The sequence below is a fragment of the Dyadobacter diqingensis genome (genome assembly GCF_024220585.1).
In the GTDB taxonomy this organism is placed as follows: domain Bacteria; phylum Bacteroidota; class Bacteroidia; order Cytophagales; family Spirosomataceae; genus Dyadobacter; species Dyadobacter diqingensis.
The window spans coordinates 173,014-230,684 of the sequence record NZ_JAMXKF010000008.1; the positions used below are offsets into that span (position 1 = coordinate 173,014).

General features: G+C 43.9%; 47 protein-coding genes (2 of these 47 only partly in view). 25 read left to right on the plus strand and 22 right to left on the minus strand.

Annotated features, from left to right (window positions below):
* Both M1L62_RS20680 and M1L62_RS20685 read left to right on the plus strand, forming a co-directional pair.
* On the plus strand, positions 1–949 hold the 3' portion of the coding sequence (locus tag M1L62_RS20680; RefSeq protein WP_254561528.1) for an ATP-binding protein. The gene continues 212 nt to the left of window position 1, outside the view; only the last 949 of its 1,161 coding nucleotides appear in the window; its start codon lies off the left edge, out of view; it ends in the stop codon at positions 947–949.
* 28 nt (positions 950–977) lie between these two features.
* Positions 978–1,958, plus strand: coding sequence for a 1-acyl-sn-glycerol-3-phosphate acyltransferase (locus tag M1L62_RS20685; protein ID WP_254561529.1), 981 nt, complete (start codon positions 978–980; stop codon positions 1,956–1,958).
* A 58-nt stretch (positions 1,959–2,016) separates the two neighbouring features.
* On the opposite strand, the gene M1L62_RS20690 is transcribed toward M1L62_RS20685, so the two are convergent.
* Positions 2,017–3,072 (minus strand): VOC family protein, encoded by a 1,056-nt coding sequence (locus tag M1L62_RS20690; protein WP_254561530.1) that lies wholly within the window; start codon positions 3,070–3,072, stop codon positions 2,017–2,019.
* A gap of 300 nt (positions 3,073–3,372) precedes the next feature.
* Here M1L62_RS20690 and M1L62_RS20695 point away from each other — a divergent pair, with 300 nt between their 5' ends.
* The 6 genes from M1L62_RS20695 (at position 3,373) to M1L62_RS20720 (ending at position 8,070) form a co-directional block, all read left to right on the plus strand.
* Positions 3,373–3,810: a thioredoxin family protein gene (locus M1L62_RS20695; protein ID WP_254561531.1), complete on the plus strand. Its 438-nt coding sequence runs from the start codon at positions 3,373–3,375 to the stop codon at positions 3,808–3,810.
* Positions 3,803–4,732, plus strand: coding sequence for an FAD:protein FMN transferase (locus M1L62_RS20700; RefSeq protein WP_254561532.1), 930 nt, complete (start codon positions 3,803–3,805; stop codon positions 4,730–4,732). The genes M1L62_RS20695 and M1L62_RS20700 overlap by 8 nt, the downstream gene beginning before the upstream one ends.
* A 10-nt stretch (positions 4,733–4,742) precedes the next feature.
* On the plus strand, positions 4,743–4,943 hold the full coding sequence (locus M1L62_RS20705) for a DUF4266 domain-containing protein (protein WP_254561533.1): 201 nt from the start codon (positions 4,743–4,745) through the stop codon (positions 4,941–4,943).
* Positions 4,944–4,951: 8 nt separating this feature from the next.
* Entirely contained in the window at positions 4,952–6,160 is a 1,209-nt protein-coding gene (locus tag M1L62_RS20710) for a DUF3570 domain-containing protein (protein WP_254561534.1), read from the plus strand.
* A gap of 211 nt (positions 6,161–6,371) precedes the next feature.
* On the plus strand, positions 6,372–7,406 hold the full coding sequence (gene aroB, locus M1L62_RS20715) for a 3-dehydroquinate synthase (RefSeq protein WP_254561535.1): 1,035 nt from the start codon (positions 6,372–6,374) through the stop codon (positions 7,404–7,406).
* Positions 7,407–7,494: 88 nt separating this feature from the next.
* Entirely contained in the window at positions 7,495–8,070 is a 576-nt protein-coding gene (locus M1L62_RS20720) for a DUF4136 domain-containing protein (RefSeq protein ID WP_254561536.1), read from the plus strand.
* 58 nt (positions 8,071–8,128) lie between these two features.
* On the opposite strand, the gene mraY is transcribed toward M1L62_RS20720, so the two are convergent.
* The 5 genes from mraY to rsmH all read right to left on the minus strand — a co-directional run bounded on the left by mraY (position 8,129) and on the right by rsmH (position 14,838).
* Complete coding sequence (mraY, locus tag M1L62_RS20725; RefSeq protein WP_254561537.1) at positions 8,129–9,343, minus strand: phospho-N-acetylmuramoyl-pentapeptide-transferase; 1,215 nt, start codon at positions 9,341–9,343, stop codon at positions 8,129–8,131.
* Positions 9,344–9,410: 67 nt separating this feature from the next.
* On the minus strand, positions 9,411–10,895 hold the full coding sequence (locus M1L62_RS20730) for a UDP-N-acetylmuramoyl-L-alanyl-D-glutamate--2,6-diaminopimelate ligase (RefSeq protein WP_254561538.1): 1,485 nt from the start codon (positions 10,893–10,895) through the stop codon (positions 9,411–9,413).
* Positions 10,896–10,903: 8 nt separating this feature from the next.
* Entirely contained in the window at positions 10,904–13,048 is a 2,145-nt protein-coding gene (locus M1L62_RS20735) for a PASTA domain-containing penicillin-binding protein (RefSeq protein ID WP_254561539.1), read from the minus strand.
* 35 nt (positions 13,049–13,083) lie between these two features.
* A complete protein-coding gene (locus M1L62_RS20740; RefSeq protein ID WP_254561540.1) occupies positions 13,084–13,491 on the minus strand; it encodes an FtsL-like putative cell division protein in 408 nt (135 codons plus the stop codon).
* Between the two features lie 426 nt (positions 13,492–13,917).
* Positions 13,918–14,838 carry a 16S rRNA (cytosine(1402)-N(4))-methyltransferase RsmH gene (gene rsmH / locus M1L62_RS20745; protein WP_254561541.1) on the minus strand — a complete coding sequence of 307 codons (921 nt, stop codon included), beginning with the start codon at positions 14,836–14,838 and terminating at the stop codon, positions 13,918–13,920.
* 140 nt (positions 14,839–14,978) lie between these two features.
* On the opposite strand from rsmH, the gene M1L62_RS20750 reads away from it, so the two are divergent.
* From M1L62_RS20750 to M1L62_RS20760, 3 genes are all read left to right on the plus strand, one after another.
* Positions 14,979–16,226 carry a peroxiredoxin family protein gene (locus M1L62_RS20750; RefSeq protein ID WP_254561542.1) on the plus strand — a complete coding sequence of 416 codons (1,248 nt, stop codon included), beginning with the start codon at positions 14,979–14,981 and terminating at the stop codon, positions 16,224–16,226.
* A gap of 135 nt (positions 16,227–16,361) precedes the next feature.
* The gene (locus tag M1L62_RS20755; RefSeq protein WP_254561543.1) at positions 16,362–16,826 is read left to right on the plus strand and encodes a MarR family winged helix-turn-helix transcriptional regulator; all 465 of its coding nucleotides are present in this window, start codon (positions 16,362–16,364) and stop codon (positions 16,824–16,826) included.
* 55 nt (positions 16,827–16,881) lie between these two features.
* Positions 16,882–19,287, plus strand: a complete 2,406-nt coding sequence (locus M1L62_RS20760) for a 3-hydroxyacyl-CoA dehydrogenase/enoyl-CoA hydratase family protein (protein ID WP_254561544.1) — start codon at positions 16,882–16,884, stop codon at positions 19,285–19,287.
* Position 19,288: 1 nt separating this feature from the next.
* Here the strand turns inward: M1L62_RS20760 and M1L62_RS20765 are convergent, their stop codons facing one another.
* Positions 19,289–19,969 carry a hypothetical protein gene (locus M1L62_RS20765; protein ID WP_254561545.1) on the minus strand — a complete coding sequence of 227 codons (681 nt, stop codon included), beginning with the start codon at positions 19,967–19,969 and terminating at the stop codon, positions 19,289–19,291.
* A gap of 286 nt (positions 19,970–20,255) precedes the next feature.
* On the opposite strand from M1L62_RS20765, the gene M1L62_RS20770 reads away from it, so the two are divergent.
* Complete coding sequence (locus M1L62_RS20770) at positions 20,256–20,696, plus strand: RrF2 family transcriptional regulator (protein ID WP_254561546.1); 441 nt, start codon at positions 20,256–20,258, stop codon at positions 20,694–20,696.
* On the opposite strand, the gene M1L62_RS20775 is transcribed toward M1L62_RS20770, so the two are convergent.
* From M1L62_RS20775 to M1L62_RS20785, 3 genes are all read right to left on the minus strand, one after another.
* Positions 20,647–22,311, minus strand: coding sequence for a hypothetical protein (locus M1L62_RS20775; protein ID WP_254561547.1), 1,665 nt, complete (start codon positions 22,309–22,311; stop codon positions 20,647–20,649). The two genes, M1L62_RS20770 and M1L62_RS20775, sit on opposite strands and share 50 nt — an antisense overlap.
* A 6-nt stretch (positions 22,312–22,317) precedes the next feature.
* A complete protein-coding gene (locus tag M1L62_RS20780; RefSeq protein ID WP_254561548.1) occupies positions 22,318–23,265 on the minus strand; it encodes a glycosyltransferase in 948 nt (315 codons plus the stop codon).
* Positions 23,266–23,337: 72 nt separating this feature from the next.
* Positions 23,338–24,411 (minus strand): NAD-dependent epimerase/dehydratase family protein, encoded by a 1,074-nt coding sequence (locus M1L62_RS20785; protein ID WP_254561549.1) that lies wholly within the window; start codon positions 24,409–24,411, stop codon positions 23,338–23,340.
* A 427-nt stretch (positions 24,412–24,838) separates the two neighbouring features.
* Here M1L62_RS20785 and M1L62_RS20790 point away from each other — a divergent pair, with 427 nt between their 5' ends.
* On the plus strand, positions 24,839–26,182 hold the full coding sequence (locus M1L62_RS20790) for a glycosyltransferase family 39 protein (RefSeq protein WP_254561550.1): 1,344 nt from the start codon (positions 24,839–24,841) through the stop codon (positions 26,180–26,182).
* 88 nt (positions 26,183–26,270) lie between these two features.
* Here the strand turns inward: M1L62_RS20790 and M1L62_RS20795 are convergent, their stop codons facing one another.
* The 5 genes from M1L62_RS20795 to M1L62_RS20815 all read right to left on the minus strand — a co-directional run bounded on the left by M1L62_RS20795 (position 26,271) and on the right by M1L62_RS20815 (position 30,086).
* Positions 26,271–26,570, minus strand: coding sequence for a hypothetical protein (locus M1L62_RS20795; protein ID WP_254561551.1), 300 nt, complete (start codon positions 26,568–26,570; stop codon positions 26,271–26,273).
* Between the two features lie 28 nt (positions 26,571–26,598).
* Positions 26,599–28,329 (minus strand): M3 family oligoendopeptidase, encoded by a 1,731-nt coding sequence (locus tag M1L62_RS20800; protein ID WP_254561552.1) that lies wholly within the window; start codon positions 28,327–28,329, stop codon positions 26,599–26,601.
* A 62-nt stretch (positions 28,330–28,391) separates the two neighbouring features.
* Positions 28,392–28,973, minus strand: a complete 582-nt coding sequence (locus M1L62_RS20805) for a hypothetical protein (protein ID WP_254561553.1) — start codon at positions 28,971–28,973, stop codon at positions 28,392–28,394.
* The gene (locus tag M1L62_RS20810; RefSeq protein ID WP_254561554.1) at positions 28,948–29,811 is read right to left on the minus strand and encodes an MbnB/TglH/ChrH family RiPP precursor modification enzyme; all 864 of its coding nucleotides are present in this window, start codon (positions 29,809–29,811) and stop codon (positions 28,948–28,950) included. Before M1L62_RS20810 ends, M1L62_RS20805 begins: the two co-directional genes overlap by 26 nt.
* A complete protein-coding gene (locus M1L62_RS20815; RefSeq protein WP_254561555.1) occupies positions 29,808–30,086 on the minus strand; it encodes a hypothetical protein in 279 nt (92 codons plus the stop codon). Before M1L62_RS20815 ends, M1L62_RS20810 begins: the two co-directional genes overlap by 4 nt.
* A gap of 310 nt (positions 30,087–30,396) precedes the next feature.
* Here M1L62_RS20815 and M1L62_RS20820 point away from each other — a divergent pair, with 310 nt between their 5' ends.
* From M1L62_RS20820 to M1L62_RS20835, 4 genes are all read left to right on the plus strand, one after another.
* The gene (locus M1L62_RS20820) at positions 30,397–30,996 is read left to right on the plus strand and encodes an RNA polymerase sigma factor (RefSeq protein ID WP_254561556.1); all 600 of its coding nucleotides are present in this window, start codon (positions 30,397–30,399) and stop codon (positions 30,994–30,996) included.
* Positions 30,997–31,015: 19 nt separating this feature from the next.
* Positions 31,016–31,735, plus strand: coding sequence for a tetratricopeptide repeat protein (locus M1L62_RS20825; protein ID WP_254561557.1), 720 nt, complete (start codon positions 31,016–31,018; stop codon positions 31,733–31,735).
* 118 nt (positions 31,736–31,853) lie between these two features.
* Positions 31,854–33,563 (plus strand): S8/S53 family peptidase, encoded by a 1,710-nt coding sequence (locus M1L62_RS20830; RefSeq protein ID WP_254561558.1) that lies wholly within the window; start codon positions 31,854–31,856, stop codon positions 33,561–33,563.
* A 48-nt stretch (positions 33,564–33,611) separates the two neighbouring features.
* The gene (locus M1L62_RS20835; RefSeq protein ID WP_254561559.1) at positions 33,612–36,365 is read left to right on the plus strand and encodes a CHAT domain-containing protein; all 2,754 of its coding nucleotides are present in this window, start codon (positions 33,612–33,614) and stop codon (positions 36,363–36,365) included.
* 3 nt (positions 36,366–36,368) lie between these two features.
* Here the strand turns inward: M1L62_RS20835 and dctA are convergent, their stop codons facing one another.
* Complete coding sequence (dctA, locus tag M1L62_RS20840) at positions 36,369–37,634, minus strand: C4-dicarboxylate transporter DctA (protein ID WP_254561560.1); 1,266 nt, start codon at positions 37,632–37,634, stop codon at positions 36,369–36,371.
* A 254-nt stretch (positions 37,635–37,888) separates the two neighbouring features.
* On the opposite strand from dctA, the gene M1L62_RS20845 reads away from it, so the two are divergent.
* From M1L62_RS20845 to M1L62_RS20865, 5 genes are read left to right on the plus strand one after another with little or no spacing between them, the layout of a single operon-like run.
* Positions 37,889–38,236, plus strand: a complete 348-nt coding sequence (locus tag M1L62_RS20845) for a DUF6686 family protein (protein WP_254561561.1) — start codon at positions 37,889–37,891, stop codon at positions 38,234–38,236.
* Between the two features lie 15 nt (positions 38,237–38,251).
* The gene (locus M1L62_RS20850; RefSeq protein ID WP_254561562.1) at positions 38,252–39,100 is read left to right on the plus strand and encodes a heme/hemin ABC transporter substrate-binding protein; all 849 of its coding nucleotides are present in this window, start codon (positions 38,252–38,254) and stop codon (positions 39,098–39,100) included.
* Positions 39,097–40,212: a FecCD family ABC transporter permease gene (locus tag M1L62_RS20855; RefSeq protein ID WP_254561563.1), complete on the plus strand. Its 1,116-nt coding sequence runs from the start codon at positions 39,097–39,099 to the stop codon at positions 40,210–40,212. The genes M1L62_RS20850 and M1L62_RS20855 overlap by 4 nt, the downstream gene beginning before the upstream one ends.
* Complete coding sequence (locus tag M1L62_RS20860) at positions 40,209–41,000, plus strand: heme ABC transporter ATP-binding protein (RefSeq protein ID WP_254561564.1); 792 nt, start codon at positions 40,209–40,211, stop codon at positions 40,998–41,000. Before M1L62_RS20855 ends, M1L62_RS20860 begins: the two co-directional genes overlap by 4 nt.
* Before the next feature lie 53 nt (positions 41,001–41,053).
* Entirely contained in the window at positions 41,054–42,097 is a 1,044-nt protein-coding gene (locus M1L62_RS20865; RefSeq protein ID WP_254561565.1) for a hemin-degrading factor, read from the plus strand.
* Positions 42,098–42,514: 417 nt separating this feature from the next.
* Here M1L62_RS20865 and M1L62_RS20870 read toward each other — a convergent pair whose 3' ends face one another.
* Together M1L62_RS20870 and M1L62_RS20875 are read right to left on the minus strand one after the other, a co-directional pair.
* A complete protein-coding gene (locus tag M1L62_RS20870; RefSeq protein ID WP_254561566.1) occupies positions 42,515–47,965 on the minus strand; it encodes an alpha-2-macroglobulin family protein in 5,451 nt (1,816 codons plus the stop codon).
* Positions 47,966–48,171: 206 nt separating this feature from the next.
* The gene (locus M1L62_RS20875; RefSeq protein ID WP_254561567.1) at positions 48,172–49,395 is read right to left on the minus strand and encodes a 4-hydroxy-3-methylbut-2-enyl diphosphate reductase; all 1,224 of its coding nucleotides are present in this window, start codon (positions 49,393–49,395) and stop codon (positions 48,172–48,174) included.
* 284 nt (positions 49,396–49,679) lie between these two features.
* Here M1L62_RS20875 and M1L62_RS20880 point away from each other — a divergent pair, with 284 nt between their 5' ends.
* The 3 genes from M1L62_RS20880 to M1L62_RS20890 all read left to right on the plus strand — a co-directional run bounded on the left by M1L62_RS20880 (position 49,680) and on the right by M1L62_RS20890 (position 51,974).
* Positions 49,680–50,246, plus strand: a complete 567-nt coding sequence (locus tag M1L62_RS20880; RefSeq protein WP_254561568.1) for an RNA polymerase sigma factor — start codon at positions 49,680–49,682, stop codon at positions 50,244–50,246.
* A gap of 113 nt (positions 50,247–50,359) precedes the next feature.
* Entirely contained in the window at positions 50,360–50,950 is a 591-nt protein-coding gene (locus M1L62_RS20885; RefSeq protein WP_254561569.1) for a hypothetical protein, read from the plus strand.
* Complete coding sequence (locus tag M1L62_RS20890; protein WP_254561570.1) at positions 50,922–51,974, plus strand: hypothetical protein; 1,053 nt, start codon at positions 50,922–50,924, stop codon at positions 51,972–51,974. Before M1L62_RS20885 ends, M1L62_RS20890 begins: the two co-directional genes overlap by 29 nt.
* A 1-nt stretch (position 51,975) precedes the next feature.
* On the opposite strand, the gene bshC is transcribed toward M1L62_RS20890, so the two are convergent.
* From bshC to M1L62_RS20910, 4 genes are all read right to left on the minus strand, one after another.
* On the minus strand, positions 51,976–53,535 hold the full coding sequence (gene bshC, locus M1L62_RS20895; protein ID WP_254561571.1) for a bacillithiol biosynthesis cysteine-adding enzyme BshC: 1,560 nt from the start codon (positions 53,533–53,535) through the stop codon (positions 51,976–51,978).
* Between the two features lie 324 nt (positions 53,536–53,859).
* Positions 53,860–55,677, minus strand: a complete 1,818-nt coding sequence (locus M1L62_RS20900; RefSeq protein ID WP_254561572.1) for an acyl-CoA dehydrogenase FadE — start codon at positions 55,675–55,677, stop codon at positions 53,860–53,862.
* 202 nt (positions 55,678–55,879) lie between these two features.
* Positions 55,880–56,998: a glycosyltransferase gene (locus M1L62_RS20905; protein ID WP_254561573.1), complete on the minus strand. Its 1,119-nt coding sequence runs from the start codon at positions 56,996–56,998 to the stop codon at positions 55,880–55,882.
* Positions 56,995–57,671 carry the 3' portion of a glycosyltransferase family 2 protein gene (locus tag M1L62_RS20910; protein ID WP_254561574.1) on the minus strand. 328 nt of this gene lie beyond the right edge of the window, so 677 of the gene's 1,005 nt are visible here — the last part of the coding sequence; the start codon falls outside the window, past its right edge — the gene reads right to left on this strand; the stop codon is at positions 56,995–56,997. The genes M1L62_RS20905 and M1L62_RS20910 overlap by 4 nt, the downstream gene beginning before the upstream one ends.

Below are 57,671 nucleotides of genomic sequence, written 5' to 3' on the forward strand. Positions count from 1 at the left end.
CAAAACCATTATCATTGATGAAGTGCAGCGTATGCCTTCATTATTCCCCGTTTTACGTTCTCTGATTGATAAAAATAGAGAGCCTGGAAGATTTATCATGCTTGGTTCGGCATCTCCGGATTTACTCAGAACCTCATCAGAATCACTCGCTGGCCGGATATCTTATCTGGAACTTAATCCGTTTAGCTACGAAGAAGTTTTGGGAGATTATAAAATGCATTGGCTCCGAGGCGGTTTTCCTGACGCGTATCTGGCCCCTGACGAAGAGCTGAGGTTCATTTGGTTTGAAAGTTTTATCAGATCGTACGTAGAACGCGATTTGCCGCTACTTGGTTTGCCTTCGAACCCCGTCACGACCAGAAGGTTACTGACAATGATTGCATCCATGCAAGGGGGATTGATGAATTATAGTATGATCGGCAAGTCGTTGGGGTTGTCACATACAACTATAAAAAAATACCTTGATTTTATTGAAAGCGCATTTCTTATTCGGACAGTGCAACCTTATTTTGTCAATATTGGGAAAAGACTGACTAAGAATCCGAAGATATATATTCAGGATAGCGGCATGTTACATAGTTTGCTATCGATTCACTCGTTTGAAAATTTGCTTGGAAATATTATTGCAGGAAATTCCTGGGAAGGATATGTGATCCAAAATATTCTGACTTACCTGCCAATGGACATACAAACAAGTTTTTACCGGACACAGGATGGGGCTGAGCTGGATTTGGTACTGGAAAAAGGAGGCAAGGTAGCGTTGGCAGTTGAAATTAAACTAAGCAATTCTCCCACTTTAAGCCGCGGGACGACGATAGCACTTTCGGATGTTGGTAATCCACCTTTATTGGTTGTCACACCATCCGTCGAAGATTATCAAATGCGCGAAAATATACAAGTCTGTAATATTACTTCCTTAAAAAGAAATTTAGATTCATTTTTACAATAATTTTGCAACGAAACTTACCTTTTTTATAGTGTTTTACTATTTTTCCAGATTTCTGATCCGGCTTGGATTGCCTATATTTCTTCGCCGGCTTTTCGTGATTAACCAGGATAAGATTCCTCAGAACGTTCCTTTGCTGATAGCTTCTAACCATTCAGGATCTTTTTTTGATGCGCTGGTCATTGGGAGTACGTTGAGTCAGCCTATTCATACGCTAACGCGAGGTGATGTTTTTAAAAAACCATCCGTCGCATTTTGGCTGCGTCAGATCAAACTTATTCCGGTTTTCAGAGGTTCGGAAGGTCGGCATCATGTAAAAAATCTTGATGTAACGACCAATGAAAGTATTTCTGCGCTGAAAGCAGGTGACGCAGTTGTTATTTTCTCCGAAGGGATTTGTGTCAATGAATGGAAGCTGCGCCCTCTTGGAAAAGGTACCGCCCGAATGGCGTATCAGGCGTGGTTTGGAGACAATGATCTGAAAGATATGCGGGTTGTGCCAACAGGTGTGAACTATGAACACTACCGGGGTACAGGCAAACGGGTTTCCCTGCGTTATGGCGAATCGATCCATCATACCGACCTGAAAACAAGACCTGAGGAATATGAAAAATGGCTGCGTGAATTTAATGAACTGCTTTTTGAAAGAATGGATCGTGAAATTTTAACGATTCGGGAGGAAGCTACAAAGGAAGAGCGGACGCGGGCTTTCAATAATTTTTTTGGAGCTAATTCTATACCTCCCAAAGGAAATTTTCTGTTTAGCGGATTGGGGTGGCTCGGTCGTTTCATTCACCGCCCGATTTATGAGGCATTTCATAAAAAAGTAGCGAAAATGACGGCAAGAACTGTGTTTTACGATTCTGCACTATTTGGGCTGCTGCTTTACCTATACCCCATCATTGTACTTTTGATTTCCGCTATTATCGGAATATTGGCCGGTTTTAAAGCCGCACTTATAGTTTTTGCTGCTTTGCCAATTTTGGCTTATCTGGGAAACCGCTATCGCTGATTTTATTTTTTCGCCACGAATGGACAGCATTCGTGGCGAAATGTTTTATAAAGCCGAGTTAGTTTTTAACCCGGTTCAGTCCCATCATTTTTAGCATCCAGTCAGGCAGCGGTTTCTGATGTTTTCTTTTCTGAATATCCAGGAACCAGCCGATTTTTTTCAGGATCGGAAGTTTGTGTGTCTCCACCATTTCTATCAAAGTCCCGTCCGGGTCTTCAACATAAGCAAAACGGCCTGCCGCTGACTCCATCCCGAAGGACGATTCGCTATCAACGGTAAACTTGTAGCCTTGGGACTGCATTTTTGTTTTCAATGTGGTCAGATCCAGCGCGTCGAAACATAAATGGATATAACCGCAGTCGCCCCAGAATCGGTTTTCAAAAAGTTTCTTTGGCGTACGGTCCAGTGCCTGGATCAGCTCAATCTGAATATTTCCCAAAAGCTTACTGAATGCGCCTTCCGGGGTGAAGTTTTTTCTCAACAATACACGACGGAAACGTTGTCCGGCGATGGAAGTCGGCAAATCTTCAAAAACGCCCGTTTTATCATAAACAACTTCCAGGTTCTGGATAAGCGTCTGATAAAACAAGATAGATTTCTGAACATCCGTTACTCCCACAACCACACCAGCCACGCCACCGACGGGTTTGCCCGTGCTTTGAAACCAGGACGTGTCGCTGGTGATCTGGAAAATATTTCCGTAAGGATCATTTCCCCAGAAACCCTCTCCTTCCGGTAATGACACCAACGGCCCGACAGCCTCTTTGGATTGTGCTTTCACCCAGGCGTGCGCCTTTTTTACATCCGGTGCTTTGAAACGGATCGCGTTAATCCCCAGATCGCCCAATTCCAGTTTAAAATTAGCGGGTTGAGAAACACGGCTTGTGAACGACCAGATTTCAAGACCACCGCCGCCAGCCAGATTTAGTGCCAGCGCAGCATGTCTCTGATGCACTGTTCCTCCCGTGTAGGGTGTCATTAACGGAGCTTCGGCTTTGTCGTCGAAAACGGGAACGTCAAATCCAAGAATCCGGCGATACCATTGCCAGGCTTCGGGAACGTTTTGGACACCAAGACCCACTTGTTGTATTCCGGAAATAAGTGCAGCACTCATGAGGGCATTATATTTTTTAATATGTAAGACAAAAGTTTCAGAATAGCCGGGATTTGGATGCTCCCGTGGCCTAACAAACCGCAATTTTACAAAATAAAAAAGTAAGTAAGACTGAGAATAATAATAATTGCTTGCTGACAAGCAACTGTTTGCGGTATTTATACCGTAGCTGATCTTGTATTTGTAATCTTTTTGATATTAAACGGTATACACTGATTTTAAAAAACGACGTTTTCAAATGTAGGGAACTAACTACGCCGATAGCTGTTTTCTGAATAATGACCTTAACTCCTGACAAATATGATTTCACTGGTCTTCGTATTTTTAATCAATATTTTTGCGCTGTTGTCACAGGATTCCGGGAGGTCGCCGGAAAGTGTGGAAATGACCCGGGCGGCAGAAAGTAAAAACAGGTTCATCGTGTTTTCTGGCTCCGACTGGTGCAAAGGCTGCATTCAGTTCCGGAAAAAGGTTTTGAGTGATCCATCCTTCGAATCTTTTGCGAAGGAAAATCTTGAAATTGTCGTGGCAGATTTCCCGCAGCGAACGAAACTTTCCAAAGATATTGTCGCGCAAAATGAAGCGCTGGCAGAAAAATATAACCCCAAAGGTGTCTTTCCTAATCTGGTACTCGTCTCATCCGATGGCAGTCATTTTGAAATTGTAAAATACAATAACCAGACGCCGCAGGAATTTGTCAGCGAATTGAAAACCCGTTTACAGCATTTAAATGGATGAGTTCAGGCTGGCCGAAAAGCTAATGGGTTCTGCCTTTGAATTAATCATCAGAGACACGGATAAAACGCGTGCCGAAACAATGCTGCTCGAAGGCCGGAATGAAATAAAGAGGCTGGAAAACCTGCTGACGGAATTTGACCCATTGTCTTACACCTCGCAGCTAAATATAAATGCCGGAATTAAACCAGTTCAGGTTGATGCAGAAGTTTACCAGCTGATCGGGCGCTGTATTGGTCTGTCGAATCTTACGCAAGGCGCCTTTGATATTTCTGTGGGGCCTCTCAAAAAGTTATACAATTTCAAAAATGAGAGTTTTACCTTCCCTGAGAAAAGTGCAGTAAAAAAGGCGCTTTCGCTGGTGGGATTTCAGCACATTTCGCTTCGTGATGATCACCATGTTTTTCTGAAAAAGAAAGGAATGCATATCAGTTTTGCGGCTGTTGGGAAGGGATATGCGGCAGATCAGGTAAAAAAGCTGTGGCAGGAAAAAGGGGTCAGTCATGGTGTTATTAACGCCAGTGGCGACCTGACCGTAATCGGGCAAAAATCGGATGAGCAGCCCTGGCAGATCGGTATCGCCAATCCTGATGCGACGCGTGAAGTGCTGTGTTATCTGCCCGTTGAAAATGCCTCTGTTGCTACGTCCGGTGACTACGAACAATTTTTTATGCGCGGAGGAAACCGTTATGCCCATACCATCGACCCGCGAACGGGGAAACCGGTGACCGGTATCAAAAGCGTATCGGTGGTTAGTCCGGGAGCTGAGCTTTGCGATGCGCTGGCCACGGCCGTTTTCGTGATGGGTATTGAGGTGGGTATCCATTTTATTAACCAGCTTCCGAAAACCCATTGCCTGATTATTAATGATAAAAATGAAGTGTTTCACTCACGAAACCTTACCTTTAAACATGCGGAGAACTAAAATATATTGTTTGTTTGCCGGATTAATCCTGATGTTTGGCGGGTTCAGCTGCCAGGCTGTCAAGCCTTATCAACGTGTTTATATCAACGACCCTGAAATGCAAATGGGCAGCAATGCAGGGAAAAAATTTGAGGAATACGTGGAAAGTATCCGGGAAGGGGCCACGCAGGCTGCCGGGACAAAATCAAGCGGTGGATGCGGATGTAATTAGCCTATTTTATGAAAAAACGATTTTTACTTGCAGGATTACTCAGTGCATTTTTACTCAAAGCAAAAGCCCAGACTTCCGATAGCTCTTACCAGAAAAGTACGTTATCAAAAACGGAAGTTGAGCTTGTATACAATCATTACATTCAGGATGGACATAATTCGGCCGTAACGGGCGGGATCGGGACAGAAAAGCTGACGGTTTATTCTCCCTCCGTTCGTATCGGTCATACCTTCAAGGAATATAACACCATCCGTTTTGTCGGCGGAGTCGACATTATCAGCTCGGCTTCTGTGGATAATATCGATTTTGTGATGTCTTCGGCGTCCAGTCGTGATGCCCGTTCTTATGGTAATCTGAACTATCAGCGGCAACTGAAAAAGAAAGATATCAGGCTGGGTATTGGTTCGGGCTTTTCGATTGAGTCGGATTACATGTCCATACCCGTTTTTGCTTCGGCGGAATATACAAATCCTGCTAAAACCAGGACTTATTCATTTGACTTTCAGGCTTATTTTGATGATTTGCGCTGGGGACGGCTTGATCCGGATTACCACAGACCGGTCAAGCTGATTTATCCGGTTGAGCTTCGCAACAAACAATGGTTTGATAATTACCGGCGCGAATCCTACAACTTTAAATTCGGGTTCACGCAGGTTATTAACCCAAGGCTCGTACTCGGCGTTTTTCCAGAGTTCGCTTATCAGCAGGGTTTGCTGGCTACGCCTTTTCACCGGGTTTATTTTAAAAATGATTCTCTGAAAGTGGAAAATCTGCCTGCTGACAGGTACAAGGTTCCTGTGGGTATCAGGCTGAATTATTTCATGGGAAGCCGGACGATACTGAAACTGAACTATGGATTTTATTGGGACAGTTTTGATATCCAGGGTAATAGCATTGAGCTGGAAGCGGCGATCAAAACGTCACCGCAATGGACGATATCGCCTTTTTTCAGGTTCTATAATCAGTCGGGTTCATCCTATTTCAGGCCTTACAAGGAGCATTTGATTTCTGAAAAATATTATACTTCCGACTACGATCTTTCTTCTTTTCAAAGTTATAAGGCAGGGATTAATTTAAGATATCTGCCGTCGGCATATCTCACGAAAAGAATTTCATTCGATGAGTTAAATTTGAGGTACGGATTTTTCCACAGATCAAATGGCCTGAATGCACATATGATCACTTTGGCAGTTAAATTTGTGCGGGAAAAACGGTAATTTTAGGGCGGCCGGGGTTCTGTAACAGGAAACTGATTGTTATGCTAATCATGCATAATTTGGCTTTGTGTTTCGGCATCGAGCCCAATAATAATTGCTCCAAATAATAATTTCCAAAATAATATATTAAATTAGTTAATTATTCACGCATCCAATATGGCCTCATCATCGTATATTTGATGAGCATTGTATTTTTATTGAATTGATTAGAATGACTCAGTCCGTAGTTTTAGCACCCATTACCGAAAGTTTACCAGCGTTTATTAGTTCAGCACAGTATTCGAAAGTGTTTGTTATTGCCGATTCCAATACCCGCAGGTATTGTTATCCATTGATAAAGCCATTGTTGCCGAAACACAAATTAGTAACGGTGTCAAGTGGCGAAAAACACAAGGTAATGGCTACTTGCGAGACCATCTGGGAAAGCATGACATCGGCTGAGCTTGACAGACATGCTTTGGTCATCAACATTGGCGGCGGTGTGATAGGGGATATGGGTGGTTTTTGTGCGGCAGTTTACAAACGCGGGATAGATTTTATTCAGATTCCAACTACGTTACTGTCACAGGTTGACGCGAGTGTAGGAGGTAAATTGGGAATTGATTTTCATGGTTTTAAGAATCATATCGGTGTTTTTAATATTCCAAACAGTGTATTAATCGATCCGTTTTTTCTGAAAACCTTGTCTGAAAGGGAAATCCGTTCAGGTTTTGCGGAGATTATAAAACATTGTCTGATTGCAGATGGAGAAAAGTGGAAGGTAATCAGTCACAATGATTTTGAAGAACAAAACTGGGCTGATCTGATTGCGCATTCCGTTAAGATCAAACAGAATATCGTGGATCAGGATCCTACGGAGAAGGGATTGAGAAAAATCCTGAACTTCGGGCACACATTGGGACATGCCGTTGAAACGTATTTTTTAGGTAAATCCGAGAGCGAAAGATTATTCCATGGGGAAGCAATTGCAGTAGGTATGATCATGGAAAGTTACCTCTCATTTAAAAGAGGGCTGATAGATCGGAAGACATTGGTTGATATTGAGGAGTTTATCTTTGCTACTTATGGCAAGGTGCTCATAAGGCCTGAGGATGTGGAGCCAATCATAGCTTTAACCCGTCAGGACAAAAAGAACAGAGGAAGCGAAGTACGTTTTTCTCTTTTGGAAGGAGCCGGAAAGTGCGGTTACGACATTGCAGTGCCGGTTTCAGATATGCGTAAAGCAGTAGCTTATTATATGGGGTAGTTCCAGGGCAGACGGACGGCATAAGCTATTGATGAGTGGGTTTTCAATATTAGAGTAACTATATCTATTTATAACCTGACAAAATGAAATGCTTATGCTGAAGTCTATTAAACCTTATGCCGCTTTATTAGTGATATTGATATTAGCGGGTTGCTCGAGTGGTCGTAAAGTATTTGTGGAACATGACTACAGTTATGAAACAAATTTCAAAGATTATTCCTCTTATACATTTTTGGAATGTGAGCGCGATACAAATAATCTTTGTACAGAAATTTATGAGGCAATCCGTCGTCAGATGCAGGTAAGGGGCTACAAGCTTACCGCTGAAAAACCTACACTATTAGTAAACTATGGTATTTTCTATGATAACCTGCGTTATCAGGGATATATGCAGCCCGTGATCAAAAACTGGGTGGATACAGAGAACGATGGTTTCCGATATGAGCCGATTAAGTATGCGCTGGATAAGGGCACGTTAATCGTTTCGCTGATCGATGCAGAAAGTGATCAGGTGGTATGGAGAGGTTATGCTTCGGGCATTTTCAAGGGTGTTGAAAACTCAAACAACCATTACCGGAGTGTGGTGAGAAGGATTTTTGATCAGTATCCGCTGTTTGCAAAAGGATATGATCCGAGAAGATATTCAGAACAAGTAGGACGATAAGTACCCCGAAAAAGAAGAAAAGCGTTCATGGAAAAATCTCCGTGAACGCTTTTTATTTTTATCTCAGTTTCAAAGTTGCCAGTGTCAGAATGGCGAGGATAATTCCGACGATCCAGAAGCGGGTTACAATTTTTGCTTCGTGCAAACCCTTTTTCTGGTAATGGTGGTGAAGCGGAGACATGAGCAGTATTCGCCTGCCTTCGCCGAATTTCTTTTTCGTATACTTAAAATAGCTGACTTGTGTGATCACGGAGACGAGCTCGGAAAGGAAAACGCCGCACAAAATCGGGATCATCAATTCTTTCCGGATGGCCAACGCTACTACGGCAATAACGCCCCCAAGCATCAAACTTCCTGTATCTCCCATGAAAACCTGCGCTGGATAGGCATTGTACCAGAGAAACCCGACACAGGCCCCGACAAAAGCAGCACAGAAAATCACAAGTTCTCCCGAATTGGGAATATACATGATGTTCAGGTACTGAGAGAATTTTGTATTACCAGACAAGTAAGCCAGTACGCCCAGCGCAAGGGCTATAATCCCTGAAATCCCTGCTGCCAAACCGTCAATTCCGTCGGTAATGTTGGCGCCGTTGGATACGGCCGTGATAATGAAAATAGCAATGATGGTGTAGATAACCCAGGTATACTCCTCTGGAAGCCATCCAAAAAGCAGCGTTCTGTAATCAAACTCGTTGTTTTTGAAAAACGGCAGGGTCGTTACAGTCGGATGTACCAAATCTTTGTACCGCTGCACTTCTCCAAGGGATGAGCTTAAAAGCGGCTGTTCGTATATCCGGATTTTGACGTGGTCGTTAAAAGATAGTGTTAAGCCCACGATAAGCCCGAGTCCGACCTGACCGACAATTTTAAACCGTCCGTGCAGACCTTCCTTATTATTTTTGAATTTCTTAAGATAATCGTCGATAAACCCGATCATGCCTGTCCATACAGCAGTAATAAGCAGCAGCACGATATAGACATTGGATAGTTTGGCGAACAGCAATACCGGAATCAGCAAGGATGCCAGAATGATAAACCCACCCATGGTTGGTGTGCCTGCTTTTTCCATTTGACCTTCCAAACCCAGATCACGGATCGACTCACCAACCTGTTGTCTGCGCAGGAAGTTGATGATCCATTTTCCGTAGGTGGCTGCAATGAATAAAGACAGCACCGTAGCACCGAGTGCGCGGAAAGAAATGTATTGAAATACGCCCGCTCCGGGTATGTTAAATTGCTTGTCTAGGTAGTCGAATAGATAATAAAGCATGTAAAATCGTGATTAGCGCTTGCAAAGTTGACGTTTTCTCGCAGACTACGCAACGTGTCCTGAATTTTTATTCTTTTTGGGAATGAAAACTAAAAAATGCCTCTCTCAACACCTGCCTGTCATCAAAGTCATGTTTTACGCCGCGGATCTCCTGATAAGTCTCATGGCCTTTACCGGCAATCAAAATAATATCTTCCGGATTGGCCTCGGCAACCGCCTTGAAAATGGCTTCATGACGGTCAGGAACTACGGTCGTGTTTTTATATTTTAAAGGCGGAACACCCTTAAGCATCTGATCCAGAATGTCCTGCGGCTCTTCATAACGCGGGTTGTCGGAAGTCAGAATAACGCGTGTACTTAAATTGCAGGCGATTTCAGCCATTTTAGGTCTTTTGGCAGCGTCGCGGTTTCCTCCGCATCCAACAATCGTAATCACCTGCTCATTGCCATGACGTAGATGTGCGATGGTCTGCAAAACATTTTCCAGGGCATCCGGCGTGTGTGCGTAGTCCACAATACCAACGATGTTATCAGCCGAATGAATTTGTTCAAACCGGCCGGGAGGGCTGTTCAGATTGGACAATGCCGTCAGAACTTCCTCCGGCGACTCTCCAAGTGCCACTGCGGCTCCGTATACAGAAAGCAGGTTATAACCGTTAAATCGCCCGATAACCCGGAACCAGACCTCCTGGTTATTGATTTCCATGTGCATTCCGGTCAGCGTATCCGAAAGGATTTTTCCGTTATAGGTCGCGAGCGTTTGCAGCGAATAGGTTTCTATCCGTGCTTTTGTATTCTGAACCATTACCGAACCACGGCGGTCGTCGATATTGACGAGTGCAAATGAGCCTTTCGGCAGCTGGTCGAAAAAGCCTTTCTTGGCGGCGATGTAATTATCAAAAGTTTTATGAAAATCGAGGTGATCATGGGTGATATTGGTGAAAATTCCTCCCGCAAAACGCAATCCAGTAATCCGGTGCTGTGCAACGGAATGAGAGCTTACCTCCATAAACACGTGTGAACAGCCTTTTTCATGCATCAACGCCAGGAGCTCATTCAATGCAACAGCATCCGGCGTGGTATGCGTGGAGGGGATCACGTCGTCTTCAATCTGGTTCTGTACCGTAGATAACAATCCGCAACGATAACCCAAAGCTCTGAAAAGTTGAAACAGGAATGTCGCGACCGAGGTTTTTCCATTGGTCCCCGTTACGCCTACCAGTGTAAGTTTTTTAGAGGGATGATCGTAAAACGAAGCAGCAATGAAACCCATTGCCAGCGCTGAATCCTGAACCTGAATATAGGTGATTCCCTCTCTTGGCTGAGCAGGGAGGTCTTCGCATAAGATAGCCGATGCTCCAAGATCAGATGCGGTTTCAATGAACTGATGTCCGTCAACCTGTGTCCCCCTTAATGCAACAAACAGACTTCCGGGCAAAACACGCCTGGAATCGATAATGATTTTATTAACAACAACATCTCCGGACCCGTGAACTGTTACGCCTGCGATTCCGGCTATTAAACTATGAATTGGTTTTTGAATGCTTTCCATTGATGGATTTACTGTAATGTTAACAGGATCGTTTTAAGTCCGCTTTTATTGGTACCTGGCGGGAGCGATTGTTCCACCACTTTACCCGAACCTTTGAATGTCACTTTGAAGCCCTTGTTTTCCAGAATGAACAACGCATCGCGCATGGCCATGCCCTGTAGGTCCGGCACATCCTTGGACTCAATGTTGCGCGGTTTCCAGTTGGTTTTGCCTTTTAGTAAAATAGAACCGGCTGCGTATTCATTTTCTTCCGTTACCGGTGTCAGTTTCAACTCGTCGCTGATAACTTTCAGATCGGAAGTTCTGCCTGCCCATTTTACAATTTTCTCGGCACCGCGGCTGGTATCTTTTAATGTTTTCTGAATGCTCTGGTCGTATGCGTAAATACGGTCGGCCACTTCCTTAAATACGGGTGCAGCGACACTACCGGCGTAAAGCTGATAGTTTTCTTTCGCTCCGCGCGGCGTGTCGATAATCACGATACAACTGTATTTGGGTCTGTTTGCCGGGAAATAACCTGCAAAGGAAGTGTAATACTTACCGGCGGTATGAATCCCGTTGATCAGCTTCTGGGCTGTTCCGGTTTTTCCGGCAATTTTGTAAAGATCAGTTTTGATATTTCTTGCCGAGCCATGCTCCACAACGCCTTCCAGCATGATTTTAATTTTACGCAGCGTTTCCGGCGAGCAGATCGGCTTTTCAGAAACATATGGCAATATCTTGTCTTCCAGTTTTTCAGCGCTGCGTACCTCCCTCACAACCATCGGCCGCACCCAGTATCCGTCATTGGCGACCGCATTGTACAAAGCGAGTGTTTGCAGCGGCGTCATGCGCATTTCGTAGCCGTAAGACATGAAAGTAAGGGAGTAGTTATTCCATTGCTTCGAGGACCGGTCTTTGATGTAAGGCGGGTTTTCACCTTTCATATGGATTCCGGTTGGTTCTGTCAGGTGAAATTGTTTAAGGTATTGAAGATATTTATCAGGTTTTGAGAAAAAATACCGCTGCATCAGCAAATGAACGCCAATATTCGATGATTTTTCAAATACCTGAGCGGCTGTCAGCACCCCATGTCCGCCTCTTTTTGAGTCGTTGATAGCAAGTCCGCGAAATCGAACCGAGCCTGTTCCGGTATTAACCGTCACCTGATTCGGGTTCATTTTTGTTTCTTCCAGCAAAGCCATCATCGTCGGCAACTTGAAGGTAGAGCCGGGATCCGTACTTCCGGCCAGTGCGTAATTGAAAACTTCTTCGTACTTATCGTCCGGACGTTTCGTAAGATTTGCCATCGCCCGAATTTCTCCCGTCGCGACTTCCATAACAATCACGCAGCCGAAATCTGCCTGGGCTTCGGTGAGTTTTCTTCTTAAAGCAATTTCGGCCATGTCCTGAAAGTTCATGTCCAGCGTCGTATAAATATCTTTTCCGGCCTCTGGTTGAATGTTCAGGGCGTCTCCCACCGGGATTTTTATACCGCCCTCCACCTGCTCCACCAGATTGACGCCTTCCTTGCCTTCCAGATCTTTGTCAAAACTTGCTTCGATACCAATATAACCACGTCCGCTTTTGGGATCCGTGCCACCGATTGTGCGGTCGGCCATTGGGCTAAAAGGTTTGTAACGTTTGTAGATCATTTCAAACTTTCCTCCCCCGCCCTTTTTTTCCTTGCTAAAAAATGGCCATTCTTTTACCTTCTCACGTTCCAGATAACCGATTTCCTTGCTTTTCAAACGCAGATATCGTTTGTTTTTGCTGACCCGATATCTGACAAGTTTGTTTCTGTAACCATCAAAAGTGTTTTCTCCGAAATTTTTTACAAGCAAACTGGCAAGCTGGTCTACATTGTTATAGAAGTAAGCCGAATCAGCAACTTTCGTGTCAAAACCTACATAGTAATAAGGTAATGAAGTAGCGAGCAGACTTCCGTCGCTTGAAAAAATGCTGCCGCGCATGGCCTGTATCGTATCGAGCTTCAGGTCATTTTTGACCGCATATTCCGACCAGGTTTTGCCCTTATGGGTCGCGTAGTATTGCACGTGGAGCAGTTTTCCAAAAACCATGACTGCAAACACGAAGAGTAACAGGGCAACCACACGTGCCCGGTATATCAGTGCTTTCTTATTATTTTGGCCGCTTTCTATGTCAGTCTTCATGCCCGGGTGATGTCAATAAATAGATATGAAGTGTTTTAATCCTTTTTGATGATAATCTTTTTTGTTGGATTGAGGTTTTCTTCCAATCCGTCGGGTTTCACCTTTTCAATGATCACAGACTGTTTGCCGCTTTTCATATATTCGGCCTGAATAGACGTGTATTCAGCCCGAAGGTCATCGACCTCTTTTTTTAGTTTGATGCTATTTCTGACATATTCTTCCGACTGAAATCCTATTCTCTCATAAATTACCAAAAGAAGGACAATCCAGCCGAAATAGTAAAAATATTTTACCGGAACCCTTTCTTCCTGTCCGGGAACATTATCGCCAAAGATCGTGTCCAACGGCAGAAAACGGTTCAGCCAGTTGAAAAGGTTATATTCCCGTTTCGGTTTAGGTGCCTTTTCCGATGCGGGTTTTGGTCTTCTTCTATTTTCAGCCATGTTTTTTATAACAGTTAAATGTCATTAAAAATCATTGATTATTGCGTCAGTTTTACCAAAATTCAATTGTTCAAATAGAGGTAAAATTTTTGTTTTTAAAGGTTGAAATACATCAAATTGTAAAATGTGACACGCCTACGGGGTTCAAATTGCTTCTTCGTCAACCGATGCTACAATATCGTTCATCCCTTCGGGATTATTGAGCCCCGGCGTCATTCTGGCTTTTTGATATTGAAATAATTGCATGATGGGTTTTCTATAAAAATCCTTTCCTAGATTCTAACCAATCGCAATCCCGAAGGGATGAAAGTATTGTAGAAAATTTATCCTGGTTTATCCCCCTGTAAAACCCGGAACGGGTGACAGAACATAGGCCACAATCCCTTTTCAAGCCAACACTTTTAATCTACATTACAAAAACCGAGCCTATTCCGGCTTCTCGGCAATCCGCAATTTGGCGCTTCTCGCGCGTGGGTTGCGTTTTACTTCTTCTTCCGTCGCTTCGACCGGTTTTCGGGTAATGCTTTTCAACGGCTTGATTTCATTGCCATAAAAATCCTTTTCAACCTCCCCGTCGAATTTCCCCTTCTGGATAAAGTTTTTTACCGGTCTGTCTTCCAGCGAGTGATACGACATCACCACCAGCCTTCCTCCGGGATTCAGAACCTCCGGTACCTGCATCAAAAACTCTTCCAGCACCTTCATTTCGTCGTTGACCTCAATGCGTAAAGCCTGAAAAACCTGTGCGAAATATTTGTTTTCACGGTGTTTCGGGGCGTAACGCATCAAAATCCCTTTCAGGTCATTAACCGTTTCGATAGGCGCATTATGTCTCGCCGAAAATATTGCTTCCGCCGCCGTACGGGCGTTGGTCACTTCACCATATCTTCCCAGAATTGATTGCAATTCTGAGGCCGAGCGCACATTTAAAACTTCGCGCGCCGTTTTTTCATTGTTCGGGTTCATCCGCATATCCAGATCTGCCTCAAAACGGGTTGAAAAACCACGCTCCGGTGTGTTGATCTGATGCGATGAAACACCAAGGTCCGCCAGGATGCCATCTACTTTTTCCGCTTTATGCAGTTTAAGATACCGCTTGATATGGCGGAAATTAGCTGCAATGAACGTAAATCTCGGATCATCCTTCCATTGTTCTGCGTTCGCTATTGCATCCGGGTCCTGGTCAAAAACCAAAAGACGACCGGTTGTTAATTTTTCTAAAATCGCCCGCGAATGTCCTCCTCCGCCAAACGTAACATCCACATAGATGCCGTCAGGACGGATATTCAGGCCGTCCAGACATTCGGACAGCATTACAGGTTCATGATATGTACTAGGAAGATCCATTTATTAAAAGCAACGTAGATAGGAACTAATTCTTGCCGTCAGGCCGTTACAAACTTAGCAATTTTCAATGGTACGAATTGCGCCTGGGCAGGGATTTAATTTTTTTGCGATACCTGTAATTCTATATCAATAAATTGAATATGAGAGCAATAAAATTAATATTTGGATTATTTGCCACTGTAAGTATCTGGGGATGTCACTCATCTGCCGATACGGTTGTGAAACCGGGAACCTGGCGGGCGACTTTGACACGTGACGGGCAATTGCTTCCGGTTATTCTTGACCTTTCTAAAAATCCTGATGGTAAGACATATACCGTCTATTCTGTCAATGGCGGTGAGCGTTTGAAAATGGATACGGCCTATTTTGACAAGGATTCGCTTCATATCCCGATGCAGCTTTTTGACTCTGAGATCACGGCTTCGGTGCATGGTGATAAAATGACGGGTGTTTATAAAAGACTGGATGGGAAAAAGGTGCTGGGCTCCTTACCTTTTCAGGCGGCTTTTGGCGATTCGTATCGCTTTTTTAAAGAAAATGCTGAGGAAGATGTAAAAAATGTCACGGGTAAATACGCCACCGTTTTCAAGAACGAAGTGACCAAAGATTCGAGTGTTGCGGTGGGCAGTTTTACGCAGAAAGGGAATATTGTGGAAGGCTCCTTCCTGACACCGACGAGCGATTATCGTTTTCTTTCGGGCAATGTGAAGGGCGATAGTGTATACCTGTCCACTTTTGACGGCTCGAATGCTTATCTGATCAAAGCGGTTATCCTGAAAAACGGTACCCTGAAAGGGGCGTTTTGGTCGGGTATTAAGGGCTATAAAACTTTCACAGCCGTGTTGGATGAGAACGCCAAATTACCGGATGCAACGAAACTTACCTATCTGAAACCGGGTTTTGAAACCGTTGATTTTACTTTTCCCGATGCCAACGGGAAACCACTTTCGTTCAAGGATCCACGGTTTAAAGATAAAGCGGTGATCATCCAGATTATGGGTTCATGGTGTCCGAACTGTATGGACGAAACCAATTATCTGGTACCCTGGTACAAAAAGAATAAGTCGAGAGGTGTTGAAATTGTCGGTCTGGCATTTGAGCATTCGAATGATCTCGCGGTTTCTGCGCCAAAGCTGAAAAGAATGGCGGACCGCCTGGGTATTGAATATCCGGTTTTGCTTGCCGGGACAAACACAAACGAAGCGACGGGTAAAGCATTGCCGATGTTAAATAAGGTGATGTCGTATCCGACGACCATTTTTATTGATAAAAAAGGTAAGGTGCGGGAGATACACACGGGTTTTTCCGGCCCCGGAACCGGGAAATATTATGATGAATTTGTTGCTGATTTCAATCAGCTGATGGATAAACTGATCAGCGAGAAGTAAATAAAACTGGCGCGCCGGAGCTGAAAAAATTCCGGCGCGTTTTTTTATAGAACTAAATTAGTATGCTTGCATAATATTAATTTGATTTCTTACATTTGTGAACAGTACTTTACTGACACCGTACCAAATTCAAAGATGCGCAAGGAAAAGACAATTGACTTCCAGATTAAGTGGGCGTGGCATTCTATTTCGAGGATGTACAATGCTTATGCGGCTCGCTTTGATACCACCATGGCGGTTGGTTATGTGTTGTTAAATATTGATATAGAGCACGGTACGCCGGCAACCAAGATTGCTCCGCTGTTAGGTATGGAGCCGAGAAGTTTGGTGCGTATGCTTAAAAATCTTGAAGAAAAAGGATTGATCCGTCGTGAGGTGGACGAAAGCGACAAGCGTTTTGTGCGAATTGTGCTGACGGATCTGGGCAAGGAAAAACGGGAGTTATCGCGTGAAGGGGTCTTATCTTTCAATACGATGATCCGAGATAAAATTCCTCTGGACAAGCTTGTCGTGTTTTTCGACGTGATTAAGGATATTAACCGGTTGGTAGAAGAAGAAAATCAGAAATTGAAGGCCGGGGAAATCGAAGACGAATTTTGATAAACAGTGCCTGCTAAGGGCTCCAATAAGTACAACAAACCAAAACCTTTAAATAATGAATCGTTCTATTCGTAAAGTAGCCGTTCTGGGCTCGGGTATTATGGGGTCACGGATTGCGTGCCATTTTGCCAATATTGGTGTAGAGGTGTTGCTTCTGGACATTGTTCCAAAAGAAACCAGCGATGCGGAGAAAGCAAAAGGACTTAATACGGATCATCCTGCTGTCCGGAACCGGATCGTAAATGATTCATTTCAGCAAACTTTAAAGGCAACACCGGCGGCACTTTACAGCCCGGCTTTTGCATCGAGGATCAAACTCGGCAACTTTGACGATAACCTGAAAGATATCAAAGACTACGATTGGGTGATTGAGGTTGTTGTGGAGCGTCTTGACATCAAGAAAAGTTTATATGAAAAGGTAGATGCGCTTCGTAAACCGGGAACGCTGATTACCTCCAATACTTCCGGAATTCCGATTCATTTGATGGCAGAAGGCCGCAGTGAAGATTTCAGGAAGAATTTCTGTGGAACGCACTTTTTTAATCCGCCGCGTTACCTGCGTTTGTTGGAAATTATTCCGACAACTGATACAGACAAGTCCGTTGTTGATTTCCTCATGCATTATGGCGACTTGTTTTTGGGTAAAACGACGGTACTTTGTAAGGATACACCTGGTTTTATTGCCAACCGTCTCGGTATTTTCGCCCTGATCCAGACCATTCGTGTGGCTGAGGAAATGAATTTATCGGTTGATGAAGTGGATAAGCTTACCGGTCCTGTGGTGGGCAGGCCGAAATCTGGTACCTATCGCCTCTCGGATGTGGTTGGGCTGGATACCACGGTTCATGTGGCGAATAATTTGTATGCCTCGGGCGAGGGAACGGACGAATCCCGCGACGCTTTCAAGCTGCCTGTCATCATGCAGAAACTGTACGATAACAAGTGGCTGGGCGACAAAACGGGGCAAGGTTTTTATAAAAAAATAAAGGACGAAAAGGGCAAGTCGGTGATTCTGGCACTTGATTTTCAGACTTTGGAATATAAACCTTCTGAAAAAGTAAAATTTGCGACGCTGGAAGGAACCAAGGCGATTGGTGATGTGGCCAAGCGTTTCAGTGTGCTTTTGGCTGGAAAAGATAAGGCTGGCGAGTTTTACAGAAGAACTTTTTCAGATTGTTTTAAATATGCCACTTTCCGAATTCCGGAAATTTCTGACGAGATATTCCGTATTGACCAGGCCATTTGTGCCGGTTTTGGGTGGCAACTGGGTTTGTTTGAAACCTGGGATGCTGTGGGCGTAAAAGCAATGCTCGCCATCATGGAAGAGCTGAATGCCAAACCTGCGGCCTGGGTTTATGAAATGCTGGGAGCCGGCCATGAGTCTTTCTATAAGGTTGAGAACGGCAAAAAACTGTATTATGATATCGCATCAAAAAGTTATAAAGTAATTCCGGGACAGGATAGCTTTATCATTTTGAGCAACCTGACGAACAACATTGTCTGGAAAAATGCAGGTGCAAATGTGTACGACATCGGGGACGGAATTCTGAATCTTGAATTCAAATCCAAGATGAACACAATGGGTTCTGAGGTAATTGAAGGCATTCAGAAAGGGATAAGTCTGGCTGAAAAGGATTATCGCGCACTGGTTATCGGCAATGAATCCAGCGAGGCATTTTCCGCCGGTGCCAATCTGGCCATGCTGTTTATGTTTGCCATTGAGCAGGAATTTGACGAGATCAATATGGTTATCGCACAATTCCAGCAGACGATGATGCGGGCCCGTTATTCTTCGATTCCGGTGGTTACCGCACCGCATACGCTGGCATTGGGTGGAGGTTGCGAGCTTAACCTTCATGCCGATAAAGTGGTAGCGCATGCGGAAACCTATATTGGTCTGGTGGAATTTGGCGTAGGGATTATTCCTGCGGGCGGTGGCACCAAAGAAATGGCGCTGAGGTGCTCCGATATGTACCAGGCCGGAGACACGGAATTAAATATTCTTCAGACTGCTTTCATGAATATTGCGCAGGCAAAAGTTTCTACTTCTGCACATGATGCGCGTGCAATGAATTATTTACAGGAAAAAGATCAGATTGTGCTGAACCGCAGCCGCCTGATCGCGGAAGCGAAGCAGGCAGCAATCGACCTTGCAGACAACGGTTATACGCAGCCAAAACAGAGAAATGATATCAAAGTTCAGGGAAAGGCTGGTATGGCTTTGTTTATGACGGGTATTGCGCAAATGAAACTCGCTAATTTTATCAGCGAGCATGATGCCAAAATTGCCAACAAACTTGCCTATGTTATCAACGGCGGGGATTTGAGTTATCCACAAAACGTCACAGAACAATACCTGCTTGACCTGGAACGAGAGGCGTTCTTATCACTTTGCGGCGAAAAGAAAACCCTCGAAAGAATGCAGGGGTTACTGAACGGAGGAAAACCACCCAGAAACTAGGTCAGGATAACCAGTGTGTCGGACTGCCGGTTTTGTCGAAAAGCGTGTTTGATATCTGGCCGAGATATAAATTTTTATCGTTTTCAAAAGAGAGGTCCTGCAAAATCAGCCGGACCTCTTCTGCTGTTACTTTACGATATTTGGGGTTCATGGTGCCGCCGAATTCACCAGCTACGGCTTGTGGGTTCCATTGATATTGGGGATCAACAAGGCTGCCTCTTGGTGCCATAATAGGCGGAGGTGTATTACTGCCCCGAAAGTCGACCTGAGCAGGGTGATCGAGACCGAGGCTATGCCCGAATTCATGCGCAGCCGTGGTCGAAACACCAAGATTGTCCGTTGTCAGCCAATGCCCGACGTTATCGCCCAAACCAAAACCCATGAAAGACCGGGTAATGTGGTTTTCGTTTTCAATACGGATGTAGTTGTTCCGGAAATTCTGGTTGACTGACGCTCTAAGCATGGCTTCGGCAGTTGAAATAAGTTTGTAACTGATGTTGAACACAACTTTCATTGGTTTTCCTTCGACATCAATCGTTGCCTGAGGCTCGTTGTACATCCGGTTTATTTCCTCAATGACCCGGTTTCCGATTTCATCAGTAGCCTCCGAGCCGTACAGGTATAGTTTGGATACAATTTCGATCTGATTTTTGTCCGGTTGTAGACTTGCAATAGCTGCCATCTGGTGTGTGTATTTTTTGTTGTAAAGAATTTAATATTTGTATTTATTACAAATTAGTTTTAAAAGTCTATAAATTAGTAGAGTAAGTAGAATATTTTATAAAATTGTACTTTATTAACCAAACGATTGTTTTCAGACATTCTGATATACAGCCGGATAATGAATAAAAAACCAATATTAATTGTTACAACACTAAGCCACTCAGATTAGTACAGAGATCAGATGGAAGTTATCGTGTAAAGAATGCTGTAAGTTTTAAAGGCGAAATTTAGTATACTTATCAACAATGATATCAAAAAAAGCAAAGTACGCTCTAAAAGCGCTTAAGGTATTGGCGGAACAGTTCGGGAAAGGCCCCGTGCTGATTTCGTACATCGCGGAGAAAGAAAGAATTCCCAAGAAATTTCTTGAAGCAATTTTGCTTGATTTGAGAAATAACGGCGTTTTACAGAGCCAAAAGGGAAAAGGAGGAGGTTATTTATTAAGAATTCCGCCGGGAGAAGTAAGTTTTTCGAAAGTGCTTCGGATTATTGATGGCCCTATCGCGCCGGCGCTTTGCGTGTCCATGTTTTTCTACGGAAAATGTGATGACTGCAAAGATGAGGAAACATGCAGCCTGCGTACGGTTTTGGAAAAATGGAGAGATGCCAACCTTGCCGTGTTAGATCAGACCACACTTAGTGATTTGTTGCAGCAAGGCGCGGCTGAACAGCTGATTGCAGACTAGTCAGCTTATCTTTTCGTACGTATAAGGTCACATCGTCTATCGTGGAAACCAGCGTGTAGTGCTGGTGAACATACTGAGCCACCGCAGGGAAACTATCAATTCCCTGCGTTGCCTTATCCTGCACCCACAAACTGTACTTTCCGACAGCGTCAAGAATTACGGCAGGTTTCGTTCTTTGCAGGTCACTCACGTATCGGCTCAGGTATTTATCCTGCATCGCATGTTTGAAAATGGAACGCTCCGAGTGGTTTTCAGCTGTTCCCTGAGCCAGTTGCGCCTCCACATAATACTTGCATTGCCAACCCCACACCACCATGTAATCTCCTGGTTTGGTAAATTTCTCCAAAGCTTTTACAACCGCACTTTTATCCAGTTTATTGGCCCCTCCCACAGATTCAAAGGCATTCAGGCGGTGTTCTCTTTTATAGGATATGGCATCATTTCCGGCAAACCATAAAAGAAGTGCGACCGGAGCGGCGATAAACAAGGTGTTTCGTTTTGATATACCGTAAGCGGCGAGTAAGATCCAGGGATAGATGCAAAAATTGAGATAATGTATAAAGCTGTTTCCTGATTTTGTGGAGGAATAAATACCAGCCAGGATCAGCAGAATGGCCGTCGAAGGGATCAGGAAGTCGTTGATCTTTTTACTGCCGGCAGAAGGACGTAAGGCATAAAATACACCCAGAATCATCGGAATGATCAGAGTCAGCGAATAAACGGTAAAATCCCCGCTATTGGAGACCAGACTGACAAACTGCGAGGGGATCGAAAAGAAATTGTTTTCTCCAGCGTAAATGGCGTTGCCAAAAATGTAGAAGTCAAGGAAATCCTGGAAAACACCGTTGGTAAAAATCCATACAAAAGCCAGAACCGGGAAAGTTATTCCGCCTAAAAGCAAAGTCAAAAGTGGTTTGAGCTGCCGCGTACGGCCATAATATTGGTAACACAACCATAAAGCAGCGATAACTACGACCATCGCCTGAGGAACAGACTGCAATTTGGCGAATGGCATCATACCGGCAAAAAAGCCGAGAAAGAAGGTTGTGGCTGAGGATAATAGCCTGCTTTCAGTAAGTTTTGACAGCAACCATATCGTTAGGGCCAGGAGGAATACGGGCATCTGTTCACTGGAATAATGAACGAAATCGGTCTCCTGTGTGAATGATAGAAAAATAACCGGCGCTGTAAATGCAACCCGCGCAGTTGACTCGCCAAACCATCTTTTCATTGCTGAGAAAATAAACAGCAAAGCTCCGATGCAACACAGCAAGCCCATCATCCGGCCAGAAGTGTAGTTGATTTGAAATCCGAATATTTTAGGAATGACAAGCAGATAATTGTCAAGGGGCCCGATGGTGGTACCATCGACAGATCGCCAATAAACAGGATCCTGGTGAAGTGTAATCGCATGGCTGAGCATTTGGCTTTCATCGGCGTTCAGCTCTCTGTTAAGTACAATCGCAGGCATACGCATGAAGGCGAGCAGGGCAATAGAAAGTATTACAAATGCCTTCACAGGCACTTTTTTGTAAATACTCGCTAAAATGACCAGTCCGGCCAGCGAATATCCAAGAAACCAGTAAACTGTCGGAGAATTGTCGAAAGTCAGCATACGATCCTAGTTGATTGTATCTACCTTGTCTACAAAATCACGGTAATGAATGGCTGGAATAAAGTGTTGCTGTGAGCGATATTGCAGAACCATAAACACCAGAAAAAGAGAAATCAGAAACGATTGGAGCATCAGGATAATCAGGGTGCTGCCTAGCGTAGAGGCCCATCCCGGTGTAGCATTTCCAATCAGTTTGAGGAACAAAATTATGCAGATGAAGGCCACGGCCAAACCGGACATGAACATGGAAAAAATCAGGATCCTTACTGCAGTCGTGTCAACGAGTACCGATATCGCGCTTAATCCGTGTAGAACCAGCGAAACGAAATTCATTTTGCTCTCCCCCGCCAGACGGGTCGCCCGGTCTGTCGGCATGGAATCGTAAGGAATACGAGATTTGATAATGCCACCCGGATAATTGTTCCAGATTTCGGAAACGCGTACCAGATTCTGAAGCCTGTTTTTAGGCACCAGACTGAAATTACCAAAGGTGATTACTTTACCCGTGAGCAGTTTAAAAACGTACTTGTAAATCACGTAAAAGAACCTAAAGACGAAGTTTTCGGTACGTTTGTTTCGCTGTGCGAAAATGATTTTTCCAGGAACTTCAACTGATTTTGCAACCAGTTTATTGATATCAGACGGAGCATCTTCCCCATCGGCATCCATCACAATCACTTTATCGCAATCAATATTATCGGCTACGTAGGACAAACCGATGGCAATAGCCTTTTGGTGTCCAAGGTTGCGATAGAGGCGTAAAACCTGAATGGCTTTTCCGCCGAAAGGAACAAAAGGGTTGGTCCGGTCTATCGATGAACAATCATCTACCACGAGTATGGATGCATTTTTCAGCACGGCAGGATCCAGATCTGTGTTTATTTTCGTGATCAGCAGATTTAGAGCCTCCCAGTCGTTGTACTGAGGTATAATAATTACAAAGTTTTCCGGCATAGTGGAGATTAAAAATAACCTCCGGACAAGTTAACAGATCTAACTCGTTCGGAGGTTACGAAAATTAACATATTATTTTACACTTCCCAAACGAGAAGAAATGCCGTCGTGAATTTGTGTTAATGTTTCAACAAGGCCATATTCCCAATTCCATCCCGGATAGTGCGCTTTGAATTTCGAAAGATCACTTACATACCAGATATGGTCACCGATACGGTTGGTTTCAGAGTATGAGTAAGAAAGTTTGTTACCCGTGATTTTTTCGCACAAAGTAATGGCTTCCAACATTGAGCAGTTTGCAAAACGGCCACCACCAGCGTTGTAAACTTCGCCCGGACGTGGGTTTTGGTAAAAATGCCAGAACATGTTTACAAGGTCATGGCTATGGATATTGTCACGAACCTGCTTGCCTTTGTATCCGAAAATCGTGTAGTGATTCCCCGTGATCGCACATTTCATCAGGTAAGCAAGGAATCCGTGCAGCTGAGCACCTGAGTGGTTAGGGCCTGTAAGGCATCCTCCACGGAAAACAGCTGTTTTCATACCGAAATAACGGCCGTATTCCTGCACCATGATATCAGCAGCTACTTTCGAAGCACCAAAGATGGAGTGTTTCGTATGGTCGATGCTGTGTTGTTCGTCAATTCCGTTTTTGAAGTATGCATGATTTTCATCGATTTCCCAACGTGTTTCCAGCTCAACAAGAGGCAGATAGTTAGGATTATCTCCGTAAACTTTGTTGGTAGATGTGAAAATAAACACAGCTTCAGGCGTGTGAAGACGGGTCATTTCAAGCATATTCAATGTTCCAACTGCATTTACACCGAAGTCTGTGAAAGGCTCACGGGCAGCCCAGTCGTGGCTTGGCTGTGCAGCAGCATGGATAATCAGTTTAATGTCTGTTCCGTATTCTTTAAAAATCGGTTCAAGTTGGCTAACTTCCCGAATATCTGCTGAATAGTGCTTGTAGTTAGCATAAGCGGATTCAATACGGCTCTTGTTCCATGCAGTATTTCCATCTGCTCCGAAGAAATATTCACGCAAATTATTGTCAACACCAATGATCAGGTCAAACTTATCGGCTAAAAACGCAACGGACTCACTTCCTATCAATCCGGCTGAACCGGTAACCAATGCTATATTCATATTAAGTATTAAATACGGTTTTTAAATGTGGTATTAAAATAATACTATATTTTCGATGTGTATATTAAGGATGTAAAGTAAATTAAAAACGAACAATTATCCCAACCGCTTGCTCAAGTGGTACGAAAATTAACTTTCATTTTTTATTAGAAATGATTCAACGGCGACGATTATGTTAGATTTTCAGCCGTTTACAAAATAATTGATCTATTTCGGAAAAAAATTTCTATTCTCGTTCGCACTTCTATAATTTTACAGAAAATTACCTCTCCTTATTTGAAAGTCTTAATTTTCTACAATATTGTTGAAAAGAATTAAGGCGCCTCATTGATATTTTATAACGGACTTAAGGCTCGTTGTGGTGTAAAAAATATGCATTACATGATCCTTCCTGCCTTTGCGGGTATTATCCTTGTGCTCTAAACATATGTTTAAACAATTGACTGCCATTTTGGGAAGAGATAACTTATTGGGTTATCTGTTGCTGGCTGGTATTGTGCTCCGCGTTTTTTTGTATTTCACATTACCCGGCTTTGGTGTCGATGCACATGGCGAAGTAATTAATTTCATTGTTGAAAAAGGCAGGTTGCCATTGACCCGTGAAGTATTCTGTGCGATGCACCCGCCGCTTTATTATCTTTTGGCATTACCGTTTTTCTATTTTGACAATGTGCACAGCCAAAAGATAACGCAGATATTTTCACTTTTGCTGGCTTGCGGAAACCTGTACCTTCTCTATCTTTTGTGTAAGAAGCTGCTGCCCAATATTCTTGCAAGGAATATATCTTTTCTGCTGGCGGTATCGCTGCATTCGTTTGTTACCTTTTCACTTTATGTCTCCAATGATACCCTGGCGTATTTTTTAGGAACCTGCATCTTTTATGCACTTCACCGCTATATAGGGAAACCGGATCTGAAAAATGAAGTCATTCTTGCTGCGCTGCTGGGTCTTGGTTTGTTAACAAAAGGTACATTTCTGGCTTTTGGGCCGGTGTTGGGGCTGGTTGTGATATTGTCGCTGTGGAAAAAGGAGGTACCTGTCAAAAACATTTTGGGAAGACTCGTGCTTTTTGGCTTTGTCACCTTTTTGCTCGGTTCATATAAATATCTGGAAAACTATTACGCCGAGCACCGGTTTATTGCCCATAATATTGATTTCTTTTACTACATGCCGGCGAATACCTTTATCGGCATCAAAAGCATTCTGTATTTCAACTTAAAACAGCTGGTCAAATACCCTACATTTTTTCAGGGCGATCCAATACTCGAACATGTTTACCCGATCATATTTTATGCCACTTTCTGGTACAAATTCTGTGAGCCGTTAAACGGGTTTGAACTTGGTTCCAGAACCTCTTTCAAATACATTGGGAGCGTGATCTACATCGTTGGACTTATTCCCTCCGTACTTATTTTGCTGGGTGCGTTCCTGAAATCGGTGTCAGTATTTAAATTTATTGGTAAGCTGAAATCAGCGGAAAAGGCATCTTTTGAGAAAGGACTTGAAGAAGCTGCCTGGTTAGGTATCTTAGTTTTAAGTATTTTGCTCGTCATTATTGCGGGCGTTAAGTACAATGTCTGGGTTTGTTTTCAGTCCCGTTTATTTCTTCAGGCCTTCTTCCCGATTGTCTGGATTTTGTATGCAGGATTAAATTTTATTCGCGAAAAGTCGCCGCTCGCATTTAACCTCAGCATTTTATCCATGCTTTCGATCTCAGTTTTATACTTCGTTTATTATTTGACGGAAGGTATTCACATCCTTTCGCTATAATATTTACCAGAAATTCGGGCATAAAAAAAGATATCCTCAATTTTTGAGGATATCCTGTTTTATGATATTAACCTGCTAAGAGACCGTGTTATTGTTTCACAACTGCACTACCTGCACCGTCATACAACTTAGCACGGATTGCGTTGACACGTGGCTCAAGCTCAGGATTTGCTTCGTATTTATTAGCCATTTGACGTGGCAAAGAATCAGGGCTTACTCCGTAAACATACTGATTGTCTGCATTTGGGTCTTTTTGCTCTTTGTGGTTATATTTTTGATAATCACAAGAAGATAACAATGCGATACATGCCACAAAGGCGGCTATTTTACTAAATTTCATCTCTCTGCTGTTCATAGTAATACGCACAAAAATAACCGCCTTTTCCATAACCACCAAACGGATAGGAGTTGAATTATTAAATTTTTAATCTTTCTAATTCATTATGGACGAATTGCATGAGTTCTGTTATATATTTCCTTGAAAAATCAAATGGAATATTGGCAGCCTGATAAATTTCTGTAATCGGCGCGGTGTAGCCCAATTTCAAAGCATCAAGGTATCCTTTCAGTCCTTTTTCCGGGTTTTCACGATAGTTTTTCCAAACACCGATCGCTCCCAATTGTGCAATTCCGTATTCAATGTAATAGAAAGGTACTTCATAAATATGAAGCTGACGCTGCCACAGATATTCCCGGAAAGATTCCAGTTCTGACCAGTCCATAACCTCGTCCGTAAATTCCTGATAAATTTTCACCCAGGCCTCTGTCCGTTCTGTTGCGGTATGCGTTGGGTTTTCATACATCCAGTGCTGAAACTTATCCACGGTAGCTACCCAGGGTAATGTCTCAATGATCGATTCCAGATGCTGGATTTTGGCGCGACGAAGGTCATCATCATTGTCGAAAAACTCATCCCAAAAGTCCATCGTGATCAATTCCATCGACATGGAAGCCAATTCGGCAACTTCGGAAGGCGTGTGTTTGAAGGAATTCAAAGCCAGGTCGCGGGTTACCAGCGAGTGTACCGCATGCCCTCCCTCGTGCAATAACGTCACCATATCGCGAAGGTTCGAGGTTGCGTTCATGAAAATAAACGGCACACCGATTTCTTCCAGTGGATAATTGTAACCACCGGGTGCTTTTCCTTTCCTTGATTCCAGATCCAGATGTTTCATGTTTTTCATGATCTGAAGGCAGTTGCCAAGGAATGGGTCCAAACGGCTGAAACAGCGTATGGTTTTATCAAGCAGTTCTTCTCCGCTGGTGAAAGGCTTCAAAGGTGGCAATCCTTTCGGATCTACTTTTGTATCCCATGGGCGCAGCTGTTCAACTTTCAGGGCATTTTTCCGATTGCCGGCCATATCGTTCAAAAGAGGGACGACAGCTTCCTTCACCGAAGTATGGAAATTAAAACAGTCCTGCGGCGTGTAGTCAAAACGTCCCATGGCTGCAAACATATAGTCACGATAGTTTGCAAATCCAGCGTTTTTCCCAACCTGATCCCGCAGCGTCACCAGTTTATTCAATAGCTCATCCAGCGTTTCATGATCCTGAAAACGTCTTTCAGCAACGGCACGCCACGCTTCTTCACGCACGGCTCTATCGGCAGACTGCAGGCGGTCAGAGGCCTTCTGCAATGTCATTTCTTCTCCGTCGAGCGTAACGGTCATGGCACCGGCCACTGCACCATATTTCCGCTCCTCGGTCTGCATTTCCGTCTGAAGCGGAATGTTTTCTTCGCGGAATAATTCAATTGCTTTTTTCATGCTGCGGATTGTAATCGCAAATCCCTGATCTGTCAATTCGGTCAGAAATGGACTTTCCACAGCTTTTTTATCCAGCTGATTTCCGTATTCGGCAAGTTTTGGTTGTATTTCGGTAATGAAAAATTGTAAGGCATTGATCAGCCCGGTGTTGGCAGTATCGCAGGTTTGACGAATATATCGCCAGGCGAAATTTTCCGACAAGTAAGATTCCAGCTCGCTTCTGTCCAAAAACCACTGGCGCAGGTCCGATGCTGAGTTTATTTCCCGGGCGATCAGATTATCGTAAAACGGCTGAAGGTCATCCCATTTTTTTAGATCAAATTCTTCTCCTATAAAAACCCGGTTAGAACGGGTCAACGTGGTAGTTTCCTGATTTATCATCTTTCCTTTGATTGCGATAATTTGTTGTTCAAAGGTAACATGGAATTGCCGGAATCTGAAAGTTATCGGTGGATATCCCGACACATTACTGGGGCAATTGATTCTGTGGGCGTTATTTCTTCTACCTCGAACGCACCGATGATTTTGTCTGAGATGATCATGCGGTAGCGGCCTGACAGGATTGATTCGCCCGACAAATTGCCCTGGATCAGGGCATGAATTACCGGAAGCGGGTCACAAGGCCAGGTGATGTCATCTTCATACATTTCGTCTTTGTTGATGGCCATCATGCCGAGTTCAAAACGGGCGATGACGGATGTCAGGCCGATGGTATGCCCGATCAGCCATTTTAAAAAATGCGGTCCGATTTCTTCTATAAAAGAAGAGTGGTTATTCGATTGATAATAGCTGGCTGTTGTGGTCTCCATTTGGCCGGTGGCTTTCAGGAACCTTGCGGTAAAGAAGCAATATCTTTCCAGATGGTTTTGTCGCCACCAACGTGTTATTTCTTTAATCAGCTGTAAGTTTTCCGATCCGGCGACCTGATGAAAGTAGTTTTCATCATCCGGTTCCGGTACATAACTGTTTTTGATCAGGCCCAAAAGTTTCGTTTGCAGTTCAGCAAGTGGCAGGTGATTTTTCATAAAACAGCGCTCTAAGTTTTTCAAGTTCGCCCAGAATTGCTTCCTGGCCCACGCGTTCGACAAATTCGTCCAGCAACTCATAGGTAATCGCTTTCAGATTGTCAGGATGATAGGTTTGGATGACATGTTTTGCCAGATCTATTGTCGACTGATCGGTAAGCCCGACATGAATATCAGTCATGAATCCGCTGTCCAGATATCCACTCGCCAGATGAAATTCCCTGATGTAGCTGCAATCCAGTTCCTGCAAAAACAATGTGATATCGAGCCCATGATTATGCGCGTCGCATTCGAGATTGTAGATGTCAAGAATCAAACCGCATCCGGTTTTTTTACAAATTCGGTTTAAAAAGTCAGCATGAGAATAATCACTGTGGTATTCAGGTATCAGACTCACCACATTTTCCAAAAGAAATGGAATTTTGTATCGTTCCTGGATCGTATCCACGCGACGGCAAACCATCTCCAGCGTTTCGTTATTTCGCGGAAGGGTAATCATGGTGCCCAGATTTACACCGTCGACAAACATGTAAGCCAGGTGTTCACTGTGCCATTTCAGACTAAGATTTTCATATAGGTCGTCCAGCAACCGCAGGTAATTTTGAGAAAATCCGTCAAAAGAACCAATCGACAAACCGACTCCGTGAACCAGAAACTCGACCTGATTATGGACACTTTTCAGTTCGTCGAGCTTCTGTGGATTAATGCTGGCCACCCCTTTGTAGGAAGTGGCCAGAGAATCCGGGCTGAATTCGAGGAAATCTACCACAGGAACAATCTTTTTCAGAAATTCTGGCCGGTTTCCTTCGTAAGTAGTTCCAATAAGGATCGGTTTCATCCCAGTTGTTGGGTATGGTCAAACGAGTTCAAAATCTTGACATTGACGACCGCGTCAAAATCCAGCGCTTTCCGGAAACGGTCTCCGTCATGCAGAATTTCGTCGATGTTGAGATAAAGATCCCGTCCACCCAACCCGCAGGCAAGGCATCCGCTTTCTTTGTAAATTCTTTCCAGAATCTGATTAATCTGATCTTTTGTCACCGAAGGACGGAGTGTAACAGCCAGTGTAGATTTTACCGCTGTCAGTTTTTTAGCGATTAGTTGATCTGCCATGATAATTAAGTGTTTATTGGATGAATATCTGGCAACGTTGATAAGGGTGTTACCTACCCTGCCGGCAAAAAATCCCCCGCCTTGCATGGGGTGTTTCAAATGTTAACCAGGCTTTTAGTCGCGGATATTGGTGAGGATGGAAACATGTTTTTTAAATTATTTTTTTGGATAAAATGGTTTGAATCGATTGGCGGGGGCATGTAACGTTGCCGTTTAATCGAAACAGGCATATTCTGTGGAAACATGCCGGATGAATTTGTTCAAGACATGGGTTTTTATGTATATTTCGGTAGGGTATCCGCTATGCATTATGTCTTTCTTTCAAAAAACGATTTCCGATAATGACCTGATTGACGGTATTTTATCGAATGACAGCCGACGGCGTTCATTTGAAAATCGTCTTTATGAAAAATATGCATATCTGATTCGGGAGGGTGTCTGGAAACACCGCCTCACCGCCGACGATTGCTCTATGGCTTATTCAGATACGATTCTTACCATTATTGAAAATATCCAAAATGGCCGTTTTGAAGGCCGCTCGGGCCTTAAGACTTATCTGTATCAAATTTTTTCCAATAAGTGTGTTGACCTTCTACGTAAAAACGCGACTAATCGTCAGCAGGTACACCATGGCGAAACGCTGGATGATTTTATTAACATTCTTCCCGATGATTCCCGGAGTATTGTGCAAAAGATTATTGATCAGTATGATACGGAAATTTTATATCAGCGGCTGCGTGAACTGGGCGACAAATGCCAGCAAATGATCAAAGCCTGGGGAGAAGGGTTTATGGATCAGGAAATCGCCGTTGAAATGGGCTACCAGTCTGCGGCTGTGGTCAAAACAAGCCGGTTACGCTGCCTTGAAAAGTTAAAAGAGCTGTATCATAAGGGAGTGAAAAAAGGATAGTGGAGAAAATTTAAAAGTCATGGAAGAGCGCATCGAAGATTATTTTAAAAGGCAACTCTCCGACCCGGAGAAAGAACAGTTTGAAAAGGATTTAAAAACGGATCCTGAACTGGCCGAATCCGTTGCCTTTTACCTGCTCGTGAAAAATGCTGCCGGGCAGGAAGCACGGGATAAAAGACTGGCTGAAAGGCATGAGGCATGGCAGAAATTGCCAAACGGTCAGCCGAAAACAATTTCCAGACCGTTATTTTATTACGCCGCCGCCGCTGTCTTATTCATCGCAATGGGGTTGGGCTGGTACTTTTTAAGTCCGGGTGTCCAGAACCGGGAGCAGTTGGCGGAACATTATGTTCAGGAAAATTTTTCAACACTGAGCGTACAAATGGGCGGTAATGCAGACAGCCTGCAACAGGTTATTAATCAGTACAATAAAGGCAATTATAAGGAGGCGGCATCCATGGTTGACGCTATGCTGAGAAGTGATCCTCAAAATGCTGAGGCACAAAAAATTGCGGGTATTGTTTCCCTGAAGGAAGGAGATTACGACAAAGCAATCAACCATTTTCATCAGCTTGGAGCGCAAAAACAATTGTTCTCCAACCCCGGGAAATTCTATGAAGCCATTGCCCTCCTGCAACGTGGTTTACCGTTGGATAAGAAGTTAGCCGACAGTTTGTTAAGGGAGGTAATTGATGGTAATTTGGAAGGGAAGGAAGAGGCTGTGAAGTGGGTTAAATAATAAAGTTATTATAACCGCGTATAATTATATGGCAAACAAATTTACCTTCCGCATGCTGGATTCAAACCGGCAACCCGTTGAACCTGATGATGAAATCACAAATCCGCTTTCGATCAGATTGGAGTTTAACGAAAGTATTCCGCGTACGCAGGATAAAAAAAAACAGGGAGACAAGAAGGAAGAGGAATGTTTTAAGCCCGTGAAAGATAACATACCCGATTTTGTCGCCGGCGAAACACCCTATTTTGAGAAATATGGGGTGTATGCTGTTACGAAGCAAAAAATCCTGGTTATTAGTGCTGGCGAAAAATCGACGGGTCTTCTCTTAGAAAATAACTATGTGACACTCATTTTTTCTTCATTAAAACCTGTTTTGTCGCAACCCTTTCCTATACGCGTGAGGGTGGTACGTGTCAGCGAATGTGCTAATCCTGACAATGAATATCTCGGCGGATTAACGTATACTGTTCTTATCGAATGGACTGACAATTATGAATTTGGTGTTTTTGAGAAAAAATATAATCCAGGCATATTGGTACAGTCCCAGTGCGATAACCTAATTCTGAGCGGGAATCCTCCCAACACAGACCCAGGTTCAATAAAAGCATTGAAGCCTGATGGTGCTAAAATTTTGCCTAGTAACTTTCTTGGTCATGACGCAAAGGATACCAGCTTAGTGGCACAAAGTGAAATTGTAGTGGCGGTTGTAGATACCGGTCTTGCATATAAGCAGCAAAAACAGGATACAAACATTAACGCAAGTTATATAGACTCAAATGGCAGGGATCGACATTTTCAAATAGCAGATATCTGGCCATTTCCTTCTCATGGAGATAGGCTTGCAGGAAATAAAATTGGTTACTGTTCTGTAACGCCATATTTAAGAGCCTGTTCAAACGATAATCAGGATGCCAAGTATAGAAATAACCCCAATTATCAAGCGCTGAAAAACCTGAGTAGAAATGTCATTTTAAATACACCCTACGATGATAACAGATATCGGGTTGATAGTAAGGATAAGGGCAAGCATGGTTCGCTTATCTCTGCTATTATAAACCAAAAAGGATGTGCGCCGGTTTTACCGGTTAAATCGTTTGATTTTGCGGGAACTGGTACATTGTTTGACTTATTATGCGCTTTAAATTATGTGTTAGCATGTAAAAAAGCGGGAATGCCGGTTAAGATTATCAATTTAAGTTTTGAAGGAAGAATAAACCCGGATGGGTTTAAGTTGTTGAAAAAGAAGTTTAAATCGTTGTGGAAAAATAAAATCTGGGTGGTTGCCGCTGCTGGTAACGAAGGAAAAGAATTGAAGTTTGATCATTTTTTAACGGGCGCTCTGCCAGGAGGAAATGAGATTTACAATATTTTTCCTGCATGTTTTAGTGGTATCTTTAATAATGTTATTACCGTAACGGACGTCAGTAAGACTCTTACATTGCACAAGGAAGAAGATGAACAATCAGGAGCTTTTCTGACAGATGCGTTGGAAAACGAGATCAGAAGCGAGATCAATAATAGGGTCAATTTGGAAGGACTCTTTTGGCATTTTAAATATCATTTTAACGGAAACTACTCTTCTTCCTTTGTCAACGCGGCAGTTATAAGCCCATATGGATCACCTTCCAATGGAGATTTGCTGCATGGAACCTCGTTTGCCGCAGCATATTTTTCTGCAAGTCTTGCCAAATATCTTCGTACAAATTATGCCGTTCCAGGGAATACTCCTTGGGATTGGGACGCAAGGCAGGATGTGATCGACAAAATAACGCATCCAGACCTGATGTTAAGAAATCTCGTACGCAATAATGCGCTTTTGGATGAATAGCGAACCTGGTTAATCAAGTGATATTGATCGTATGATTATTTAAAAATAATGACCCGAAAACTGATTCTGATAGTAATCATTTTACTTTATGGTACGGATGGAAGGGCGCAATGCGGCTCTTCCAATTATTTTTATGAGGATTTAAATGTAATATGCAGGGGAGGTCTCGACGGTGTACAGAAAGTTAAACTGGAAAACTGGCTGAGGCAATGGAAAAAGTGTTTTCCTGTTGCTGATTCAACATACATTCGTGCCTTGCTTCAGTTAGGGATGGTACATCGGTTTGCCGGAGATTTCGACAACGCGATAGCAGTTACGCAGCAGGTGATTGAAATTTATTCAAAAAAGGAGAATACGCTCAAAAGGAAGGATCTTGTTAAAGCAACTTATCGGATCGGTGTTTATTATAATTCTTCCCAGTCGGCTGAAAAGGCAATAGCTTATCTTAATGAAGCAATCCAAATCGGGAAAAATGATGCAGAATCGAAGACCTACCTTGCCAGTGCCTATTTGTATCTTGTATATGCTTTTTTTATCAAAGGAGATTTCCAAAAAGCGCTTTCTTACGCTGATTTGGGAGAAAAGATGGCTACTGAAATTAAGGACACAATCACACTTTCGGATATTTTACAACAAAAAGCACAGGCATTATCCCAGATTAACCAGAACAGTGAAGCCAGAACTGAAGTTTTGAAGGCGATCAAGCTCATAGAAAATATTCCAGAAGCTTGTTATTCGCTGGCCAATCAGCATCGTATTTTAGGTTATATGAACAAAGCACTTCAACTTAAAAAAGAAGAGCTGGCCGAGTATGAAACGGCCTATAAAATTGCTGCAAAATGTAATCACAAGAACCTATCCGATTTTCTGAATGCCATAGGTTATTACTATTATGAAAATGCTGATTATCAAAGGGCTATCAGTTATTTTCAACGGGCAATTGATATTGACAAAAGTATGTACAGTAAAAGTAGCGCACTGAATGGAATGGCCTTGGCTTATGCAAGGAAACATGCATATGATAAGGCCTTTCAATATTTTCAGGAAGGACTTGTTGAGTTACTGGGAGCCGGGCAGTTGTCTGGAATAAATTCAATGCCAACTGCAAAATCCATTAGTATTACGGCACAGAAAGATTATCTTCTTTCATTGATCAGAGACAAAGCGGATACCTGGGTCAGCTATTCAAAATCAACGAAGAATGATCCGGAAAAATTAAAAAATGCGCTGAAAGGTTACATGCTTGCGGACTCCATGATCGATTTTATGCGTTGGGAGCATACCGGAAAAGTGTCAAAACTTTTTTGGAGAAATAAAACGAAGGGAATGTATGAGCAAGCTATTGAAACTTGTTTTCTTCTAAAAGACCCTTCCACTGCGTTCTATTTTTTTGAGAAAAGCCGTGCCGTTTTGCTCAATGACCAATTAAATGAACTTGGGGCAAATATGCAGTTAAGTGTTCAGGACGCCGAAAAAGAAAGGAAGGTCAGTTTGAAAATAATGGATTTACAAAACAAACTCGAGGGAAGTAAACGGGAATCGGCAGCGCATAGTAATCTTCTTGCCGAATTGGTGGATGTGCAGGAAGAGCAGCAAGTATTTATTCATCAGCTGGAAAAGGCCAATCCGCAATATTATGCTTATAAATATGACAACAGGATTCCAACGATCTCAGAAATCCGTTCAAAGGTTATTGCTGAGGGGCAAACCTTTATTTCTTATTTTGAAGGGGATTATGCAGTGTATGGATTAAGTATAAGTGCTGGGGATATTAAGTTAAAAAAAATTGATATTGGAGATTACAAGCGGTTTACAGCGCAATTTCAACGGTTATTGAGTGATAAGGAGATGCAGAATAAGCGGTTTGGAAGTTATCTCGGTGTTGCATACCGATTATATGGACTGGTATTAAAACCGTTCAATGTGAAATCTAATCGGGTAATAATATCGCCGGATGGCAATTTTATGCCTTTTCAAAGTTTTAGTTTTTCTTCTGACAGGCCTGATTTCCTCATTAGGAAATATGCATTCAGTTATACTTATTCAGCCAGTTTTCTGGTTAAATCCGTAAGAAAAGGTAATGACTTTCTTTCTTCTAAAATATTTTTGGGTATGGCGCCTGTGAAATTTTCACCAAGACTGAATCAGGTAGCTCTACCAGGCTCTGATATTTCGCTGGAGGCGATAAGCGATCATTTTTATTTTCCTAAAACACTGACGCAATCCAGTGCTTCAAGAAAGGCATTTTTACAAGAGTTACCGGATTATCGGATCATTCAACTCCTCACACACGCCAGCGCAGACAGCTCAGAAGTGGAGCCGACGTTATACTTCGCCGATTCGACACTCAAACTTTCGGAACTGCCGACGTCCGGGTTGTCAAAAACACAATTGCTCGTTTTGTCCGCCTGCCGTACAGGTGTGGGAAAAAATCAGAAAGGGGAAGGTGTTTTTAGTCTGGCCCGGGGTTTTGCCGGTATCGGTATTCCTTCAACACTCACTACGTTATGGAGTGTTGAAAATAAGGCCATTTACGAGTTGACAGCACTTTTTTATGACCAGCTCGATAAGGGAGTTCCACTGGATATTGCTTTGCAGCAGGCGCAGATAGAATGGCTTGCAACGGCATCTAAAAGTGACCAGCTCCCTTATTCCTGGGCGGGTATGGTGCTTGTGGGGAATACGGAACCTGTCGAAACGGGGATTTCGAAGGGCGGAATTTATGCGATTTCGGCAACGACTGCCTTTGCTCTGCTCCTGGGCGGATTTTTGTTCCGCAGGAAAATGGCTGCGCGCCGTTAACAGCTATTTTCCTGACTGCTGTGTCACATCTGTCAGGTTATCAGTAATAATATTTTCAGTTTGATGCACATTGGCAAAGGCGAAATTCATTTTGTCACGGTCAAATTCTTTTTCGTTGTTGGCAAGCCAAATGGTGGCTACACCGTTGCCTATAATATTGGTAATGGCACGGGCTTCCGACATAAATCGGTCGACGCCAAGCAGCAGTGCCAGTCCTTCCAAAGGAATTACCTTAATCGCCGTCAGCGTGGAGGCAAGCACTACAAAACCGCTTCCCGTAACCCCGGCAGCACCTTTTGAGGTGACCATAAGAATACCAATCACTGATAATATCTGTCCGACAGTGAGATGCACATTAAAAACCTGAGCCAGAAAAATGGTTGCCATGGACAGATAAATGGTGGTTCCGTCGAGGTTAAATGAATAACCGGCCGGAATAACGAGCCCGACAACGGGTTTTGAACAACCCATCCGTTCCAGTTTTTCCATAATAGATGGCAGCGCGGCCTCGGATGACGACGTCCCTAAAACAATCAGCAACTCCTCGCGGATGTATTTCAGATAAGCTAATATACTGATTTTGTATGTTCTTAAAATCAGTCCTAAAATGCCAAAGATGAAGATCGCCATGGTGAGGTAAACCGTTCCCATGAGCTTGGCAAGGGGCAGTAAGGTATGAATTCCGTATTTTCCGATCGTGAAGGCCATTCCCCCGAAAGCGCCGATCGGTGCGAACATCATCACAAGATGAAGCGCTTTAAAAACATATTTGGACGCGAAATTCAGCCACTTTACAATGACCTCCTTCCCCGAATACCTGCTTAACACGGATCCCAAAATAAGGGAAATCAAGAGCACCTGAAGCGTCACATTATCGAGGAAAAATTGCAGCCAGCTAAAATCATGAACTTTGGCCGCGTAAACGGAAATATCTCCTTTTTGAAGATTAGCCGTTACCACGCCGTCACCCGGGCGAACAATATTGGCAACCAACACCCCCACAACGAGCGCAAGCGTTGTGACAACCTCAAAATACAAAAGTGCCTTTGCTCCAACCTTGCCTACTTTTTTCAAATCTCCCATGCCGATTATTCCCAGCGTGATGGTCAGGAAAATGATGGGGTTGATAAATAATTTGACAATCTGGATAAAACCCTTGCCTAAAACGTCCATCTGTACGGCTGTTTCCGGGGCATAATGTCCGAGCAACGCGCCCGCTGTGATAGCGGTGAGGACCCAAAAGGTAAGGTTGGTAAAGAGCTTCTTCAATTTTGTGAGTGGTTAAGGAATAAAGGGTTATCCGGTGGAAATTACACTGCGGTGATTTCTGTCAGGATTTCGGATGGTAGTCAAGTTACGATATTAAAGTACTTTTTAATTAGCCCACGGCGCAGAAAACTATTTTTTTCTTATTGTTTATACTTGGTCTAAATAAATCTCTATATTTGTGAGCATATCATGGCGACGAAATAGTATTCCGGATTATTTAATTTATCTCAGGGCATCTTTATTTATATGTACTTATGCATGACGCTTCTCATTCTTATTCGTCATTACGGATTTTAAGTCAGTCGAAAAACGGGTATATCGGCCAGTGCAACTGTTGTGATCATTACAATTTTGTATTTGGCAACGTGCTTTTTATTTTCTCGGAAGATGGCCTGAACGGATTTCATTCGGTGCTGTACGACGAACACCAGTTTCATACCATGGAAACTGCCCTGCCACACGGAAGAAACCATCTTTTGCCTTCCCCGATCCCTAATTTCATGTTGTCCTTTAATGACGAGGAAGTGGATGAGATCAAGGGGCTTTTTCAGGAAACCCTGCTGGCACTGGAGATTGACAAGATTTTTTCAAATAAAAGATAATTGAATTTTAACCCAATGCGCACAACATTCTCTTACAGAGCGATTTTTGCCCTGTTAATCATTTTTTTCTTTTCTATAAAACCGGCTTTAAGTGTTGCAGGGAAACCGTTACGTATCGTTTCTGTCAACGGGACACTGAGTGAAATTCTGGTTGGATTAGGACTGGAATCCCAGATTGTCGGGGTGGATGTAACGAGTACATACCCTGCTTCGCTGGATAAAATACCGAAAGTGGGGCATAACAGGAGTATTTCGGCTGAGGGTATTTTGGCCCTGAACCCTGACATGATCGTGGTGAGTGACCAGAGTATGTTATCTCCAACGGTAACCAAACAATTGGGTAGCACGGGTAAAAAGGTGGTGACATTTAAACAGGATTTGTCGCAGGAAGGCACCATTAAGCTGATCCGAGAAATGGGGGCTTATTTTAACGCAAAAACACAGGCTGAAAAGATGGTGAAGACCGTTCAGACGGATCTGGCCAAACTTCCGAAGGCGGCGGCACAGAAAAAGCTTCTTTTCATCTACGCGAGAGGTACTGGAACATTGATGGTTTCGGGTAAGAATACTTCCCTTGACAAAATGTTCAGTTTGATCGGGCATAAAAACGCCGTTACAGATTTTACAGATTTTAAACCACTAACATCTGAGTCGCTTCTGGCGGCTAACCCGGATGTGCTGGTGCTTTTTTCCAGTGGTCTGGAAAGCGTTGATGGTATCGAAGGCTTGTTGAAAGTGCCCGGTATCGCCTATACCAGTGCAGGGAAAAACAAAAAAATCGTTTCCATGGATGGTCAGCTGCTGACCGGATTTGGACCGCGTTTGGGAAAAGCGGCGGCAGAGCTTGCGCAAAAGGTACAATGATGACAGAAGAAGAAACGATAGCGAAAACGGAGCGCAAAGAGCAAAAAATGATACAGCAAGAGCTCAAACAGCCGCTGTCTCCCGGTTGGGTTATCCTGATTTTGGGAGTGGCGTTGCTTGGTTGTGTCTTGTTTTCGGTCGCTACGGGCGCATTGTCTATCTCTTTTTCGGAGATAGTCGGGATCGTTTCTTACAAAGTGGGACTGACGGATATACCGATTGAGGAACAGCAAAAAGAGATTGTTTTCTGGGTGATCCGTTTGCCAAGGGTTTGTCTTGGGATATTGGTTGGGGCCGGTCTCGGTGTGGCAGGCGCTGCGTTGCAGGGGTTATTCCGTAACCCGATCGCAGACTCTACATTGATCGGGGTGACATCTGGCGCTTCACTTTTTGCCGTGATTGTGATTATGTTAAACATAAAGTTCTTCGGCATTATCAACGAAATAGCGGGCGCTTATACGCTTTCATTTGCGGCATTTATCGGTGCGGCTGTGACGACTGCATTGGTTTACCAGCTTTCCAAGATTACCGGCGAAGGCGGAGTCGCGACCATGTTGTTATGCGGTATTGCCATCAATGCCTTTGTAGGTGCTTTGACTGGCCTGATGACATACATGGCGACGGACGAGCAGTTAAGGACCATTACCTTCTGGACGCTGGGGAGCCTGGGAGGAGCTAACTGGACTACTGTTCTTTCCGTTCTGCCATTTGTGGGATGTAGTATTTTGTTTATGCCCTATCTGGCCAAATCGTTGAACCTGCTGGTGCTGGGTGAAAGCCAGGCCGCACATTTGGGCGTAAATATGGTCAAACTGAAACGTGGCGTGATTATACTGGCGACTATGGCTGTTGGCTCATCAGTCGCTGTGGCGGGTACGATTGGTTTCGTAGGGCTTGTGGTGCCGCATATCATCCGAAGTATTTTCGGGCCGGACAATAGGTATCTACTCGTTGGGTCGGCTTTTGGCGGTGCCATCGTACTGACGCTCGCCGATACCATTTCACGGACCATTGTGGCACCCGGCGAGCTTCCGATCGGTATTCTGACCGCCTTACTGGGCACACCGTTTTTCCTTTATCTTCTCTGGAACCAAAAACGTAACCGTGTATGATCGAGGTTGAGAAAATACATTTTAGCGTCAAAAATAAGTCGCTCTTACAGGATGTCAGTTTCAAGGCAAAAACCGGTGAATTCTGGGCTGTTGTCGGGGCAAATGGTGCGGGGAAGTCAACATTAATGAAACTTTTGTCGAAAGAACTCACACCCACGCAGGGAAAAATTTCTTTTCACAATAAAGACTTAAAAAAGTATTCCCTAAAAGAACTTGCGCAAAAGCGTGCCGTACTGGCGCAGCAAAATGTCATCACACTGGCGTTTAGCGTTCATGATATCGTTTTAATGGGCCGGTATCCGTTTTATGATTCCAAACCCTCGCAGCGTGATTTATCGATCGTTGATCACTGTCTTCAGAAAGTCGGTATCATTCATTTCAGAGACAGGTTATATCCCACGCTTTCGGGAGGTGAACAGCAGCGGGTCCAGCTTGCCCGTACGCTGGCGCAAATCTGGGAGGTCCGTGAAGGGTTTATATTTTTGGACGAACCTACATCGGGAATGGATTTACTACACCAGTATGAAACGTTCCAACTTGCCCGTGAAATGACGCAAAAGGGATATGGTGTTATCGCCGTAGTGCATGATCTGAATTTCGCCCTCCAATATGCTGATCAGGTTCTGATGCTCAAAAAAGGGAAAATGTTTGCGATTGGTAATGCCGGGGAGGTTTTAACGGGAGAAAATATCCGGGATGCCTTTGGGGTGTCCGTCAGAATTTTTCAACCCGACGACTCGCCATTTCCGGTTATTATTCCCGAAGCCACTCCGGTGGCAATCGTTTAAAAAACTTTCAAATATTAAATAAACATCTCCGTATCAATCATTTATCTTTCACTATGAAAACAGTATTAATGTCTAACCGCGCTGATCTTAAAGAACGTTGGTCTGAATTTAAATCCGAAAATCCAAAAACCCGTATCCGCGACGCAGCGAGGGAGCTGGACACCACAGAAGCTGATCTGTTGGCGACAGGTCTGGGCGATAATATTATTTTGCTGGAAGGAGATTTTCGCGAATTGCTTAAAGAGGTGACGTCGCTTGGTTACGTAATGGCATTAACCCGTAACGACCATGTGGTGCATGAGCGTAAAGGTGTTTATGAAAATATTTCTTTCAACAATCACGTTGGGCTGGTTTTGGGAGAAGATATTGATCTTCGGTTATTCCTTGGCGACTGGAAGTTTGGTTTTGCGGTACACGAGGGAGATCGTTACAGCCTTCAGTTTTTCAATAGCTTTGGAGATGCAGCGCATAAAATTTATCTGACCGAAGAGAGCAACAAGGAAGCGTACGACGCATTGGTTGAAAAATATCGCGCTGCCGATCAGGAGGCGATGGCTTTGACGGCTGTGAAACCGGAAAAAAAGGCGGAAGAGCAGACAGCAGATATCGATACGGCTGCGTTTCAGGCAGAGTGGCTTACTTTAAAGGACACACACGAGTTCTTCGGACTCTTGCGTAAATATAAGTTATCAAGAAAAGAGGCACTTCGCCACGCGCCGGAAGGATATGCGTACCAGATCAAACCTGAAAGTATGAAAGCGGTGTTTGATGCTGCTTCGGAAACGGCATTGCCGATCATGGTTTTTGTTTCAAACCCGAACTGTATCCAGATTCATACAGGACCGATTAAAAAGATTTTTGTCATGGGACCGTGGCTGAATATTATGGATCCGGCTTTCAACCTTCATTTACGTGAAGATGCGATCGATGAGGCATGGGTTGTCAGAAAACCTACGGAGGACGGAATTGTGACCGGAATTGAATTGATCGATAAAGAAGGTGTGATGTTTAACCAGTTTTTTGGAAAACGTAAACCGGGTTCACCAGAGTTGGCAGCATGGCAGGAATTGGTTGACCAGGCCGTGATAAGAAAATAAGAATGCTGAGATAAAATCAGGCGGCTCCTACGGAGCCAAATAATCCATGATTCCCCGGTCTTTCTATAAACAGGATGCTCTTAAAAGAGCGGTTTGGAAATGAATTGGGAGTATTTGTACTCAAAATCGTAAACGTGGTTGCTGGTGGAATCCGGGAACAAGCTGTTTTATATGAGCAATTTAATTCCGAAGGAATACCCTGTTTATAGAAATAACCACGAAAATGCCAGGATTTGACTCCGTAGGAGTCTCCTGTGGGTTTTTCTAAATAAGAGTTATTCAAGAGATAAAGACAATATATAATTTCGCCATAGTAATTCAAATGGACTGTTTCGATTCGGAGCAGTCCTTTTTTGTGCCTGTTGTTTTACCATACCCGTCCGGCGGTTTTTTTACCGTCGGACGGGTAAACAAAAACTATTCAACCTTCAATTTTCCTCCTCCCGAATAACTCCGGTATTCTCCCTGATACATTGCATCGGCTGCGGCTGGTCCGGCGGTAAAAGTCCCTTTGGAAACGATACGCACCTGATAATAAAATGACTTCTCCGCTTTATCGGCGGTCGTGAAGAAATGAATACGGTCGTCACGGATATCATAATAGGTCGGGATTGCGGCATTTACAATCCAGGGCATATCCCGGGGTTCCGTGATACGCGGGTTCTCGATTTCAAAACCTGCCGGCAAAAGATCTGTTACCACAACATTTTCGACAGGAAATCCATTGGCGCTGGAAAGTGTTAACCTCACCACCACCAGATCATTCTGGTGTAACGTTGTAATCGCCTTTCCATCCCGCGTTAAATATTCCCGGCGAATACGCAGCCCCTGATCTTCCTCCACATAGGCACCCGTAGCCGACATTCCTTCCGACTGCGCGAACCAATACAGATCACCTTTTCCTTGCGTGCTGACGGCTAATTTCTGATTGGCAATGCCTTTGGCAATTTTCAATTCCTTGCCATCAAAACCGGCGATTTTTTTACCATTGATGGTTACAGCTCCCGTGACCGTCGAGGCAGATGTTCTCCTGGCCACCTTTCCCAAAGCCAGCACTGCAAAACTTGCTTCCTGCGTATTGATGTAGGACGCAGACTGGATCGCTTTCGACAACTGGCGGGCCAGCGGAGCAATCTGTAAATTGTCATTATCCGTTTCCAGAAGCGTGTTTAATACCAATCCAAGGTTCCGCAAAGGTGATGAATAGCTATCGTCAAATACGCCATTGCTGTTTTGGGAAGTATAACTTTTTGGTAAAAGCGCACTAAAACTTCTCGTATCACCCACCAGCTGAAAAGCGCCCGCCAACAGATAACGTGCATCCTGTGTGAGCAACTGAGGATTTTGTTTGTAATAATTCATAGCAGACCGGTTGGGCGAACCCGTTAACGCCAAAACGTACAAGGAGTAAATTGCCTCCCGCCGCGCCACGGTGGTCCGAATTTGCGTCACGGCTTCTTTCGGTAAACTGTTATTGGCACTCGCCACGGCAATTTCCCGGGTTGCGGTGGTTCCGGTTTTGGCGGTCAGGTATTCGATGGCTTTGCTTAATGTTTTAGGGTTTATTTCAAATCCTGCCCTGCGCGCCTCTTCGAGGAAATGTACTGCATAAGCCGTCGTCCACCAGTCTTCGGTGGTTGCACCCGGCCACATTACGGCCCCGCCGCTGAACAATTGTTGCGATTCAACTTTACGGATCGCCTGCTGTACATTCGTTACCGGATTAAAATCGCTTTCACCGGTTTTGACCAGATAAACAGGCGTGGCCATGGCTTTGGCGAGGTCTGCAAAGTAGAGCTGAGGAAATGCTTTTGAAATGGTTTGTTCGAGGCAGCCATAAGGATAACCCAACAAAGTCGAGAGTGCTTTTCCTCCCCCCCCAACAAGCGGCGACCGGCTTAAGACAACCTGGCTGCTACTGGTAGCCGGAATAAAACTGTTTGTCAGGTTTATCAGCCCTTGCTGTCCGCCGGCAATCAGGCCTGAACTGCTCGTTTTGAGCAGCGGAGAAGCCGGACGAACTGTGATTTCTGTTTGCTGAGTAAAAGTTTCTCCAAAGGCATTCACTTTCACAACAACTTTTCCTGCTCCGATAGCGAGTAAAGCCTTGACTGAAAATATAGCCCGTGTCTCCTTACCTGCCGGAATGACGATCTTTTGAACGGATGGCGCGGTACCTGCATTTAACGGACCGCTAACCGCCAGTGAGACCGTAGCGTTCGCTGCTTTGCTTTCGGTATTACTGATGTTTACGGGTAAAACCAGCTCATCGCCCGGACTCAAAAAGCGTGGTAAACCGGCGCTGATCACCACGGGATCAGCCACTTTCATATTTTTGGTAGCAGAACCGAAAGCATTATCCTTGTAAGCGACCGCCATAACCCGTAAGTCGCCGCTGAATTGTGGAATGTTGATATCAAAAGTGGCCTCTCCGCTTCCATTTGCTGTTAACTGGCCACTCCAGAAAGACACGAGCTCCGTCCTGCCGTTGCTTAACGGGTTAATGCGTTTTTCCAGATCATAACCATCACCTCCAAAACTGGAAGCGCCCGAAATGGTTAACTCCGGGAAAAGTAAGGCATATAAATTATGGCTGGTTACTTCCAAAGCGCGTTTTTGATAAAAATATCCGTGAATATCCGGCGTCCTGAAATTCTTGATCTGCAAAATTCCTTCATCTACGACGGCTACGGTTATCTGCGAATTGGGTTGTGTTTTAATACGTATCTGTTGTTTTGTTTTTGATCTGGATTTATCAACGGTCGTGATCGCGACCGGCAGATTTCGTTTTGTATCTTCCACTAAAACCGGAATAAATCCGTTCGCGACGGTCAGCGGTAGGTCTGAATTATCCAGCGGGCGAATGAGTGTGGCCGTTACAAAAACGTTTGGCAAATGTTCTTCTTTGAGATTTAGCTTTAACTCCGCAGCTTTCTTTTCAGTAGTTAAAACGTGATGTTCAAGAATGCTGTTACGCTCGACAGTAACCAGTAGCCGGCCGTCAAACGGAGTTTTAAAAAGCACTTTGGCAGACTCCCCGATATTATATTTAGCCTTGTCGGTTTCCATCAAAACCCGTCCCTCATTGCTTACTTCGAATGAAGAATACTGGGTATAACCTGAGCCATAGGCATAAAAATTTGCAACGCTGTAATGTGCCGCCTCTGGTTGCCTGATTCTGATTTCATATTCTCCGGAAACCGTAGGCACGTATCGAAACGTATTTTTACCATTGTTCAGGTTAAGAATATTGGAATAAACTACTTTTTCACTTTTTCGGGAAGTGTAGGTCAGCTGTTCGTTCTTTTTTTCAACAACAGTCTGGTATTCAAGCCTGATTACCTCAATCTTGGCTTTGGCTCCGTTCTGTAAAATACCTTTGCTGCTTACCCCAATCACTTCAACAGGAATAGGTGCGTTAACGCCTACGTAGGAATCAGGTAAATGAATACCGTAAAATGTATTTTGAGTAAAAACATCAAATCGCCGCAAACGATTAACGGGACGGCCATTTTCATCAAAAACGGTTACGTAAATTTTCCCTTCCAGCACTCCAATGTCTTTCAGCCCCGGTGCTAACGCAAACCGTTCGGTTGCCTGTCCCTGGTCGTTGGTGACGCCTTGTCTCGTTTCTTTTTCAAAAGTCGTTTCCGAGGGAATATCAAAAGTGAATTCCGGAAAACCAGGTGCGAAAAACAGCTTTCGTTTCAGCTGCGATTCCATCTCATAGGTCCGGTTGCTTGCCGGTGGCCCAAACAGGTTAAGGGCCGTCGCGGTAAGCGTAATAGTACTACCCGAAGCGTATTCTTTTTGCGCACCGCTCAGATCAACCTTGATACGATCAGGCATGAATTCTTCAACATTGACCGATTGTGAGGCCAGCAAAACATCATTTGCATTATAAACTTCCAGCACATAAGTCCCGGTGAGCGCCGCCACATCCATCGCTACTTCTGTCTCAACAGCGCCGTGTTTATTGGTACTTTTCCGCCAGGTACGGTATTCACGGCCATTTGGGGTGACAAGTCTCAGTTTTAAAGGGACTTCGCTGGCAGTCTGCCAATTTTGATTTCGTAAAACAGTATTAAAATGAAGAGTTTCGCCCGGACGGTACATATCCCGCTGACCATAAATAAATGCCTGCAAACCGGAAGTATTATCCCGCTGCCCTTCCACTTCAAAGCGCGAAGTTTCTACCCTTGTGTCATCGAGAAGCAGATAATTAAAGTCCTCCTTGTTGCCGGCCGTGATCATCGCCAGGCGAAATCCTGGTGCTTTTTCGCTCAGTTTATCAACATGGGCAATGCCATCGCCGTCGGTTGTGGCTGTGTAAACCGACTGGTTGTTGGTGCTGACCAGGGTGATTTCAAGATCGGACAGCGGTTGATTCGTTTTGATTGAATTGGCGAAAATCCAAATTTCATCCTTTCCCTGCTTCGCAATCAGCCCGATATCAGAAATAGAGACCAGCTTGGTGGCACCCAGATAGGCCTCCTCTTTCGAATTAACCGAAACCAGATAAATACCACGGCGGCTGTTATCGTCCGGAAGCGCGATGTTCAGTGCTGAAACTCCTTTTGCTTTGGGGAGATTTTCTGTGTCAATGACCTTATTAACAATGATATCGCTAAAATTACTTTCCTCGTCTCCGCTGTAATTAAATGAACCGGTCGATTTCCATTCTTCACCCACATAACCATATTCTTCCCAGCGGTTTGCACGCACATAACTCAGGATGTTATTGGCATAAAGTTTGGCAATTTTCACCTGTACTTTCGGCACGTTAACGATCTGTACACCCATGTTTCTGGAACCTTTGGGTGTCATATAAAGTGCTTTTTTATTGGCAAACGAGATACGCGCCGGCATTTTTCCAAAAAACAGGTCTCGTGACGTCTCATCTTCCAGCGTTTGTCCCAGTACTCCTTTTAATGTCTTGTTAATCAGTAATGCGTAGGTATCCGTTTCATTAAAATCGCCCCTCAGGATAAAGCCGTTTTCAATCACTTCACTGGTCAGTGTTGCTGCCGGGTTTATGGAGAACCCTGTTTCAACACTTTCCTTAACGATTTCCTGGGTAGTGATCACCCGCACGTAAGCCGCGTTATTTTCAAATCCGGTCTTGATATCGGCTACTTCCAGATGCAGCGGTGAAGGCAGGTTTGTCGATCTTTCCAAAACATCCTGGGTCACGTAAGCGGTATTCTGCGCTTTCAGCCCTTTTTCCAGTTTTATGTTTAAAGGCAACGGATTATTGTCAGCCGCTCCGGTATTGGTTAACGCAAGGGTTATATTTTTTCCCTCGGGCGAAGGCAGGATGCGGAAAGGAACGTCCTTGTCGTTCAGAGCCAGTTTGAGTCGCTCTGCAACATTCTGCGTGGTGACGGCATAGTTAAAAATGAGTTTGACACGCGCTTCCTGTTTTCCGGTTTCTTTTGAAAGGGTCCACCAGCTTTCTGTCTCGATCAGTTGCAGATAAGGCGTATGGAAATCGATTGTTTCTGACGAAACATCATACTTTTTATCCGTTTTTGATTGTGTTAATAACTGATCCGTGAGTTTTGCCTTGTATGCCGTAGCCGAGCCGAAGCCAGCCACGGGCGAAAAAACGAGTTCATTGGGGGCCGACCATTTGAATTTTCCGCGAACGGCAGGTTCAAACCTGATGTATTGCGTCGAATCCCAGGTGTCCAGCTGGTTTTCTGAAACGAGATCTTTGTTAAAAGTAAAGACCAGATTCTGGGACTGTCCGATCTCGTCTTTGAAGTTCGTTCCGGCAATTCTGACTTCATTTAACGAAGAACAACTGTTGAAAAAATAGGCGGCAAAGAGAATGGAAAATAAGACAGCGGCGGAGCGTTTTCTCATGAGGATTTTTAAACGAAATTTTTCAGACTAACAGGACGATGTTTCCGGCAATAACGTTTTTTTATCCTAAATCAGGATATAAAAAACGGATGATTTTTTATAACAAAAAACCATCCGTCTAATTTAAGTGTAATTGTAGCAAATCTTATTTTTCCGGGCTCACAAATGTGTTAACGGTAGGCATAAGTTTTCAACAGCATGTGATATCAAAAGGCTTCCATAATTTCTTCGATCGGTTTTGCACCTTCGAAAAATGACAATAACCGCATCAGAATTCCCTCCACGACGGCGTCGGGACAGGACGCTCCGCAGGTTAACATAATACGGACAGGCGATTTTTCAGGAAGATAATTTTCTGTCACGGTTTCCTCCTTGGTATGCAGGTTAAAATGCCTGATCAGCTGCTTATCGAGAATTTTATTGACCGATTCAATAAAATAAGTAGGAAGTTTCGCTTCGCAAAGCTCCACCAGATGCGAAGTGTTGGAGCTGTTATAACCGCCTGCAACGATCACAAGGTCAGCCTGGTGTGTCAGCAGCGCATACGTCGCATCCTGGTTGTCGTTGGTTGCATAACAAAGCGTATCGCGCGTATTGGCAAAACGGCTTTCGACTTCTTCCGGGCGTAGACTGTAATGTTTGGTCATTACATTTTTAAGATAATCTGCAATGCCTTGTGTATCAGATGCCAGCATGGTCGTCTGGTTCACTACGCCGATCCGCTGCAAATCTTTTTCCGGATCGAATCCGTCTGAATACTGACCCTGGAAATCTTCAAAAAATTGCTGTGCCGGTAACTCACCGGTGATATAAGATGCCAGCCGGATGGTTTGTTTCATATCTTCAACCACAACGGTCGGAGCATTTTCCTTACTGTGTGAAAAAGTCGCACGGGTTTCTTCATGGAAAGGTTTTCCGTGAACGATAATCGAGTAATCTTTCTCCCCGATCTGCGCGGCACGGTTCCATACCTTCTCTACAAACGGGCAGGTGGTGTCGTAGATGTAGGAATTAATGCCAAGCTCGGCCAACTTCTGCTGGTTTTCGATGGTCGTACCAAAAGCCGGGACGATCACGATATCTTCCGGCGTCAGCTGATCCCATGGAATCAGTTGTTTGCCTTTGGTATCCATGATGAATTTTACGCCGCGATCGGTCAGATCCCGGTTAACGTCCGGGTTATGGATCATTTCGCTCAAAAGGAAAATCCGTTTATCAGGATTTTCGGAAATGGCTTTGTATGCAATGTCAATGGCGTTTTCCACCCCATAACAGAAGCCGAAATGACGTGCAATAAGAAACTGCACAGGCCCGAAATCAAGCACCGTTGGCGTATAGTCACGTTTCAGTTTATCGTTTTTACGGCGAAACTCCTTAATGGGTGTGATGACACGGCTCCGGTAAAAATCGGGTATATTAAACGTTTTCATGTACTGACTCAGTAGATCGTAAATAACAAAATAGGCCATTTTTGAGCAATAGTCAAAACCTGGATTATTCTTTTGGGTAACAAATGCGGGATTCGCTTTGTTCAAAAAGCTTTCGGCTTTCGGCAGTCGGCTTTCAGATGGTTAACAAAATGGGAATTTTTACCAGGGAAGTTGACTGCTGATGGCCGATTGCCGAAAGCCATCAAAATATTTTGTAAATTGATGCAACATCCGCATTCCCTTTTACCTCTTTAATACAGAACGTTCAAATCTAAACCTTCTGCTTGAAAACGAAATTGTACACCGACCAGCATGTGGATCTGGTAGAGCGTTGTAAACTCGGAGAGCGCAAAGCGCAGTATGAGTTATACAAATGCTACTCGAAGGCTATGTTCAATATTTGCATGCGGATCATAAATCATAACGGTGAAGCAGAGGATGTCTTGCAGGAGGCGTTCGTAGATGCTTTTACGAACCTCCACCAGTTTCGTCAGCAGTCGACTTTTGGTGCCTGGTTCAAACAGATCGTTGTCAATAAATCTATCAATCACCTTAGGAGCAGAAAGGTGAAGTGGGTGGAAATAGATGAATTTCAGGATGGGCCAGGTGACAGCGAGGATATTGAAGATAGTTTTTCCTGGCACGAAAATGATACAACGCTGGAAGTAGAACGGATAAGAAATGCAGTTTTACGATTGCCTGACGGTTATCGTGTGGTAGTGAGTTTGTATTTATTCGAGGGTTATGATCACGAAGAGATAGGAGAGGTTTTGGGTATCAGTGAAACGACATCGAGAACGCAGTACATGCGGGGAAAAAGAAAATTGACAGAAATGCTCGGAAGAGCCTAATAAGGACTGGCTTAAGCAACGAAAAGAACAAAAAGAGAGTAAACATAGATAACACGTAAACTAAAAATTATCATCATTTGAGTTAAAACTTTACACTTATATGTTAATGATCAATGAAAAAGTTTTCTGATAAAAAAGATCGTCTGGAGAGGTTTGTGAGAGATAATAGGGATGGGTTCGACGTTTTCTTGCCTCAGGATTCTTTGTGGGACCGGATCGAAAATAGTATTCCTTCTGTACCCGCTGAACCGCAAAAAAAAGTCAAACGTCTGAGTAACCCTTATTTCGACTGGCGAATTGCAGCCGGCGTGATCCTCGCACTGGGAACGGGTTACCTCTTTTACCTCAATAACGAATATGGCGTTACCAGGGATCCTGGTGTTGCGCTAAAAGTGCCGGCCTATGCCCGGGAATTCAATCAATATAATGTTATGATTGATGAAAAACGGAGCGAGATCATCAAACTGGCCAGTAATAACCCGGAACTCTACAAAGATTTCTCTGCCGACCTCCAAAGTCTGGAATCCAGTTATCAGAACCTTAAGTCTGATCTGGGTAATGCGCCAAACCAGGAGGCCCTTGTCCGTGCTATGATAGAAAATCTGCAATATCAGGTGGACCTGCTGAACCGACAGTTAAATATTTTACAACGTATCAATAAGGCATCCCAAAGCCATGAGAAATATAATTCGCCTACTATTTAGTTTTCTGATTTTATGGCCGGTTTTCGCCTTTTCAAATGACCCCGGAGCAGGTGCGCTCATTGAAAAACGGCGGCACATTGTGAAAGTATACGAAGTGTCCGATCGCGATCAGCTGGTGGTGGATAATCAGTTTGGAGAAGTAAAGGTCAATTTGTGGGGAAAAAACGAAATTAAGGTTGAGGTCATTATCACGGCATCGGCACCTAATGAATCTCAGGTCGTTGAATATCTTAATGCGGTTAAAATTGGTGAAAGCAAGGGCAGAAATATCATAAGCCTGAGAACCATGATTGACAAAAATAGTTTTGCGAGAAGCGGCTGGAATGCATTGAGAAGAAAACCTGGTGAAAAGAACTACATCCAGATCGATTACACGGTTTTTATGCCAAAAGAGAATGAACTCGTTGTTAAAAATCAGTTTGGCGATACCAATATTCCGAATTTTGAGGCTCCTTTGACTATTGATTCAAAAAATGGAAATTTTAATGCGAATGTCTTGTCGAATGCTCAGAACGTTATTAACTCGCAATTCGGGCATGTCAAGATCGGGAAAATGGAAGGCGGGAATATGGAGTTTAAGTTCTCAAACCTGAAACTTGACCAGGTTAAAACCCTGATCCTGAATATTAAAAATGGAGAGCTTTCTATCGGCGACGTCAACGATCTTACCACCAATATCAACTATTCCGAGGCTAAGATCGGGAAGCTGCGAGGGACCGGAAAAATTACTTTAAACTACTCCGATAATTTCAGGATGGAAGAACTCCCCTCTTCAGACGAAGCGCTGAATATTCGGGCTGAATTTTCTTCAGTAACGCTGCCCGCGGAGTCAAACAGCTTTAATGTTATCGTTACCAACGGTAATTTTAGCTGCCCTCCCAATGTGAATTTCTCAAAACACCCATCCAAGGAAGATAAATCGTCCACCAGCCAGTCCAAACAGTATCAGGGAAAAATGGGTACTGGCTCAGGCGCAAAAATCACTGTTTACTCCAACTTTGGCGATGTGAAGCTGAAAAACTGAATTATTCGGGCTGCTCTTCAATCAACACATTGTAGCGGAAATCCAGCGGGTCAAAAGAGGTCATGAGTTTTGCGATAAACGTAGGGTCGCTCAGGTAAAAATTCAGGAAGTTATCATAACGTTCCTGCGAAGATTTGCCCGGGAACAATTTATATTTCAGCGCGAGAAGCTGCTCGATTTCACTTTCGTGATTCCGCTCTTCCGCTTTTCTCAATCGTTTTTCCAGATGCTCGAACGAATGCCGTATCCGCGTTTCTTCGGCCTTTACAGCGCCTTCCATGGATTTGTCAATCGCGGTGGCTTTGGCCAGAATTGTTTCGAAAAGAGCGTAAAACGACTCCTTCTCGTCATTCAGATTTAAAACATTATTGGAATGACTTTCGACAAAATGTTTCCGTAGTGTGACTTCATCGAGAAACAGATCATCATAATTTACTCCCAGTTTTTCTATCCTTTTGCGTTGCTGATCCGTAATATACATAGCGAAATTCCGGGGAATCAGCATTGGGAATGTTACATTGTAGTGATCAAAAACACCTTTTAACTGCATCCAGTATGGAACCTCGGAGGGGCCGCCAATGTAGGCAAGATTGGGCAAAATGATCTCTTCATACAACGGACGTAAAACAACGTTCGGGCTGAAATATTCAGGATGTTCGTCGACAAGCACTATAATTTCGTCTTCCGTAAAAGAAAGGTCAGTATTAAGTACTTTAAAAAGATGATCTTCCTTGATGATACGTTCGCGAAGATTGTCCTGAAGGTAGAATAAATTTATCTCGCGTGCACTGAGTGGCGTATGATAACCGAGCGAGGCAAGTTTTGAAGTCGTATTGGTTACAATTTCTGCGGATGACGAAGTTGTAAGTTCTTCTTTGATGACCGGAATAAACTGGCGTTTAAGGTCTGCATCATCGGCATCCAGACAAATCAGTCCTTCTTTACCGAACAATTCGTGCATATAACATCGAACCGCGTTAGAAAGCGTGTCATTTTCAAGATAAGCTTTTGCAAAAAGCAAAGGCCTGTCGGGTAGATTTCTTAATATTCCCTCTAACTCTTTTGGATTAAGCCTGCCCACCGCACCTTTATGTTCGCCCTCCCATTTATGGGTTTTTCCAAGCAAATGGAAAGAAGCGATTTCTTCAAAATCGTGATCTTCCGAAGCCATCCAGTATACCGGTACAAAGTTATGGTCCGGATAAGTCTCTTTTAACTTTTTAGCGAGTTTAATGATCGTGACGATCTTATAAATCACATAAAGTGGTCCCGTGAAAATATTGAGCTGGTGCCCGGACGTAACCGTAAACGTTTTCTCATCCAAAAGAATGGAAAAGTCCGGCATGTTCGGCTGGCCTTTGTACTGTTCTTTTAAAACTTTAACCAGTGTCTGACGCTTTTCAATGCTAAAGTCTGCCCGTTGTTTAATGACATCGGCTGCATTTTCAACCGCTGGAAAAGTACCGTAAAACTCTTTAAGAGCAGGTTTTTGATCCAGATAATCGAGAAGCAGCGTAGGGAATTGCCCCGTTTTACGCAAATCGAGGGAATGAACAGTCATGAAAGGTGGTTTTTCAGTCTCAATTAAGGAATGCAAAGGAATCAGTGTTTAGGGTGACGTGCATTTAACAAAATAAACCCGGCAATCGGGCTGAAAGTTCATGAAAAAACCTGAGTTAAACTACTTCATTAACACTTGTTAAGCAACCGGCTTTTGCCGGCGTAAAAAATTGATACAAAAAGGCCGAAACTGAACCAGCTCCGGCCTTTTAAATTAATCGTATTGGTTTTTAGTTGTGCAGGTTTGAAACCTGATTTTTCTTTAAGGTCATTTATCAGTTAGGTTAATAATACGCAGCTTGATAAGTCCGGTATGCCCGATTTTTTAGAAAATATAATCATTTTTTGCAATCAGTGCATCCGCGATCCGACGCCGTGCGTCTTTCAGGTTGGCAGGTTCAATTTTGGTAAATCTTTTCAGCCCCATCAGCATCACACGCAGTTCGTCGCTCTCAGCAAAACTGGTTATTGCAGCTTTTCCGGCATTGTTAACGCGCTCCACAGCTTCGTGTAAATAAACCTGCGCAATATCTTTATGAAGGGCATTTGCATCCGCTCCGAGCAGATCGATCCGCTTTTCAACGCGCAGCAACACAGACTCAGCCACATAGGTTTCGATAACCATATCGGCCAGGTTCATGATAATTTCCTGTTCTTCGGAAAGTTTTGTCATGAACTTTTGAACCGCAGATCCTGCAACCATCAATACCGCCTTTTTCAGGTTTCTGATCACTTTTTTCTCGGCAGCGAATAAGGTTTCATCTTCATCAAATCCGAAATCAGGGATCGACATGATTTCCTTTCCAACGGCCATAGCCGGTCCCATCAGATCCAGCTGACCTTTCATGGCGCGTTTCAAAAGCATATCCACAACCAGAAGTCTGTTGATTTCATTGGTTCCTTCAAAGATCCTGTTGATCCGGCTGTCACGGTACGCACGGTCCATCGGCGCATCAGCCGAATAACCCATGCCGCCATAGACCTGAACGCCCTCATCTACAACATAATCCAGTACTTCCGAACCATGTACTTTCATGATGGCACATTCGATAGCCAGTTCTTCCAGTGCTTTCAGTTTGGAATCAGCATCACTCAGGCCTTTTTCCTGTAAAGCCGCGATCAGGTCATCAATGTTTTGTCCAACCCTGTACGCCGCAGATTCGGTCGTAAACATGCGGATCGCCATTTCGGCCAGTTTGTGTTTGATGGCGCCAAAATTTGAAATAGACGTACCAAATTGTTTACGTTCGTTGGCATAATTGATCACCTGACGTGCTACCTGCTTGGAGCCTCCAAGAGCCGCAGCAGCCAGTTTTATACGGCCGATATTCAGAATATTCACGGCGATTTTAAATCCGTTTTCACGGTCGGAAAGCATGTTCTCTACCGGTACGGCGCAATCATTGAAGAAGATCTGGCGTGTGTCAGAGCCCTTGATACCCATTTTATGTTCCGGCTCATTCATGGTTATGCCGCCGAAAGTTTTTTCAATGATAAAGGCAGTCAGGTTTTTGTCCGTCTCCCCGTTTGGCTCGGTTACTTTCGCGAAAACAATAAACAGATCAGCAAAACCACCATTGGTTATCCACATTTTCTGGCCATTGATGATGTAATGTTTGCCGTCTTCACTAAGTTTCGCCTTGGTTTTACCGGAGTTTGCGTCCGATCCCGAATCCGGTTCGGTTAAGCAATAGGCAGCTTTCCATTCGCCGGATGCCAGTTGCGGTAAATATTTTGATTTTTGTTCTTCGTTTCCGTAATAGACAATAGGCAACGTTCCAATACCGGTGTGTGCGGAAAGTGCAACGGAAAATGAATTTCCGGCACCGGTTGTTTCGGCAACCAGCATGGAAGTATTGAAGTTCATCCCAAACCCGCCGTACTCTTCCGGAACGACAGTACCCATCAAACCCAGTTCACCAGCCTTGTCCATCAGCGACGACATCAGCGCAGGACTTTTGGCCTGGTCAATTTCGTCAAGACGCGGCCAAACTTCTGTACGCAGAAAATCACGACAGGTATCAGCAATCATTTGCTGCTCTTCGTTAAACTCCTCCGGAATAAAAATCTGCGATGCCGGGGTTTCTTTAATTAAAAATTCACCTCCCTTAATCGACGTTTTTTTATCTTCTGCAACAGCCATGATGATTGATTTTTGGATTTGACTAAAAGTTTGGAATAATAGTATGCTTGCATACTATATTTTGTGTAGCAAATATATTCTCTTTCCTAATATTATGCAAGCATACCAATAGGAAAAAATTGTGGAAATATTGGATTGGCTAAATGGGCGGGGAACTATTCTTTTGCGGCTAAGGAGCAAATGGTTAATGATCGGGGAACAATCAAAATTGCTCGATAATATTCTGCCACTTTGCTACGCCATTTTCGACGCTGAACTCCTGTGCTTTTTGGCGGGCAAGTTCTTTGTTGAAAGTTGGTAATTTCTTGTTCCAGGCTATCATGCTCTCTACGAAAAGGGCAATATCCAAATTCGGGACCACGGTGCCGAGCTCCGGTGTGATGAATTCTGAGGGACCGCCGCTTGCGAAGGAAACGATTGGCTTACCCAGCCAGGCAGCTTCCACGAGCACCATGCCAAAAGGTTCTTGTCTGGACGTGAGCATAAATCCGTCAGCTGCATCCATGTAAGAATAATAATCCTCCTTTTTTGCTCCGATCAGATGGACTTTTACATTCGTTAATTTAGCACAACGTCTTTTTGTCCAGTAAACAAGGCCGTCGTCGCTGGAATGCCCTACCCAAACCAGATGAATTTTTGAGCCTTCCGGTATTTGCAGGGCAATTTCCGGCAGTAAATCAAATCCTTTTCGCTCGGACGTTGTACCCGACATGATCCACACAAAATCGTCAGGACCGGCGCCCCATTCCTGCCGGATCTGTTTTACTTTTTCCGGATCCGGATGTATTTCATTCAGGTCGACAAAAGGATAAAGTCGTTTTACATGCGTACTGCCAGACTCTTCCAGGCATTTGCAAACAATATCGGAACAGCCAATATGCAGGTTTGATCCTGTTAAAACCGTTTCGAAATCCTTGCTGCTGATCTGGGAATACATGGCCGACAGCTCATGGATATGTGAAATGACCGGAATCTGTAATTCTGAGGCAATTTTAACAACATCGGCAAGCATGACCGTATTGATGTACCAAAGGTCGGCTTTGAATGTATTTGAAATCTTTTTTATAGCCCTGTGTGTAGGGTGGAAACCCAGGTGAAAAGCAATTTTGTCTGTGAGTGAGAACTTGCCAGGCGCCATAAAAACAGGAATGTCGGCAGGTAGGTCTGTCAGCAATTCCCCGTGTGCAAAACAGACCAGTCCGGCTTCAAATTTACTCCTGTCCAGATATTTCAGGATGTAATAAATAAGCATTTCTGATCCTGTGCGCGTGGCATAGGGTGTGAAAAATAAAATTTTACGACGGGTAACACTCACGTTCATGATTGGCTAATTAGATCTATATTTTCGGAAGGCTTTATTTTAAACAGATGTTTTTTGCCCAATAAGGTTGGCCAAAAATAGTTTAACAATACGCCTGTCTTCCGGGTAAAAATTTCCTGGGTCTTTAACTCGCTGAAAGGGTTTCCATCTTTTTTGATGTTGAAGATCATCTTCCAGACGAATATCACGGGGATCATGGTTATATAGTGCAGGATCATCAAAAGATAGGCTCCGACGCCATACTGTTTCCGGACCCATAACATATTGGATACCTGCATCTGCGCGCTGAACCGGTTGATCCACGAAATGCTTGTACGCCGGAATGGGTTGTCATTTTCAAGATGTATGAAGGTGCAGTCTTTGAAATAACACAATTTGCCCTGTTTTCCCAGCCGTCCTGACCATTCCACGTCCTCGCCATACATAAAAAAGTCCTCATCAAATCCTCCGGATTTTGCGACGGTTTCCTTCCTTACAAATACAAATGCGCCAACCAGCCAGTCATACTGATCCGGGTCACTGTATTTTGGTTCAGGGTATAATTTATTTAAAACCCTGTCGATAACACCGCTCGGCGGTAAAATGAAAAAGGTTTTGCGGAATTCGTTAAAGCTTTTGTAAAAAGGCATCGGTGTGCCATTGGCATAATACTGCAAGGCACCAGCCGCTGCGA

What these genes read in the sequence shown, in the direction of transcription:
- M1L62_RS20850 (WP_254561562.1), top strand. Translation starts at nt 38,252, where the DNA reads ATGCGCACAACATTCTCTTACAGAGCGATTTTTGCCCTGTTAATCATT.
- M1L62_RS20890 (WP_254561570.1), top strand. Translation starts at nt 50,922, where the DNA reads ATGAGAAATATAATTCGCCTACTATTTAGTTTTCTGATTTTATGGCCG.
- M1L62_RS20820 (WP_254561556.1), top strand. Translation starts at nt 30,397, where the DNA reads ATGTCTTTCTTTCAAAAAACGATTTCCGATAATGACCTGATTGACGGT.
- M1L62_RS20845 (WP_254561561.1), top strand. Translation starts at nt 37,889, where the DNA reads ATGCATGACGCTTCTCATTCTTATTCGTCATTACGGATTTTAAGTCAG.
- M1L62_RS20825 (WP_254561557.1), top strand. Translation starts at nt 31,016, where the DNA reads ATGGAAGAGCGCATCGAAGATTATTTTAAAAGGCAACTCTCCGACCCG.
- M1L62_RS20860 (WP_254561564.1), top strand. Translation starts at nt 40,209, where the DNA reads ATGATCGAGGTTGAGAAAATACATTTTAGCGTCAAAAATAAGTCGCTC.
- mraY (WP_254561537.1), bottom strand. Translation starts at nt 9,343, where the DNA reads ATGCTTTATTATCTATTCGACTACCTAGACAAGCAATTTAACATACCC.
- M1L62_RS20740 (WP_254561540.1), bottom strand. Translation starts at nt 13,491, where the DNA reads ATGGCTGAAAATAGAAGAAGACCAAAACCCGCATCGGAAAAGGCACCT.
- M1L62_RS20710 (WP_254561534.1), top strand. Translation starts at nt 4,952, where the DNA reads ATGAAAAAACGATTTTTACTTGCAGGATTACTCAGTGCATTTTTACTC.
- M1L62_RS20785 (WP_254561549.1), bottom strand. Translation starts at nt 24,411, where the DNA reads ATGAATATAGCATTGGTTACCGGTTCAGCCGGATTGATAGGAAGTGAG.
- M1L62_RS20800 (WP_254561552.1), bottom strand. Translation starts at nt 28,329, where the DNA reads ATGATAAATCAGGAAACTACCACGTTGACCCGTTCTAACCGGGTTTTT.
- M1L62_RS20775 (WP_254561547.1), bottom strand. Translation starts at nt 22,311, where the DNA reads ATGCTGACTTTCGACAATTCTCCGACAGTTTACTGGTTTCTTGGATAT.
- M1L62_RS20835 (WP_254561559.1), top strand. Translation starts at nt 33,612, where the DNA reads ATGACCCGAAAACTGATTCTGATAGTAATCATTTTACTTTATGGTACG.
- M1L62_RS20760 (WP_254561544.1), top strand. Translation starts at nt 16,882, where the DNA reads ATGAATCGTTCTATTCGTAAAGTAGCCGTTCTGGGCTCGGGTATTATG.
- M1L62_RS20900 (WP_254561572.1), bottom strand. Translation starts at nt 55,677, where the DNA reads ATGGCTGTTGCAGAAGATAAAAAAACGTCGATTAAGGGAGGTGAATTT.
- M1L62_RS20905 (WP_254561573.1), bottom strand. Translation starts at nt 56,998, where the DNA reads ATGAACGTGAGTGTTACCCGTCGTAAAATTTTATTTTTCACACCCTAT.
- M1L62_RS20735 (WP_254561539.1), bottom strand. Translation starts at nt 13,048, where the DNA reads ATGAAGACTGACATAGAAAGCGGCCAAAATAATAAGAAAGCACTGATA.
- M1L62_RS20700 (WP_254561532.1), top strand. Translation starts at nt 3,803, where the DNA reads ATGGATGAGTTCAGGCTGGCCGAAAAGCTAATGGGTTCTGCCTTTGAA.
- M1L62_RS20730 (WP_254561538.1), bottom strand. Translation starts at nt 10,895, where the DNA reads ATGGAAAGCATTCAAAAACCAATTCATAGTTTAATAGCCGGAATCGCA.
- aroB (WP_254561535.1), top strand. Translation starts at nt 6,372, where the DNA reads ATGACTCAGTCCGTAGTTTTAGCACCCATTACCGAAAGTTTACCAGCG.
- M1L62_RS20690 (WP_254561530.1), bottom strand. Translation starts at nt 3,072, where the DNA reads ATGAGTGCTGCACTTATTTCCGGAATACAACAAGTGGGTCTTGGTGTC.
- M1L62_RS20865 (WP_254561565.1), top strand. Translation starts at nt 41,054, where the DNA reads ATGAAAACAGTATTAATGTCTAACCGCGCTGATCTTAAAGAACGTTGG.
- M1L62_RS20765 (WP_254561545.1), bottom strand. Translation starts at nt 19,969, where the DNA reads ATGGCAGCTATTGCAAGTCTACAACCGGACAAAAATCAGATCGAAATT.
- M1L62_RS20780 (WP_254561548.1), bottom strand. Translation starts at nt 23,265, where the DNA reads ATGCCGGAAAACTTTGTAATTATTATACCTCAGTACAACGACTGGGAG.
- M1L62_RS20795 (WP_254561551.1), bottom strand. Translation starts at nt 26,570, where the DNA reads ATGGAAAAGGCGGTTATTTTTGTGCGTATTACTATGAACAGCAGAGAG.
- M1L62_RS20870 (WP_254561566.1), bottom strand. Translation starts at nt 47,965, where the DNA reads ATGAGAAAACGCTCCGCCGCTGTCTTATTTTCCATTCTCTTTGCCGCC.
- M1L62_RS20755 (WP_254561543.1), top strand. Translation starts at nt 16,362, where the DNA reads ATGCGCAAGGAAAAGACAATTGACTTCCAGATTAAGTGGGCGTGGCAT.
- M1L62_RS20750 (WP_254561542.1), top strand. Translation starts at nt 14,979, where the DNA reads ATGAGAGCAATAAAATTAATATTTGGATTATTTGCCACTGTAAGTATC.
- M1L62_RS20790 (WP_254561550.1), top strand. Translation starts at nt 24,839, where the DNA reads ATGTTTAAACAATTGACTGCCATTTTGGGAAGAGATAACTTATTGGGT.
- M1L62_RS20805 (WP_254561553.1), bottom strand. Translation starts at nt 28,973, where the DNA reads ATGAAAAATCACCTGCCACTTGCTGAACTGCAAACGAAACTTTTGGGC.
- M1L62_RS20695 (WP_254561531.1), top strand. Translation starts at nt 3,373, where the DNA reads ATGATTTCACTGGTCTTCGTATTTTTAATCAATATTTTTGCGCTGTTG.
- M1L62_RS20875 (WP_254561567.1), bottom strand. Translation starts at nt 49,395, where the DNA reads ATGAAAACGTTTAATATACCCGATTTTTACCGGAGCCGTGTCATCACA.
- M1L62_RS20770 (WP_254561546.1), top strand. Translation starts at nt 20,256, where the DNA reads ATGATATCAAAAAAAGCAAAGTACGCTCTAAAAGCGCTTAAGGTATTG.
- M1L62_RS20810 (WP_254561554.1), bottom strand. Translation starts at nt 29,811, where the DNA reads ATGAAACCGATCCTTATTGGAACTACTTACGAAGGAAACCGGCCAGAA.
- M1L62_RS20815 (WP_254561555.1), bottom strand. Translation starts at nt 30,086, where the DNA reads ATGGCAGATCAACTAATCGCTAAAAAACTGACAGCGGTAAAATCTACA.
- M1L62_RS20720 (WP_254561536.1), top strand. Translation starts at nt 7,495, where the DNA reads ATGCTTATGCTGAAGTCTATTAAACCTTATGCCGCTTTATTAGTGATA.
- M1L62_RS20855 (WP_254561563.1), top strand. Translation starts at nt 39,097, where the DNA reads ATGATGACAGAAGAAGAAACGATAGCGAAAACGGAGCGCAAAGAGCAA.
- rsmH (WP_254561541.1), bottom strand. Translation starts at nt 14,838, where the DNA reads ATGGATCTTCCTAGTACATATCATGAACCTGTAATGCTGTCCGAATGT.
- M1L62_RS20885 (WP_254561569.1), top strand. Translation starts at nt 50,360, where the DNA reads ATGAAAAAGTTTTCTGATAAAAAAGATCGTCTGGAGAGGTTTGTGAGA.
- bshC (WP_254561571.1), bottom strand. Translation starts at nt 53,535, where the DNA reads ATGACTGTTCATTCCCTCGATTTGCGTAAAACGGGGCAATTCCCTACG.